The organism is Pseudovibrio sp. Ad46, assembly GCF_001623065.1.
In the GTDB taxonomy this organism is placed as follows: Bacteria; Pseudomonadota; Alphaproteobacteria; order Rhizobiales; family Stappiaceae; genus Pseudovibrio.
Map to the genome: position 1 here is coordinate 1 of NZ_LMCG01000078.1, position 54,436 is coordinate 54,436.

The 54,436-nt window shown below is 48.2% G+C and carries 51 protein-coding genes and 1 pseudogene; 15 read left to right on the forward strand and 37 right to left on the reverse strand.

The annotated features are described in order from the left end of the window. Positions 1-929: 929 nt before the first annotated feature. The 4 genes from PsAD46_RS21970 to PsAD46_RS21985 form a co-directional block, all read right to left on the reverse strand. Positions 930-1,850, reverse strand: a complete 921-nt coding sequence (locus PsAD46_RS21970) for an FkbM family methyltransferase (protein ID WP_063292656.1) — start codon at positions 1,848-1,850, stop codon at positions 930-932. 74 nt (positions 1,851-1,924) lie between these two features. Then, positions 1,925-4,588, reverse strand: coding sequence for a glycosyltransferase family 29 protein (locus tag PsAD46_RS21975; RefSeq protein ID WP_193776986.1), 2,664 nt, complete (start codon positions 4,586-4,588; stop codon positions 1,925-1,927). Positions 4,589-4,650: 62 nt separating this feature from the next. Further along, the gene (locus tag PsAD46_RS21980) at positions 4,651-5,463 is read right to left on the reverse strand and encodes a hypothetical protein (RefSeq protein ID WP_063292654.1); all 813 of its coding nucleotides are present in this window, start codon (positions 5,461-5,463) and stop codon (positions 4,651-4,653) included. 74 nt (positions 5,464-5,537) lie between these two features. Beyond that, positions 5,538-6,182, reverse strand: coding sequence for a hypothetical protein (locus PsAD46_RS21985; protein ID WP_063292653.1), 645 nt, complete (start codon positions 6,180-6,182; stop codon positions 5,538-5,540). A gap of 491 nt (positions 6,183-6,673) precedes the next feature. Between PsAD46_RS21985 and PsAD46_RS21990 the strand changes: the two genes are divergently transcribed. The 3 genes from PsAD46_RS21990 to PsAD46_RS22000 all read left to right on the forward strand — a co-directional run bounded on the left by PsAD46_RS21990 (position 6,674) and on the right by PsAD46_RS22000 (position 10,804). Next, positions 6,674-7,264 carry a class I SAM-dependent methyltransferase gene (locus tag PsAD46_RS21990; RefSeq protein ID WP_063292652.1) on the forward strand — a complete coding sequence of 197 codons (591 nt, stop codon included), beginning with the start codon at positions 6,674-6,676 and terminating at the stop codon, positions 7,262-7,264. 653 nt (positions 7,265-7,917) lie between these two features. Further along, entirely contained in the window at positions 7,918-8,874 is a 957-nt protein-coding gene (locus PsAD46_RS21995; RefSeq protein WP_063292651.1) for an FkbM family methyltransferase, read from the forward strand. Between the two features lie 571 nt (positions 8,875-9,445). Beyond that, complete coding sequence (locus PsAD46_RS22000) at positions 9,446-10,804, forward strand: site-specific integrase (protein ID WP_084404510.1); 1,359 nt, start codon at positions 9,446-9,448, stop codon at positions 10,802-10,804. On the opposite strand, the gene PsAD46_RS28005 is transcribed toward PsAD46_RS22000, so the two are convergent. Continuing rightward, positions 10,704-11,309 carry a hypothetical protein gene (locus PsAD46_RS28005; RefSeq protein WP_063292650.1) on the reverse strand — a complete coding sequence of 202 codons (606 nt, stop codon included), beginning with the start codon at positions 11,307-11,309 and terminating at the stop codon, positions 10,704-10,706. The two genes, PsAD46_RS22000 and PsAD46_RS28005, sit on opposite strands and share 101 nt — an antisense overlap. A 558-nt stretch (positions 11,310-11,867) precedes the next feature. Between PsAD46_RS28005 and PsAD46_RS22010 the strand changes: the two genes are divergently transcribed. After that, a complete protein-coding gene (locus PsAD46_RS22010; RefSeq protein WP_063292649.1) occupies positions 11,868-12,116 on the forward strand; it encodes a helix-turn-helix domain-containing protein in 249 nt (82 codons plus the stop codon). A 162-nt stretch (positions 12,117-12,278) separates the two neighbouring features. On the opposite strand, the gene PsAD46_RS28690 is transcribed toward PsAD46_RS22010, so the two are convergent. After that, a complete protein-coding gene (locus PsAD46_RS28690; protein WP_063307875.1) occupies positions 12,279-12,518 on the reverse strand; it encodes a hypothetical protein in 240 nt (79 codons plus the stop codon). A gap of 163 nt (positions 12,519-12,681) precedes the next feature. On the opposite strand from PsAD46_RS28690, the gene PsAD46_RS22020 reads away from it, so the two are divergent. The 3 genes from PsAD46_RS22020 (at position 12,682) to PsAD46_RS22030 (ending at position 14,119) form a co-directional block, all read left to right on the forward strand. Further along, complete coding sequence (locus tag PsAD46_RS22020) at positions 12,682-13,101, forward strand: hypothetical protein (RefSeq protein WP_153040808.1); 420 nt, start codon at positions 12,682-12,684, stop codon at positions 13,099-13,101. Positions 13,102-13,109: 8 nt separating this feature from the next. After that, positions 13,110-13,496 carry a DUF6362 family protein gene (locus PsAD46_RS22025; protein ID WP_063292646.1) on the forward strand — a complete coding sequence of 129 codons (387 nt, stop codon included), beginning with the start codon at positions 13,110-13,112 and terminating at the stop codon, positions 13,494-13,496. A gap of 356 nt (positions 13,497-13,852) precedes the next feature. Continuing rightward, positions 13,853-14,119, forward strand: a complete 267-nt coding sequence (locus PsAD46_RS22030) for a hypothetical protein (RefSeq protein ID WP_208981971.1) — start codon at positions 13,853-13,855, stop codon at positions 14,117-14,119. 252 nt (positions 14,120-14,371) lie between these two features. Here the strand turns inward: PsAD46_RS22030 and PsAD46_RS22035 are convergent, their stop codons facing one another. Together PsAD46_RS22035 and PsAD46_RS28010 are read right to left on the reverse strand one after the other, a co-directional pair. After that, positions 14,372-14,593: a hypothetical protein gene (locus tag PsAD46_RS22035; protein ID WP_063292645.1), complete on the reverse strand. Its 222-nt coding sequence runs from the start codon at positions 14,591-14,593 to the stop codon at positions 14,372-14,374. Between the two features lie 93 nt (positions 14,594-14,686). After that, complete coding sequence (locus PsAD46_RS28010) at positions 14,687-14,890, reverse strand: hypothetical protein (protein ID WP_153040809.1); 204 nt, start codon at positions 14,888-14,890, stop codon at positions 14,687-14,689. Between PsAD46_RS28010 and PsAD46_RS28015 the strand changes: the two genes are divergently transcribed. Further along, a complete protein-coding gene (locus PsAD46_RS28015) occupies positions 14,889-15,158 on the forward strand; it encodes a hypothetical protein (RefSeq protein WP_153040810.1) in 270 nt (89 codons plus the stop codon). The two genes, PsAD46_RS28010 and PsAD46_RS28015, sit on opposite strands and share 2 nt — an antisense overlap. Positions 15,159-15,859: 701 nt before the next feature. Here PsAD46_RS28015 and PsAD46_RS22040 read toward each other — a convergent pair. The 4 genes from PsAD46_RS22040 to iolD are packed head-to-tail and all read right to left on the reverse strand — an operon-like array spanning position 15,860 to position 20,433. Beyond that, positions 15,860-16,690 (reverse strand): class II fructose-bisphosphate aldolase, encoded by an 831-nt coding sequence (locus tag PsAD46_RS22040; protein WP_057465088.1) that lies wholly within the window; start codon positions 16,688-16,690, stop codon positions 15,860-15,862. Between the two features lie 10 nt (positions 16,691-16,700). Then, positions 16,701-17,543, reverse strand: a complete 843-nt coding sequence (locus tag PsAD46_RS22045; RefSeq protein ID WP_057465087.1) for a 5-deoxy-glucuronate isomerase — start codon at positions 17,541-17,543, stop codon at positions 16,701-16,703. Between the two features lie 2 nt (positions 17,544-17,545). Next, complete coding sequence (iolC, locus tag PsAD46_RS22050; protein WP_057465086.1) at positions 17,546-18,550, reverse strand: 5-dehydro-2-deoxygluconokinase; 1,005 nt, start codon at positions 18,548-18,550, stop codon at positions 17,546-17,548. Beyond that, positions 18,550-20,433: a 3D-(3,5/4)-trihydroxycyclohexane-1,2-dione acylhydrolase (decyclizing) gene (gene iolD / locus PsAD46_RS22055; protein WP_193776988.1), complete on the reverse strand. Its 1,884-nt coding sequence runs from the start codon at positions 20,431-20,433 to the stop codon at positions 18,550-18,552. Before iolD ends, iolC begins: the two co-directional genes overlap by 1 nt. 587 nt (positions 20,434-21,020) lie before the next feature. Here iolD and PsAD46_RS22060 point away from each other — a divergent pair. After that, positions 21,021-21,914, forward strand: coding sequence for a TIM barrel protein (locus PsAD46_RS22060; protein WP_063307876.1), 894 nt, complete (start codon positions 21,021-21,023; stop codon positions 21,912-21,914). A 9-nt stretch (positions 21,915-21,923) separates the two neighbouring features. Further along, positions 21,924-23,081 (forward strand): Gfo/Idh/MocA family oxidoreductase, encoded by a 1,158-nt coding sequence (locus PsAD46_RS22065; RefSeq protein ID WP_063307877.1) that lies wholly within the window; start codon positions 21,924-21,926, stop codon positions 23,079-23,081. Positions 23,082-23,150: 69 nt separating this feature from the next. Here PsAD46_RS22065 and PsAD46_RS22070 read toward each other — a convergent pair whose 3' ends face one another. The 6 genes from PsAD46_RS22070 to PsAD46_RS22095 form a co-directional block, all read right to left on the reverse strand. Further along, positions 23,151-24,152 (reverse strand): LacI family DNA-binding transcriptional regulator, encoded by a 1,002-nt coding sequence (locus PsAD46_RS22070; protein ID WP_063307878.1) that lies wholly within the window; start codon positions 24,150-24,152, stop codon positions 23,151-23,153. A 157-nt stretch (positions 24,153-24,309) separates the two neighbouring features. After that, the gene (locus PsAD46_RS22075) at positions 24,310-25,329 is read right to left on the reverse strand and encodes an ABC transporter permease (protein ID WP_063307887.1); all 1,020 of its coding nucleotides are present in this window, start codon (positions 25,327-25,329) and stop codon (positions 24,310-24,312) included. Between the two features lie 16 nt (positions 25,330-25,345). Beyond that, positions 25,346-26,329 (reverse strand): ABC transporter permease, encoded by a 984-nt coding sequence (locus PsAD46_RS22080; protein ID WP_057465082.1) that lies wholly within the window; start codon positions 26,327-26,329, stop codon positions 25,346-25,348. Positions 26,330-26,343: 14 nt separating this feature from the next. Next, positions 26,344-27,126 carry an ATP-binding cassette domain-containing protein gene (locus tag PsAD46_RS22085; RefSeq protein ID WP_063307879.1) on the reverse strand — a complete coding sequence of 261 codons (783 nt, stop codon included), beginning with the start codon at positions 27,124-27,126 and terminating at the stop codon, positions 26,344-26,346. A 123-nt stretch (positions 27,127-27,249) separates the two neighbouring features. Then, entirely contained in the window at positions 27,250-28,179 is a 930-nt protein-coding gene (locus PsAD46_RS22090; RefSeq protein ID WP_063307880.1) for a substrate-binding domain-containing protein, read from the reverse strand. Positions 28,180-28,768: 589 nt separating this feature from the next. Beyond that, on the reverse strand, positions 28,769-29,944 hold the full coding sequence (locus tag PsAD46_RS22095) for a phytanoyl-CoA dioxygenase family protein (protein ID WP_063292643.1): 1,176 nt from the start codon (positions 29,942-29,944) through the stop codon (positions 28,769-28,771). 86 nt (positions 29,945-30,030) lie between these two features. Here PsAD46_RS22095 and PsAD46_RS22100 point away from each other — a divergent pair, with 86 nt between their 5' ends. Then, the gene (locus PsAD46_RS22100; protein WP_057465078.1) at positions 30,031-31,047 is read left to right on the forward strand and encodes a LacI family DNA-binding transcriptional regulator; all 1,017 of its coding nucleotides are present in this window, start codon (positions 30,031-30,033) and stop codon (positions 31,045-31,047) included. 105 nt (positions 31,048-31,152) lie between these two features. On the opposite strand, the gene PsAD46_RS28205 is transcribed toward PsAD46_RS22100, so the two are convergent. The 8 genes from PsAD46_RS28205 to PsAD46_RS22140 all read right to left on the reverse strand — a co-directional run bounded on the left by PsAD46_RS28205 (position 31,153) and on the right by PsAD46_RS22140 (position 37,957). Further along, complete coding sequence (locus PsAD46_RS28205; protein WP_193776989.1) at positions 31,153-31,314, reverse strand: hypothetical protein; 162 nt, start codon at positions 31,312-31,314, stop codon at positions 31,153-31,155. A 47-nt stretch (positions 31,315-31,361) separates the two neighbouring features. Continuing rightward, positions 31,362-32,780, reverse strand: coding sequence for an aspartate ammonia-lyase (locus PsAD46_RS22110; protein WP_082597082.1), 1,419 nt, complete (start codon positions 32,778-32,780; stop codon positions 31,362-31,364). A gap of 3 nt (positions 32,781-32,783) precedes the next feature. After that, on the reverse strand, positions 32,784-33,329 hold the full coding sequence (locus PsAD46_RS22115) for an asparaginase domain-containing protein (protein ID WP_084404512.1): 546 nt from the start codon (positions 33,327-33,329) through the stop codon (positions 32,784-32,786). Then, positions 33,322-33,792, reverse strand: coding sequence for a universal stress protein (locus tag PsAD46_RS22120; protein WP_063307881.1), 471 nt, complete (start codon positions 33,790-33,792; stop codon positions 33,322-33,324). Before PsAD46_RS22120 ends, PsAD46_RS22115 begins: the two co-directional genes overlap by 8 nt. A gap of 11 nt (positions 33,793-33,803) precedes the next feature. Continuing rightward, a complete protein-coding gene (locus PsAD46_RS22125) occupies positions 33,804-35,111 on the reverse strand; it encodes a TRAP transporter large permease (RefSeq protein ID WP_063288954.1) in 1,308 nt (435 codons plus the stop codon). A gap of 3 nt (positions 35,112-35,114) precedes the next feature. Next, positions 35,115-35,642 carry a TRAP transporter small permease subunit gene (locus tag PsAD46_RS22130; RefSeq protein ID WP_063307882.1) on the reverse strand — a complete coding sequence of 176 codons (528 nt, stop codon included), beginning with the start codon at positions 35,640-35,642 and terminating at the stop codon, positions 35,115-35,117. A 57-nt stretch (positions 35,643-35,699) separates the two neighbouring features. Then, positions 35,700-36,719 (reverse strand): TRAP transporter substrate-binding protein DctP, encoded by a 1,020-nt coding sequence (gene dctP / locus PsAD46_RS22135; RefSeq protein WP_063292640.1) that lies wholly within the window; start codon positions 36,717-36,719, stop codon positions 35,700-35,702. A gap of 185 nt (positions 36,720-36,904) precedes the next feature. Beyond that, positions 36,905-37,957 carry a proline racemase family protein gene (locus PsAD46_RS22140; protein WP_063307883.1) on the reverse strand — a complete coding sequence of 351 codons (1,053 nt, stop codon included), beginning with the start codon at positions 37,955-37,957 and terminating at the stop codon, positions 36,905-36,907. 93 nt (positions 37,958-38,050) lie between these two features. On the opposite strand from PsAD46_RS22140, the gene PsAD46_RS22145 reads away from it, so the two are divergent. Beyond that, positions 38,051-39,058 (forward strand): GlxA family transcriptional regulator, encoded by a 1,008-nt coding sequence (locus PsAD46_RS22145; protein ID WP_063288958.1) that lies wholly within the window; start codon positions 38,051-38,053, stop codon positions 39,056-39,058. Positions 39,059-39,572: 514 nt separating this feature from the next. Here the strand turns inward: PsAD46_RS22145 and PsAD46_RS22150 are convergent. After that, positions 39,573-41,030 (reverse strand): radical SAM protein, encoded by a 1,458-nt coding sequence (locus tag PsAD46_RS22150; protein WP_063307884.1) that lies wholly within the window; start codon positions 41,028-41,030, stop codon positions 39,573-39,575. A gap of 874 nt (positions 41,031-41,904) precedes the next feature. On the opposite strand from PsAD46_RS22150, the gene PsAD46_RS22155 reads away from it, so the two are divergent. Both PsAD46_RS22155 and PsAD46_RS22160 read left to right on the forward strand, forming a co-directional pair. After that, positions 41,905-43,131 (forward strand): ATP-grasp domain-containing protein, encoded by a 1,227-nt coding sequence (locus PsAD46_RS22155; RefSeq protein WP_063288960.1) that lies wholly within the window; start codon positions 41,905-41,907, stop codon positions 43,129-43,131. 1 nt (position 43,132) lies between these two features. Then, positions 43,133-44,356: an MFS transporter gene (locus PsAD46_RS22160; RefSeq protein ID WP_063288961.1), complete on the forward strand. Its 1,224-nt coding sequence runs from the start codon at positions 43,133-43,135 to the stop codon at positions 44,354-44,356. Between the two features lie 738 nt (positions 44,357-45,094). Here PsAD46_RS22160 and PsAD46_RS22165 read toward each other — a convergent pair. The 10 genes and pseudogenes from PsAD46_RS22165 to PsAD46_RS22205 form a co-directional block, all read right to left on the reverse strand. Next, positions 45,095-45,472 (reverse strand): hypothetical protein, encoded by a 378-nt coding sequence (locus PsAD46_RS22165; protein ID WP_084405979.1) that lies wholly within the window; start codon positions 45,470-45,472, stop codon positions 45,095-45,097. Further along, positions 45,465-45,755, reverse strand: a complete 291-nt coding sequence (locus tag PsAD46_RS27775) for a PAAR domain-containing protein (protein ID WP_063288927.1) — start codon at positions 45,753-45,755, stop codon at positions 45,465-45,467. The genes PsAD46_RS22165 and PsAD46_RS27775 overlap by 8 nt, the downstream gene beginning before the upstream one ends. 27 nt (positions 45,756-45,782) lie before the next feature. Further along, positions 45,783-46,415, reverse strand: a complete 633-nt coding sequence (locus tag PsAD46_RS22170; protein ID WP_063292637.1) for a hypothetical protein — start codon at positions 46,413-46,415, stop codon at positions 45,783-45,785. A gap of 13 nt (positions 46,416-46,428) precedes the next feature. After that, the gene (locus tag PsAD46_RS22175) at positions 46,429-47,826 is read right to left on the reverse strand and encodes a hypothetical protein (RefSeq protein WP_063292636.1); all 1,398 of its coding nucleotides are present in this window, start codon (positions 47,824-47,826) and stop codon (positions 46,429-46,431) included. Continuing rightward, positions 47,819-48,184 (reverse strand): hypothetical protein, encoded by a 366-nt coding sequence (locus PsAD46_RS22180; RefSeq protein WP_063292635.1) that lies wholly within the window; start codon positions 48,182-48,184, stop codon positions 47,819-47,821. Before PsAD46_RS22180 ends, PsAD46_RS22175 begins: the two co-directional genes overlap by 8 nt. Before the next feature lie 10 nt (positions 48,185-48,194). Further along, positions 48,195-50,321 (reverse strand): type VI secretion system tip protein VgrG, encoded by a 2,127-nt coding sequence (locus PsAD46_RS22185; RefSeq protein ID WP_063307885.1) that lies wholly within the window; start codon positions 50,319-50,321, stop codon positions 48,195-48,197. A gap of 66 nt (positions 50,322-50,387) precedes the next feature. Next, positions 50,388-50,891, reverse strand: coding sequence for a hypothetical protein (locus tag PsAD46_RS22190; RefSeq protein ID WP_063292633.1), 504 nt, complete (start codon positions 50,889-50,891; stop codon positions 50,388-50,390). Positions 50,892-50,893: 2 nt separating this feature from the next. Then, on the reverse strand, positions 50,894-51,763 hold the full coding sequence (locus PsAD46_RS22195; protein ID WP_063292632.1) for a hypothetical protein: 870 nt from the start codon (positions 51,761-51,763) through the stop codon (positions 50,894-50,896). Further along, positions 51,763-52,059, reverse strand: coding sequence for a hypothetical protein (locus PsAD46_RS22200; RefSeq protein ID WP_063292631.1), 297 nt, complete (start codon positions 52,057-52,059; stop codon positions 51,763-51,765). Before PsAD46_RS22200 ends, PsAD46_RS22195 begins: the two co-directional genes overlap by 1 nt. A 119-nt stretch (positions 52,060-52,178) precedes the next feature. Further along, positions 52,179-52,695: pseudogene (locus PsAD46_RS22205) on the reverse strand (Hcp family type VI secretion system effector). Between the two features lie 816 nt (positions 52,696-53,511). Here PsAD46_RS22205 and PsAD46_RS22215 point away from each other — a divergent pair. After that, positions 53,512-54,354, forward strand: coding sequence for an integrase family protein (locus PsAD46_RS22215; protein WP_063307886.1), 843 nt, complete (start codon positions 53,512-53,514; stop codon positions 54,352-54,354). Positions 54,355-54,436 lie beyond the last annotated feature (82 nt).

A 54,436-nucleotide genomic window follows, 5' to 3' on the forward strand; every position in this document is an offset into this window, starting at 1 on the left:
TAAGCATGGAACGGAAGAAAGAACGCACCCAAAGTCAGAGGGCCATAATGGTTCTAAGTAACCTGTCCGGTAATTAGACTGTAGGTACGTGCGTATTACCATCAAGGCCACGGCCCGCGTGCCGATAAACAGGTCGGATACATAGTAGCGACTTCAAGGTTCCAAGTAAAAACTCTCTTGCGAAATGCAGGCGGTCCATACATATGGCCCACCACGTCAGCAGTGGCTTGGATGTTGACCCAGATTTCTTCGCTGCTGCGAAGGTCGGCTTAGTCGCGCGTTGCCGAAACCACTGATACTCAGGCAAGCGCCTAGCTTGTCGGCTACGCTTACTAATGAAAGTCCAATTGAGCATCAGCACTGCGCGTACAAATTATGCATCTCACAACAAAATTAAAATTGGCATCTTGTTACAGAGCATTAGAAGAATCCAATGTCATTTCCCAGCCACATCTACTGAGTAAGCTGCTGGCGAACATGTCTTTTGTTGACGTTGTGTTGACGCGAACGCAAAAAGCCCCGAGCTTTTGGCTCGGGGCTTTTGTTATGTGTTTGATCTATTGATCGAATTTTGGTTGCGGGGGTAAGATTTGAACTTACGACCTTCAGGTTATGAGCCTCTAATGTAGTAAATTATACTATAATTTACTTTTCAAGTATTTAGCCCACAACCGCTTAATACCGCTTAGCAACTTTCACAAACCGTTAAGGAAGTGTACGACATCAAACGACGTCATGTACAGCTCAAAATGCGTACGACGGTTGACGTGGTGTTGACGCGAAACTTTGCGGCGCCTCTACATTCCCGTACGCAAGTCCTCGGGACGTTTTCCTGGGATCGCGTAAACTTTCAGCGCTATCGCGGTAACATCATTTTTGTTAGCGGATAGGATACAATCAAGTTACAACAAGCTGGAGATCATTCACGCTCACCTCTTGGCTGGGTTTGGAAACTGAAAACTACCAAGCTGATGCTCTGCAAAACTTGGGTTGTTAGGTTGATCTAGCTCATTTGGAAAGGTGCGGGTGCATGAAGAAAACTGAAACAAATCGCGACGTAAGAACGTGACTTCCAGAACAGGCGGAACTGCATAGCCACCTATAATACGCAACGCAGTATTATTATTACCATGAACATGTACTGCCTGATGGGTTTTGAAGAGTTTATTCAGTCCTGCTAAAGCCGTTCGGTACCAAAATAGCTTATAAACTTTGTGCAAGTCATGGAACTCGACAAGTATCTGAGAAAATTTCTGCAACTCATTCATTTCAAGATCTGCAAAAACTCCCCATTCGTCACCTTCAATGTCCATCTTCAATAAGATGCTGTTTGTGTCTTGGTGCCCATTATTTCGAAGCTCATGCTTGAGGCAGGTCATTCGCTCATCTATTTGGTGTGAGGTCGTAATGCCCTTTTTTTTGTAGTTAAAGCCTTCATGATGATGGGGGAGACCATCAATTGTATGGTCATATTGGTAAACTTTACAGCCGTGACGGGCCACCTCTAAATCCCAAGAAACGTCGCGATTAATGCCCAAGGAATAGGCAACTTTCTCGTCAGGCCCTGGCGGAGCCATAATGTAACCTCCGTCAAACGCACGTCCTATGCGGGTAAGGTTACAGCTATCTACGTCCATTGGACTTAACCGGGAAAAAAGTGTCTCCACCATTTCCTGAGCAGCTTTTGACATTTCAGGTTTTTCGATCAGGCGGGCTTTTTTGCCTTCAATGATAGTTATTCTCTTTTCCAGATGCGTAAGGCGTTTGTTAAGACGTGCAATTTCTTGCTTGTGATTATCTGTTGCAGACGGCTCTCTAGTCAAAGCCTCCTTAAGATCAAAATTTGACATGCAATGAGCTTTCGTATGGTTGCGCAGCTATTTCAATGGATTGAAGAAGTGTGTCTGCAATGCTGATTAGAAGGCTAAAAGAGGCGAATATTCTTATGTGCTGGCAAAACACAATTGATGACGTAGTTTCGTTCTCTTTGAGGATTATGACGATATCTTCCGGTTGCCTCCAACAAGCTCAATCCTTTCCGAACAATATGCCGGGACTGATTGAAGTCAAAACCAACCAGCGAAAGTTCTGCAAGGTTCGCTTGGCGTAAAAATTCAATCCAAATAATACCTGATGTAGGTTCCGCAGAAAGTTTCATCTGTAACTTTTTCGTATAGATCCTAGGCAGGCGTTGCACCTTGTGAGCTAAAATGAACTTTGAGGACAAATGATGCAGGCTTGGATGGGGCGCAACGTTTTGAGTATTGAAAACTGGAGCAAAGAATAGTTGTCTTGCGCGGTCTGCAGTCGAACATGACCAAATGTCTGATTTAATTCCAATCGCCGGAACTGCAGTATATTCATTTAGAATTGCCACCGGTGTGTTGGGATCTAAAACAGTGTACTCCTCTGCTTGACTGGAGCGACCATCTGTAAATATCCCATAAATATACTTTTCATAGTCCGGTTGAAGCGTCATGCCTTTTTTAACGATATAAGGACATCCAAGATTCATCCTGATAACGATATCATGGCTATCAATAAAATCTGCAGCTTCGCTTTCAAGTAATTTTCCTGCATTTCCGACAAGACATACTCGCTTACCGGCTAGCAATTCCGTATTAAAGTACGGCATAAACAGACCTTTTGAGTGATTAACAGCCTCATGGTAATATTTTTTTTTGATGGACTTCTTTGCCTTCTTCAAAGATTTTTGAGACTTATCGAAAATATCAGAAAAAGAGAGGCCGGATGACTTGGACTTCTTGAACTCAACTTTTTTGGCCCGCTGGGAGGTTAGTTTCATTTCATTTTGATAGAAGTGATAGACTGGATTCTCTATTGGCTGAGCTGCGCCATCATCTACAGGGAGCTTATCAAAAGAAGTTTCATCCAGCTTGAAACTGGTACGATACAGAAACCATGAAAGGAATTGGTCGTACCGTTTGGTACGTAAATCAGAATTTTCAGAGATAGCGTGTTGATAGGAAGTCAGAATGCCTTTCTCTGAAACCAGTGAGACCGCTTGATCGTAAATAGCCCGCCCAAATGCAAGTACAGGCTTGCCCATTAACATTGCCTCGAAGCCGACACCACTATTGATGACAGCTATACATTGAGCCTCCAGCAGGACATCGTGAATATGTCCTGAGTTTGTAAATAGCAGGTGTTCATTCTGCCACGTTTTCCTGGCTTTCTCATAAAAGTCAGTTTGATCCAGAGGGTGCTTACGAAACAGTACTTTAAGGCTCTCTTTTTCAGAAAGTTTCACCATGTCTTCGATAAAGTCATCTAATGTACACTTTGCGTGTAACGTTAGTGCTTCGTCTTCTGGAACTTGTAGGACAGCAAGAACATCAAACTCAGGTAAACTCTGTTGCTTTTGATTTTTTTGAGGTGCTTTGGTTTTCTTCTGGGCTTTTAGCTCGGCTTTAAACTCCTCTAGCCGTGGATCAATCGGGAAATTTTTAAAAGCATCAGAACTTGACCAGCTTGCTGAAGGCCCCCAACCCGTTGATGAGCAGGTAAATATCTCAGACAAATATTCCTGCATATAGAATGTGGCATTATCAATTGGGAGTTGCTTATAGGTTTTGTGCGGAATAAAAAGTTGCTCAGCAAAGTCGAGCCGATCAATTAGCTCTTGTGTTACTTCCCATTGTGCAACAGGTAAAATTCTTGTAAAGACGCCAGCTGACTGTGCGGATTGCGATATCAGTCGAGCCATCACACGCCATCCAACTCTCCCAGGACGGGATAATCGAGAAATGCGAGTTTGATAGCCGTTGTCGTCTAATGGCTGCTTTGTTCCAATATCCTGCAGCGGAAATAGTACTAAATTCTTTGGAGTATTTCTCGTAAACTCAATCTTTTGCGCAAGTTCGGAAAGGCGCTTTGCATCGCCTTTCACCTGACTAAGGGGACGACGTAAAATATATGAGTTCTCGCAGAGTTTCTTATCGCGGTAGAATTCTGGGATACATCCGGTTTTGAGTTTACTGCTCTCTTTAAGGATTACCTTCTTGATTAGCTCAACTTCAGAAACAGGACCCGGAGCAGTTGTAGAATTGATGTGTTTTTTTATAAATTCTAAAAGCCGGAAGGTTTTAGGTGTGTGCTTTAGCCAAAGAGGCTGAGAATAAGCAATACGGTGTCCCCCCTCGTTGATCCGGATTGTGTGTGCACCCAAATCACAGTTTTGCAACACCGCAGGCAATAGGGTCAGATCTTCAACAACGGTAAACTCAACACTCAAAATCAGAAGGGCGTGTTTTGAATGTCCAAATAACCAACTAGCAGTGCTATACAAAGCTACTTCATTGCTGCTGGCTTGAAAATCAGAAGCAAACTCAAACTCGTAAACTGTTGTAGCATAAAGCTGTTGGCTTACGTTTTGCAAAAGCTCTTGGGCTTTTTCGTCTTTGTCCGAAATTCCGACCACAACACGAAGACCAGGTGAGCACGCTTCGCAACTACGCAAGAACTGTTCACCGTATACAAGAAAGTCTTTTCCGCTGCAAACAATCAATATCTGCCAGAAACTATGATCTGGTTTATCAAAACCAAGGCGTTGAATAGAGTGTAACACATGTAACTCCTGGGTGTGCAGCCGAGGGGGGGGGGTAAACCTCATTCATTTTACTGAAAATGCTATCGAGAAAAACTTTGTTGTAGAAAATGAGGAAGTTTATACGCAAAAGCTAGTGCATCACGTTCTCTGCTTCGGCCCTTAATCTTACGATCGCCTTTCAAGTGATCAACGTATTTACCCAATGCGCTTTGAATAAAAATGTGTCCTGAACGCCATCTGCTGCCCAGCTCTTTGAAAGATGCAGTGCGGCCCCGTTCCATTTCCTGGACAATTTCCCAGAAAATGTAGCTGTCGTGATTTTCTTTGAATGTAAGAAATTCACTAGAAAGGTAAATCTGCTCAAACCTATCGGCAAAGCTCAAAATCTCGGGGTGCTTCAGATTGTAGCCCACCCAACCACATTCAGGATATCCTCGCCGGTTGAGATATGCAGCCAACTGCCCCCTCTTAGGAGCTATCTTGTCGAGAAATTTTTCTGGTATCTGCGTGTGTGTAACGGTATCAGCGTCCAGCCATATCAGTTGATCAAAGGCTCCCCTGCAGCGACGGATTGCATCCGTCACTGCGAAGACTTTGTTCGAAAATCGGTAAGCATCCCACCGAAAATTCTCTGTTTGTTTGGGGATGATTGGATTGGTGCCGTTGGCAAAAGGGTTATCACGATAGCAAGCTTTAAATTGCTGCAGTTTTGGTAGAACCACCAAAGGGTCTAACAATTGCAATCTTGCCTCAGATAAGCCGACGGACGTCATTTCTGGGTATACCATCATCGAAACTGTATCAGGCCACTTTTTTAAGAAGCTCTCAATACATCGTTTGCCATACTGCTGATATCCAGATTCGTGAAAAGTAGTAACGACACAATGTTTCATAGCTATCTTTACGCTGGAACTGGCTTGGATTTCTCAATCTGTTGTGCAGAAAGCATGCGCTTCTTGTAGTGTTCTCAATCTTGGGAGTAATCGCAATCCTTGAAATCATCGAAGTAGGGACCACCAATTGTGTAATGTACGATTGCAGCATTAAGGTCATACTCATACACACCAACCAGATGGTTCCACACTAATGGGAGTGACCCGATCTCTTCATCAGTTGCTAGCCATTTAAATTGGTGGAGCTCCAAACCGCTACGAGTGTTTACATATTCAGGTGTCAGTGATTTACAACGTGCATTATTGAACAGCATGAGGCTGGACCAGTTTTTTCTCTCGTACTTAGTCTGAGGATTTCCAAGGAACTTGGTAGTTTCCTCCGGTTGGTATTCATGCTTACAACACATAACAGCATAACGATCATCTCGGAGAGCCCAAAGTTCTGCGAGATCTCTGCGGAAAATCATGTCACAGTCCATAAACAGGCTCCATCCCTCATAATTGGAGAGATAGGGAGTGAGAAAACGACTGAAAGAAAATTCCGTTGATTGAAGAGGATGTGACGTACGGTGAAAAATTGCTTCTAGCGAAGATTTCGCGATCGGACAAAGTTGAACTGGGATCGATGTGTTATCAATGATGCTTTGACAAAGTGTATGATAAGCAACGTTCTCGCGACTGTCGTAGCCAATGAAGATACGAGGAATAGACATAACCATGAAACTCGACTCCGCTGATAAAATGTTACCTTGCGCAAACCAACGTGTACGATCTATTTTGAAACTTAAACATCAAGATTTATTAGTCGCAGTTTTTGTCTCGTTCATCATTATTACGTTTAACTGCGGAAGACCCGGTAATCCCTCAATTATGGAGAATTACTGTTAAACGAACTGGTGAATACTTCACTTCTTAAGGTGTTATATTTTGTATAATAAATTTTACAGTCACATAAAATAATATTCAGGGTGTAAATTATGATAATTATAATTATAGGAGAGTTATTTATTTATGTAATTAATTTATAGGTCACATGTAAACACGTAGAACATCCGCAATCACAGCGTAACAGTGATTTTTTGTGCGCCTTTTATTTTACGTTGCTATCGATTTAGTTATCAAGATTACATACAAGCCTCATGGATTGTTGATTAATCGGTAGTTTAAGGCCCGGATTCAACCCTATACCTAGTTCGCTTGGGAGTCTAAGATGGTTGACCTTAAAGTGTTGGAAGAACAGCATAAAGCCTATCCAGGACGAACTCAGCGATGCGTAAAGCTCGCTAAGAAATATGTCCGTAAGCATCTCCGCGACGGGCAGTTATTGGAAATTGGTGCTCAGCACAAACCAGTTGCAAAATACTTCCCTGAGTTCGAATATAAAAAATTGGATATTCGAGAAGTGTCAAGTAACACGATTATAGGAGACATTATCAATTGCCCGCATATACCAAACAATACATTCGACCTGGTATTTAGTGTTGACGTATTTGAGCATTTAACAAAACCTTGGAAAGCGGCCGATGAAATTTGTCGTATTCTGAAGCCGGGTGGTATCGTCTTTATCTCTACAGTATTCAGTTGGCGTTATCATCCTAGCCCTATAGATTATTGGCGGTTTAGTCCTTATGGCTTGGAATCTCTGTTTGAAGGGCTGGAGACCTTGGAAGTTGGTTGGGATTACACGGAAAGAAGACGTAAATCAAAAATTGAAGGTGCAATCGAACCGATTGATGAATTGGGCGGATGGAGAGAAAATGTCCGTGTAAACTACGTTGGCTACAATAGTATTCGTCCTTAAGGCAGTGCTGCATTAAGCAAATTTTTTCGCAACTCGCCCTCGGCTTTATTATGATAGGATTAGCTACAGTTTGATGCTGTAGTAGGGCGCATATGACCTCCTGTCTTGAGATTTACGGTGAAGCTGCAGCTACACTTTTTTGAGAATCCCATTGGCCTCAACTGCGTACCGGAGAAAATTTTCATAGTTAAGAGTGTAGCTAACTGCACCGGCTGACCAACATCATCTACTATTTTTCCTGGTGGATTCTTGGCGATCTTTCATTGATATTCTTCGGGCCAAGTTACACACCAATATCATCAAGCAGACCATCGTTTTATTAAGCGGCTAGTAAGGCCGACGGTAGGATTTAAGGCCTTCCAATCAGTCGCCGCCACACTCGATGAAATTAAAACTGCTCACGTGAGCAGAAAGTGTTAACACAGGCAGGAGAGCGTAACAACCTTCGCCTGTTCATTACCCTCGCAGAAAAATCCTGTCAAGACGATAGGCATTTTCCGTGCACCTGCCTGAGCTTATGACAAATCGGTTTAACTACACCCACTTATCCTAGCTCGAACGTGATGCACAACCGATTAAATTGTCACTTTCTGGGGATTTTGGAAGATCCCTTCCGCTGCTAGATCTAAAAAGAAACCTTAGCAGAGGACGGCATGACAAAACCAACCATTAGGTTTTTACCAAATGACTTACGCAATGAACGATCCGTTTGGTTGCAGAAGCATAGAAATAATGTTGTCACGAAATATGGTGAAGACGGAATTATCGAGAAAATCTTCGACGTTATTGGTACTAAGAACAAAACCCTTTGCGATATCGGAGCAGCAGATGGCAAGCACCACAGCAACTCCTACAACTTAATCACCAATAATGGTTGGCGGGGCATTCTCTTTGAGCCTGCTCGGGACCGTTACAAGCGACTAAATAAACTCTATCAAAGCAACCGGAAAGTGGAGATCATCCATAACTATGTTGGCTTAGACAAGGAAAGCAATCTAGACTACCATCTGAAGCAGCTGAAAGTGCCTGTCCCTAAGAATTTTGACTTTCTCTCCATCGATATTGACGGGTGCGACGTTCATGTTTGGAACGATATCCAACAACACCGCCCACGCGTTGTTTGTATTGAGTTTAACCCACTTGTTCCGTTGGATGTATATTTGCTTCAAGCAAGAAATCTCGCAGTCAATAATGGCAATTCACTACTCGCTACCTATTTGGAAGCACAAAAAAACGGATACGAGCTCGTTGCGACCACAAAGCTAAATGCCTTGTTTGTTGATCGACCTTACTTTAGTGAGTTCAACATTCCAGACAACTCCCCGTTAGCAATGCATTTTTTGGGTGATTTAGAAACAAAAATAGCCATGAGTTATGACGGTCATTTGTTCCTTGCTGGGAATTCTTCACACCCTTGGAAACGATATGAGATCAGTGAGGAGCAAATTCAAATCCTGCCTCCTGAATATCAAAAATTCAAAAATGAAGCTCAAGTTTCCTTGCCTTTGGAAAAGGAAGCAGCCCAAAAGCCTAAGAAACCAGGTAAAGCTAAACACCCAGTTAAGTTTGGCCTCAAAAGCTTTAAGAACTTTTTGCAGACAATGATATGAGGTTAGTCACGCAAGCTTGCCGCGCTGAAAGATATTACCGCAAAGGTGTGCTCCAGTTTACTGAACGGGTAAATTTAAATTTTGATTTAGGCAGCCACCGAAGCCCTACGGGGAATACCCAATGTAAAGCTGACAAGTCATGGCGACATGATCACTCGCGTCGACATATAGGAGAATATGTAGTTTACGCTTAATCACCCACCGTTTCCTACTCAAAACATATCCGACACATTTCAATTAGGATTTTTGTGAAAGTGTTCCCAAAGTTACAACATATCAATAATCCTCTTTACCCCAATCAAAATGCTTTTCCTTACTATCCGTGAAATGTAGCTTCTGACCGACAAGTTTTGGCGTTCCAGTAAATGCTCTCCTAGCTTCAATTCTTTGGCACCGTCTCATCTTCTGTGCGCTTTTTCAGTTTCCAACGCCTTTGAACGCCTATACGCCTAGAGATGACTGCCTCTAGACTCTCCTTCTGTGTGCTCGCACTTGGCACCCTAAGACTTTGATCTTGCAAGAGCTGGCACACTACGCATCACTTGGATGGTATGTGAGGGGGGAGTGTATTGTGCCTAGTCGTCAACGCCTTACAGAAAAGATAGCACGCGCTGCAAAGCCCACCGTGCGCCAGTATCAATTGTTTGACACTGAAGTCCTGGGCTTTGCCTTGGTGATCTATAAATCCGGCTCCAAGGCGTTTAATCTTTCCTACCGTGTCAATGGTCGCCAGCGCCGCTATACCATTGGTATGTGGCCCGCTTGGAGCGTGGTAGCAGCCCGAGAACGTGCCAAAACCATCCGCCGCGAGATTGAGATGGAGTGCGACCCGCTGGGCAACCGAGAAGCAGAACGTGTTGTGCCGCGCATGAGCGATTTGGTTGAGCGCTACATTGACGAGCATTTACCCAAGCTTGCCGCCCGTAACCGCTCTGACCAAATTTCTATGCTGACCAAACTGGTACTGCCGCAGTGGCGCAACCGACTGGTGCGTGAGATTTCTCCAGCCGATGTCAACAAGCTCTTGCGTGAAATGGCTGCTGAGCGTCATCGTCTTGCTAAGAAGCTTTTGCGCCGATCTGTCCCCTGCCCGACACCAATCCGTGCCAATCGGCTCGGTGAGGTCCTGCGCAAAATGTTCAATCTGTCAGTGCAGTGGAAGATGCGTTCAGACAACCCTGCTCAAGGGTTTCATAAGCGCCCTGAAAACGCCCGCGAACGCTTTCTGTCCTTTGATGAGATCAACCGTCTCTCGGAAGCGCTAGAAAACAGTGAAGACAGACGCGGAGCCGATGTAATCCGCCTGTGCTTGCTAACTGGTGCACGCCTTGGAGAAGTGCGTCATGCTCGATTTGAGCACTTTAATCTTGAACTACTCACGTGGTTTAAACCGGCAACGACCACCAAACAGAAGCGCACCCATCGCCTGCCTATTTCCGCAGAAGTGGCTGATCTAGTGAGATGGCGGTTAGAACTTGTACCAGAGGACTGTCCCTGGCTGTTTCCGGGAGATGGGACTGGCAGACCCGTTCATGAAATGCGCCGTTATTGGCAGAGCATTTTGAAGCAAGCAGAAATCTCCGATGTCCGCATTCATGACTTGCGTCACACCTTTGCTTCTCTCTTGGTTTCGGGCGGCGCTTCCCTTGAAATCATTGCTCGTCTTTTAGGTCACACTCAGATGAGCACTACACAGCGCTATGCCCATCTAATGGAATCTCCTTTGCGTGAGAGCGTCAATGCCGTAGCCGAGTATGTGAAGCAAAAACCATCCCAACAGGCGCAGCAGATTGCTGCATCGCCTCCTCCCAACACGCCTACACCTTCATCTAATTCTCCTGCTCCTTCTTCAGTGCCTCCCAAATGGGGCGAATACGGCGGCGGATGGTACTCATATCAGGCGCCTCTCCGGTTGGAGACGTCTCAATAAACCAAACCTGCACTCCATTCGCCAACTCCTGCATGGTTTTGGGAACGCCTTCTGCAAAAATATGCACGCAGAGCGGTGCCCACATTCCCTCCCAATCATATTTCGGCTCACGACCACCTTTGCCTGCGCGCTGGGCAAGGCCGTACTTCTCTTCAAAGCGATAAAGATCGATGGCTGGAATCCAGAGTTCATCAGGCTGGACCCTTAAACCTTGTTCTGGCTTGGTCACATAAAGCAGCTCAGTACAGTCTTGATGAAACGGGATCACACGCTGGACCAAACAACAACGGGAGCGTTTTCCTGTCGTAGTCAGCATCTTGAACAAGTCTGCTCCAAACAGCACCACCATGCCAAAAACGCGCCGATCACCGCAGGCTATATGCGGCGTACTGGTGACAATGCGAAACCGACCAACTTCTGCCCAACCTGCAATGGTGCCTAATGGAGCTCCCCAGCGGACGCCAGCTTCAATTAAAGTGAAATACTCTTTTGATGGCAGCGGCATTGGTTTCCCTCCCCTCTCGCAACCCAGACATCATGAAGAAGAAAAGTTGAGGCGCGAGGCAAATCACCTGCGTCAAAGATCTGCTGTTTGAGTACTGCCTTGTGGCATCCAGCTTCTATTGGGCCTCATCAAAGAACACGCCGCCGCATGTAGTTCGCATTCAGCCTGCCGTTTAGGTCAGGCTATTTCCAGCAAGACTTAAGACCTTTACCGGCTAACAACAGGCCAATCTCTCAATTGTGTTGTTTCAACAAAGTTGATTTGATCAATGCGTCAACCATTTGAAATACTAGGAGGTTTGGCGGCAACCGAAACTCTAAAACTACCCATTGATATCTATAGGATATTCCAAACCCTCATGATTTAAACGAGATGAGTTTTGCGTCTCATTACAGATGTCGAGCTGCGTTACTCAGAAGTTTATTTCGCCTCAATAGGCAATGCCCAGGCGTTTGAACGCCTATGAACGCCCATCAACGCCTACGCGCCTATTGACCTTCTATGCTTAGCTCTTCTGCAAACCGTTTGAGCCCGAGCGGTTCTGCTTTGGAGGAGCACATGGAAGACAAAGTCCCTATCCCGGGACTTGAACAAACAGAACCTAAGGCCATTCTTGATGGCTGGATGACAAGGGCTGAACTTGCCAAAGAGCTTGGCGTTTGTGTTGATACGCTGGGCCGCTGGCAGACCATGCGCATTGGTCCACCATGTGTGCGCACTGGACGGCGGGTGTTTTATCGCCGAGAAGCTGTACTCGACTGGCTCAGGCAAAAGGAAATCCGCGAGAACAGGATTTCGAACCTATGAGCGTTCAAGCGATCACCTGGGCTTATGGGTGTTCTCAAGTTTCCGATCCGATCGAGAAGTTTGTGCTCATCACCATTGCCAACTTTGCAGATGAGTACGGCCTGTGCTGGCCATCGCAAGTCACGCTGCAGGAGGCGTGCTGCTGCTCGGAGCGCAAGCTGCTTAACTCATCTGGAAGCACTGCACCTCATCACCCGCTACCAGCGTCGCCGTGCCAATGGCTCTCGACGGTCCGATATTTTTGTCCTCACGGGCTTTGCAGGCCGCAAGGCCATCACAGATCCAAATGGTCACCCTGCTCTTGAAAATCTGGAGACGACCAAACCGAGAACACACAAGCGGTATGGTGTGCCGGAAGGCCCTGCCAGCAACCGGCACGTGGTGCCCCCCTTGAACCGTCATTTAGAACCATCAAAAGAACCTTTTCCCTCTTACCCCCAAAACTAGGCCTGTGAGCAACATCGGGTAGAACCTCCAGCACAGGCGGTCCTTCAATCCGAGGAGAAATCCCATGAACCCTCCAAACGCAAAAAATCCATTTCCCATGTTTGGCAGAGAGCCTGGGATGAGGCTGTTACAGCAGCTGATAGTCTCCCGGCCAGAACGACGACTAGCACCAAGAACGGCTCAAGAGATTGAGGAACTGGAGCAACTGCTCAGCACACTCACACAGGCCAACGCACCTGGTGGGTCAAAACCAGTGAGCCTGGCTGTTGGTCAGCTTCTCAACCACTATCCGCAAAAACGGCTCTCCCCAGAGGCCATCACACAACTGATTGAGGATTGGATCCAGGATCTAAGCAGCTATCCAACCGATGTGATCTTTGCCACCTGTCAGGCCTGGAGGCGCAGCAGCAAGACTATCGCGCCCACCCCCGGTCAACTGATCACTCTGGCTGAACCCATCATGGCAGCCCGCAACTTCCATATCCGTGTGCTGCACAGCGTACTGGACGCGCAAGTCACCTCAAAAGCATCTACCTAGAGGATCGTATGGCGCTCACCACCACACAGATCGTCGACCGGCTTGAGCTTGCAGCCAGCACCCTGCGGCGGCTTCCAAATCCGCCAAGATCTACACCAAGGCGGGACGGCAACACCTGGCCGCAAGTCATCCATGATGTTCATGAGGCCTATGGCTACAACAAAACCCAAATCCGGGCGGTGCCCAGCGCCAAAGACATTCAGCACATGGAAGAAGCCATTGATTGGCTACGATACATCTTTGAACCTGATGACAGGAAAATCCTTTGGATGCGGGCTGAAGGTTTCCGCTGGCGACCCATCTGCATTCAGGTCGGGCTGACCCGTTCTACCGCTCATCGCCGCGCTGTGGCGGCAGTTCTCACCATACAGCGCGCTATAAACAAGCGAAGGTGAAGTCACCGGCACTTCTACCCTCTACATTCATGACCGGCTAATGCCATGGGTTTGTGGAGGAATTCGGTTTCCTTGCATTGACACCTTGCGCCAATCATCGCATGGTCCTCTTGAGGCATCACAACCTCTTAGTAGAGCGGTCACCGCTGCCGTTATTTCGGCGGTCAATTTGTGTTTGGAGTTAGCCCTCCTTACGCAAACTCTCGCTTATGGGCGGGAGGGCGGTGAATACAATACCCCTTCGCGGGGGAATAAACCCGCCTGACTCTACCAGGTTGTGAACCTCCCGCTCACCAGTGGGTTGTCACAAGCCTTCTGCTGAGTGGTTCATTTAACACCCCAGTAGAGAGGGCTTTATGATGACTGAAACTGGTAAAAAGAGTAGTGCCCATACGTCCCTTCGCAATGAAGTGGATCAGCTTCGATTATCAACCAACCACCTCAAAAATCTAGTCTATTCCATGAGCGTGGTGATGAGCGAACGCATGGAGCATACCCAGGAATATGAAGCGTTGCTGACGCTGTTTGATACTGTGCGCAATCACATAGAAAATGCGCAAGCAAGTAGCGAGAGGATCTCCGAACTGCTTGATCCTTGCGCACTGGAAGTCTCAAAAGACTAAAAAATAAGGAATACCGAGAGGTCCTGCCTCTCATGGAATATTCTGGCTTGGGAGGCATAGTGCCTCTCAGGCCTTTTTGAGTTTGAGCTGAGTTTTAAAAGCTCATCCATAGACCGGGAAGGGGCTTCACTAGAGACCCGGAAGGGGTATTGGCCTCCATTGCCTCAGATCAGGCTTCTGGCTGAACCACCCTACCAAAAGGCAAACCCCGCACAAGGCGGGGTACAATCCATATCCTAAAATCTACCTGGCTCAAATCAGCCCGAGTTCTCGCAGTGTGGTTGCTGCATCAAGAAGCTGGTTGGTATTCACTTCCACCGTGAGCGTCATGCTGTCTGCGTTGACCCGTGCCTTGACCGCGGCTTTGTCGTCGAGGGCGCAGGCGATCGGGTCACAGGCCTCATATGGCCGATTTGCGTTAAACCCTGCCTTGGCTAAGTCGTGTGCTGCAATCCTGATTGTGCTGGTTCTCATAGAACTACCTCCACTTTAGCGGGCACCCTGCCCGCCTTCACGATCGCAACCCCGCACCGTTGGCGGGGTCAGGCTTCTTGTGGGGTGGTAGGCTTAACTTTCCAGTTCAGCTGCCAGCTTGTCTCTGGCGGCGCTGAGCATGTCCAGGTAGGCGCCGCCCTTGTGCAAGATGATCTTACCCTCCCACAGCTCTTCGGCGTTCTTGTCACCAAAGATCTCACGCATTTCCTCACTAGTGTAGCGTAGGATTTCCGTCCCCCATTGGGGGTGTTCTGTGTAGATGTAAGTCACGTGCATGGCGCTTGCTCCTCTTGATGCGTGTGCCTCCTACACATGGCCTGCCCGCGCCTATTCAGGTACCGCGCAATGCCATACCCGTCCGCACAAACAAGGGCTTATAGGTGTCATACCGTTGATCTCGTGGGTGCATGAGGGCCCGCTTAGTGTGGCGAGCGAGCGCTTTCAAACAAGAGGTGCCTTGCTTGCTGATACCGTCTATTCCCGGCTGCTATCGTCTCGCGACCGCTTTGGGCTGGGTTCAACTGCGTCCTACCGCGTACCCTAACAAATGACCCTGCACTTCTGGCGCGACAGAAACAGGCTGGTTCGGGCAGATTATCGCTATGCTCAGTGGAACTGCGGTCTCCTCCTCCAATCGCAGTCAAGCCGTGCAATATCCTCGGCACAATTCCATACCACGCATCCCCTACCCCTGCTTTTGGGTCCTTCCGGGCCGCAATCGTATGCGGTGGGGCTTTGCGCACTAGATCGCTAGTTGCAGCAGAAAATATTGGGTGCGCACTTCGCAAATCCAATGTTTTGTTATTGCTTCACCACCACGACGCGAGTGTCCCCTGCGCCGACGGATCGCTAAACACGCGACTAGTAAAGTGGCAACGCAGTTGCGGGGGTCTTGTTAGCCAACCATCTGGAAGCCTTGCATGGATCATTGTTATGATCTGCATCGCGTAATTGGGAAGTGCTTTCATGTAGAACGAAAGTGGTGTCTGCGGAATCTTCAAGGAGTGCATCTCGCACTTGAAAGCCATGACCTCGCATATTTGAAGCTCAAAACATTGGAGTGAATTGCCAAGATTATGTGACGAAACGCAAACCTTAAAATGAGGTACTGCTTGTCGCCCCCTATGGAGAAGTGCAGATCTCTATATTGGCGCAGCTGTTTATGCACCACTTTCCCTTTCATTCACTCTGAAAGAGCAAGCTAATCACCCTCTCAAGAGCCTATCTGCTCGAGACCGAGACATGCTATGCCATACTTATATCCAGCATGACTTTCTTAGCTGCCTGTTTGACGCTTTCTTCTGCTTGCGTCAGGAGTTTTATCCGGTCAAAAATCTGTGCGTCCTCATTCAGAGTTTTCCGAAGCGATTGCCCAAAGGCCATGCGAACTTCGGTACCAATATTGAACTTGCAGATCTTTGTTTCTTTTGCCAGTTTCTGCCTGACTTTTGCAGGAATCCCAGAGCCTCCGTGTAGCACGAGCGGAATGTTGGTGACGTTTTCAATGGCATGGACCAGATCGAAATCGATCATTGCTGCTTTTTCTTGTTGCAAGTGCACATTACCGACAGAGATTGCGAGCGCGTCGGCATTACTTTCCTTCGCAAACTGCGCGGCTTCTTCTGGTTTCGTACCTGAGGACACAGCACCCTCAGCGTAGCCAACAAAGCCGACTTCTCCTTCCAGAGAGACACCATGTGGCTTAGCGTTTGCAGCGATGGACTGCATCAGGCGGATGTTTTCCTCAAGAGGAAGCTTGGAGCCATCAAACATGACGGAAGTAAAGCCAAGGTCTATTGCTTTCAGGCAATCCTCTACTTCGTAGCCGTGGTCAAGATGAGCAACCACTGGAACAGAGGCTGTCTCAGCTAGAACTCTAAACATTGGCGCCAGAACTTCCAATGGAGTATGGGCGCGACATCCAGGACCTGCCTGCAGAATGACCGGGCAGCCGATCTCTTCGGCAGCCTCCACAAATGCACGTGCATCTTCCCAACCTAAGACAACAAAGCCAGCAACTGCTGTCCCATTGTTCATGGCTGGGGCTAAAACGTCTTTAAGGTTTGCAATAGGCATTACTGTATCACTACTTAAACTTGGCGATCATGTCTTTGATGCCTGGGATCGTTTCGACCTGATATGCGTGCGTTGGCTGGAAATGCTGCACCAGTGAACGTTGACTGAGGCCGCCGAGAATTGTGAAGTAATACATTTCATAGCCCGGTGCGGCGACACAAGGATGGTAGCCCTTATCGATAACAAGAGTTGATCCATCTACGATGTGATAGGCTTCCCCGACTTTCCCATCTTCTTTCTGAAGCAGCTGCATTCCAAAGCCGTGTCCGGGCCGGAAGCGGAAGTTGTAAGTTTCGTCATGCCGTGTCTCATAAGGCAAGTTGTCAGTGTCATGCTTATGAGGAGGAAATCCTGACCAGCCGCCCTGCCCTACAGTAAACAGTTCGGAAACCAAGAGACGGCCAACTTTATCGTGATATTTAGTTCCAAGTATATGCTTGATTTTACGATGTGTTTTCGTGTCATCTGAGCCGTACTGAACAACATCCAGGTCAGATGATGTCACCGCAAATGGTGTCAGAACACCGTCATATCGCGCTCCAGCGATGAACACTTCGGCGGCATCACTGACGCAAACAATTGTTGTTTTCGCTCCGGTCGGGATATAGACCCCTTCAGGCTCGCCATCCCAAACATCTACGCCGCGACCGCCTATTCCATTCCAGTTCAACCCTTCGCATTCAACGTTTACCGAGCCAGTTGCAGGTACGATGCAAGTTTCATAACCGGGAACCTGATAGTGGAATGCTTCCCCTTGCTTCAGCTTTACGATGTTGAAGTAGTTTAACGGAACGCGGGCATCATCAACGTCTACGATGGGCTTATTCTGATTATTATATGGAGGGATATGCATGCTTAGTCCTTCGTCAAACTCAATGTTTCTTCTACGGAAATGCTGTGTTGTTTCAAAAACCTCACCAGCTCTTTTTCATCGGGCATTGCTGTTGCACAGCCAACCTTGGACACCACAATTGCTGCGCAGGCAGACCCGCGAAAAACGCTTTGCTGCAAGGTCTTTCCATTTGAAAGTGAGGATAGAAAACCACCTAGAAATGCATCTCCTGCACCCGTCGGCTTCACTGCAGAAACAGTGAATATGCCGGTCTGAAATGACTCATTTTCAGTGTAGGTGGTTGAGCCTTTCGAGCCCATTTTGTAAATGCAGATACAGTCAGATCTGTTTGCAAGTTCGTGGGCAAACTTCGGGCCATTAGCCATGTTCCCAGCCATGAAACCAAACTCCTCGTCATTCCCTACAATGACATCACAGAGTGAGCTCATGCGTTTATATGTCTCTGTGGCTTCCTGTGCGGATGCCCAACTGTAGGGGCGGTAATCGATATCAAAAATCGAAACCAATCCCTCAGCTTTTGCTTTCTCCAAGGCGTAAAAAGTCGCTGTGCGAGATGGCTCGGAGGCCAGCAAAGTTCCTGTGGTCACGATTGCATCAAACTGAGAGAAATCAACAGCGTCTACATCGGCTTCGCTCATCATAAAATCTGCTGCACCATTTCGGTAAATGGTCGTCTGATGATCGAGCAAACGTGCTTCCGAGAGCGCAAGGCTGTTTCTGTATTCTCCGCCAATTGGGGTGACGTACTTGTGAACTATTCCGTACCGCTCCAATTGATTGACGCAGTAACGTCCGATTGCATCGTCAGAAACACGGGTCAGCAACGAAACGTGGCATTCTTGCCGGCGCAGGGCGACTGCAATGTTTGCAGCAGATCCGCCCAGATGCACAGACATGGTTTGCGCATCTTCAATTGATGTGCCTGCAGGTTCTGGCGTGAGGTCCATGCCTGCACGCCCGACAACCAGATATCTTTTCCCCTGTAGCTGTTGCAAAAGTCTGTTCATTACACACCCACACGCTGGTTTATGCGACCAACTTCCCATTCTTCACGTGCGGTGCGTACATTCTGACTGTTAGAAACTTCGGGCAGTCCAACTTCCCACCATGCATGACCTTCCTGTGTCCATCCTTCATAAGGATCGACCTGAATAGAAATGATCGTGGTTCGGTCTGCTGCCTTTGCCCGTTTGAACGCTTCACGCAGCTCTGCAATCGTCTCTACGGTTTCTGCCAGTGCGCCTTGAGCTCTTGCGTGCGCAGTAAAATCCACTGCAACAGGGTTTGTAATTGTTGGTGAATCTTTGATCAGATTGTTGAAAGAGGTGTTGCCGGTGTTGTTCTGAAGTTTGTTGATCACGGCGAAGCCACCATTGTCGCAAACCATGACAATGAGCTTCTTTTCGGTCAGGACGGAGGAATAGATATCCGAGTTCATGAGCAGGTAGGAACCGTCACCTGTAAACACGATGGTATCCTGATCGGGCTCTTTCTCGGATTGAGCAATACGTGCCCCCCAACCGCCGGCAATCTCATAGCCCATGCATGAGAAGCCGAATTCGACATCAACCGAGCCGATGGCTTTGGTTTGCCAGTTAGCGGTAACTTCGGCAGGCAGGCCGCCTGCAGCTGCAACAACCCTGTCATTGTTGTCACACAGGTCGTTTACGGCACCGATAACCTGCGCATAGCTGTTAGGTCCATTTGCGGGGTCAACATTGTGCTTCACATAGGAGAGCCACTCTGCCTTTTCCTGTTGCGCAAATGCGGTCCACGTCTCTGGAGCCTTGTATAGCTTTAAGGATGCAATAAACGCAGACAAACCTAATTTTGCATCACCCACGACAGGGAGCGATCGATGCTTGCTTGCATCATGACGAGCAGCATTAAGGGAAACAAACCGAGCATCTTTTCTGAAAGCGGTCCATGACCCGGTGGTAAAGTCCTGCAAACGTGTTCCAACAGCAATAACCACGTCAGCATCAGCAGCAATTGCATTTGCTGAGTTTGAGCCTGTTACGCCGACTGGTCCGCAATTCAGCTCGTGATCTGACAGCAGGTTTGCACGGCCCGCTATTGTTTCTATAACCGGAATTTGTGTCTGTTCAGCAAACGCAAGCAATTCTTGCGCGGCACCAGAATATTGCACGCCACCGCCTGCTATGATCACAGGCTTTTTTGCGGCTTGAATGAGTGCAATAGCGTCATCAAGCTCCAACTCATCAGGTGTCTGCCGACGGATGCGGTGAACTTTTTTCTCGAAGAAAGCAACAGGGTAGTCATAGGCCCAACCTTGGACATCCTGTGGCAGTCCCAGGAACGCTGGACCGCAATCAGCCGGGTCAAGCATGGTCGCTATCGCAGCAGGCAACGACTGAATGATCTGTGCTGGATGTGTAATACGGTCCCAGTAACGGGAGACTGCGCGGAAAGCATCATTCACTGATGCAGTCGGATTACCATAATGCTCCACCTGTTGCAGCACCGGGTCCGGCAATCTTGAGATGAACGCATCACCACATAACAGTAGCATTGGAAGCCTGTTCGTGTGTGCTAACGCAGCTGATGTGGCAAGGTTTGTTGTGCCTGGTCCTGCTGAAGCCGTGCAGAACATGAATCTCTTACGTAAATGATATTTGGCATAGGCTGCAGCGGCAAAGCCCATGCCTTGTTCATTCTGACCTCGATAAAGCGGAAGTGTATCGCGATGCTCATATAGTGCCTCGCCCAAGCATGACACATTGCCGTGACCAAAAATTCCGAACCCACCTCCGCAGAGCAGCACTTCGTCACCGTCAATACTTATGTACTGGTTTGCAAGATACCGGATGATCGCCTGCGCCATAGTCAAACGGATTGTGCCAGTGGTGATTTCACTTTTTGTGGTCATGGTGTCCCTATTTCCTTCCGCCTGCAATTGTCGCCTTGTTCCGCCACAATTCGCGGTCCCATCAACTCGTCTATTGACGCCGTGGTAATTTTGAAGGATACCTATTTTGCAACCGGTTGCAACAAATCTTTTCTGGGAGATGTATTTTGACCCAACTGGAACTGCACTGATGAGAGGTAACTACAGGTGAGAGATCTATGAGATTGCGCTGAACTATCCGCATCTTTCTCGCGATCAGATCTTAGGATTGCTCGGAGGGGTTACACCTACCTGTTCGCAGTAAGAGGGGCAAAAATAGCGTTTATATCGAGTGTAGAATGATTTTTTTGCCCGTTCATATGTGAACACGTCGTTTGCGTGACTTCATGTTCTCCAGAGGTTCGGGCTTAAAGAAAGGCTGCAGGTTTTCAGATGAGAGGGCCTTACGTTCGATATAGTTTCAGTCTGGTCAATGCTGTGGCAAATCATATTGAAACCGCTTTCAATTTTCCATACCCCTCCTCCGGCCTGAACATAAGTCCGCCACAGCAGCATGATGGCACCAGTAGATTAGCAACATCGCTCTAAGTACAACAAAGGGATGAAACGTGGGAATTAGAATTGGTAATGCGCCCTGCTCATGGGGGGTAGAGTTCGCAGATGATGCACGTAACCCGAGCTGGGAAAGCGTTCTCGATCAATGTGCCGCCGCGGGCTACAAGGGCATCGAACTTGGGCCGATTGGTTATATGCCAGAGGACCCGGCAGTGCTGAAGGATGCGCTTGTGAAGCGGGATCTGGAACTGGTTGGGGGTGTCGTTTTCCGGCCGTTTCATGATCCGAAAGCATGGGAGGATGTTTGGGATGGCGCGAAGCGGACCTGCGAAGCCCTGAAGGCTCATGATGCCGAGCATTTGGTGCTGATTGACTCAATTTCACCACGGAGGGCACCAACTGCCGGACGTGCGAGTGAAGCCGAGCAAATGGATCTGCAGGAGTGGACTGCATTCAAAGAGCGTATCATGACAGTTGCGCGTATGGGGGCCGAAGAATACGGCCTTACAGTCGGCATCCACGCGCATGCCGCAGGCTTTATGGACTTCGAGAGTGAGTTAGAGCGCCTCCTGGCTGAAACCGATCCCGAGTTACTAAAAATCTGTTTAGATACTGGCCACTCTACATATGCTGGCTTTGATCCGGTTGCATTCATGGACCGCCATATGGACCGCATTTCTTACATGCACTTCAAAGATACATCGGCATCGGTAAAGGCAGAGGTTACAACCAACAGGATTGGTTTTTACGACGCATGCGCTCAAGGGATTTTCTGTAACCTTGGTGAGGGAGAAGTGAATTTCCCAGCAGTGCTTGAAAAACTGCGCCAGGCAGGCTTTGAAGGCTGGTGTACGGTTGAGCAAGACTGCGACCCACAAGGTGACACATCTCCGATTGATGATGCTAAACACAATCGTAACTACCTGGAATCCATTGGCTTTCACTGAGGAAACATCATGACTAAATTAAACTGGGGTCTGATTGGAGGCGGCGAAGGAAGCCAGATTGGTCCTGCGCACCGTCTAGGTGCATCCGTTGACGGATTGTTTCAGCTGGCTGCAGGCGCTCTGGATGCAGATGCCGAAAAAGGGCGTGTATACGCGCGGTCACTGGGTATCGCAGAAGACCGGGCTTACGGTGATTGGCAGGAAATGTTAGCTGCTGAGAAAACGCGCAGTGACAAAGTTGACCTTGTGACTATTGCAACACCAAACGCAACGCACTTTGAGATCACCAAGTCCTTCCTCGAGGGTGGTTTTCATGTGCTGTGCGAAAAGCCCATGACCATGACTGTCGAAGAGGGCGAAGAGATCGTAAAGATCAGTCGCCGGACTGGCAAAAAGTGTGCAGTAAACTTTGGCTATTCAGGATTTTCTTTGGTTCGCCAGATGAGAGAAATGATTGCCGCAGGTGAACTGGGTGAAGTTCGCCTTATAAAAGCAGAGTTCGCGCATGGTTTCCACGCCGACGCAGCTGATGCCGATAATCCACGCGTTCGCTGGCGCTACGACCCTGCTGCTGCTGGCGTTTCTGCTGTGCTAGCTGATGCTGGCATCCATGCACTACATATGGCCTGCTTTGTAACCGGACAGGAAGTATCGACTGTCTCAGCTGACTTTGCATCGACTATTGCCAGCCGCGAACTGGAAGATGACGCAATGATCAACTTCCGAATGGATGGTGGTGCAGTTGGGCGGCTCTGGACATCAGCAGTTGCCGTGGGGCGTATGCATGGCCTGAGCTTGCAAGTGTTTGGTGAAAAAGGTGGGTTGGCCTGGCAACAGGAACACCCCAACCAGTTGTACTACACACCATTGAATGGTCGTACCCAGATCATCGAGCGCGGCGCTGGTGACCTGTATGATGCAGCCCAAAACGCATCGCGCGTAACAATTGGCCACTCCGAAGGCATGCCCCTGGCCTTCGCCAACATCTATTGCGACCTAGCAGAGATGATCAACGCGGACAAAGCCAGCGGATCTTCTGAGAGATCAACTTTCCTATTCCCAAGCTGTGAAGATGGTTTGCGGTCTATGGCAAGTGTCTATGCTGCAGTAAAGTCAGCGCATGCAGCTGGTGCATGGCAAGACGCCGTTCCAGCCCTACTGAAGTAACACTTTTAAAAAGGGGCCGTATACTTACTGGCCCCTTTTTTTGTAAGCGCCCCTGGTATTTGCCAGCAACTAAGCGGCCTTTTGTAAAAGTGTTCCACGTTCAACCACACGGCATGGAAACATACGTGTTTCAGGAATCCGATCTGGATCTTCCAGGCAGTCAACAAGCAGCTCAACAGAGGATGAAATGATTTGCTGAACAGGCTGATGAATGGTTGTCAGATTGATATTTGCCCAACCTGCCATTTCCATGTTGTTGAAGCCAATAAAGCCTATTTCTTCCGGTACTTTTAGACCAGCGGTCTGCGCGGCACTCAATGCTCCGATAGTAAGCACGTCATCACCACAAAAATAAGCGTTAGCGCGGTCTTTCAGCAAGATGCTCTGCATCGCTTTCCTACCTGCATCATAAGAGTAATCCTCCGCAAAATCGACGGATAATTTTACACTAGGATGCTCAGCGAGAACTCGTTGAAAACCGAAGAGGCGATCCTGCGTAGATGACGCATTTTCCGGCCCACCCAAAAATCCGATGTGCTCATACCCTTTAGAGAGCAAGAGCTCCGCAGCCAACTCACCGGCGTAACGGTTATCAATGCCTACGGTGTGCACAGTCGGCGTCGCGCTGCATCTCCCAAAGGAATGCACAACCGGAATTTTTGCATGCCGGAATGATTCAGCAAAATCAGGAGGCAGAGTGGAAGACGCTACAATTACTCCATCAACGCTGTATTGCAGAAGCATATCGAGTGATTTAGCCGGATCAACCTCACCTGAAAGGTTTACGAGAAGAGGCCTGAGCCCTTTTGCCTGCAATGACTGCGTAAACAGATCAAAGACTTGCAGAAAAACTGGGTTATGGAAATTGTTGGAAACCAGACCAATGAGCTTTGTCCGCCGCGTTGTTAAGCTGGAAGCTAAGACATTGGGTCGGTAGCCCAGCTCTTGTGCTGCTTTCTCGACTTTTCGGCGAGTTTTTGCAGAAACGCTTGCGCCTTCCGTAAAGGAGCGCGACACCGCTGAAGCAGAGACTCCGGCACGCAATGCAACATCTTTTAGCGTAACAGCCATCCTCTGCCTTTTCGTTTTTGCGCATCTGGAAGTTATAAATTAATCCGTTCATCAATGATGGCCCAAGTGAAAAAACACAATTAAATTTTGGTGTTATTACTTGGTTATCCCTTCGAAACTGGGAGCAGACCTCCCAGCTTCGAAGTTTTACATATCATCAGGCTGCAGCTCGCTTTTGGCGATAAGTATCTGCTACTACGGCCGCAACAATCAGAACACCTTTCACGATATTGATGTAATAAACATCGATACCTAAGAAGGTAAATCCTGACGTCAATGTACCCAAAATAAGCACACCAATGATGGTGCCCATAATACGGCCACGACCTCCGAAGAGAGAGGTTCCGCCAATCACAACTGCTGAGATTGCATCCAGTTCCAACATCAGGCCAGTGCCAGATTGAGCAGTCATTGCGCGCGAGGTTTGAACGATTGAAGCGATCCCGTAGAGTGCGCCAGCCATGGTGTACACAAGAATTTTGTGCCTTTTGACGGCAATACCTGCAACACGGGCTGCATCTTCATTTGAGCCAATTGCATAGGTGCGGCGCCCATAAACCGTATATTTCAAAAGTACATGGAAGACCCCAGCAACAATCAAGAAAGTTATAACGGGCCAGGCTCCGGAACCGAAGATGGCGAAGTCCTCAGTCAGGAAGCTCACCTGTTTGCCACTTGTATACCAACGCGCCAAACCACGCGCTGCGACAAGCATCCCAAGGGTCGCGATAAACGGAGGAATTGCGGTAATGGCAATTACGCTCCCGTTGACAAAACCAAGCAGCGCTCCGACTGCAATACCTGCGAGTACCGGAAAGATGATCGGCAGATCTGTAAGCCCTGGATAAACAGCTCGGGCATACTCTGAGCTTTGTGCCAGAGAGGCCGCTACGATGCCGGCGAAACCAAGAATGGAACCACCGGAAAGATCGATGCCTGCCATGATGATAATCTGACCAACGCCAATAGCAAGAATGCCAATGATTGCCATCTGCAGGATCATGATGAACAGACGTTGACCGTTGAAGATGAAAGTCTGCTCAACGACAAACCAGCCCAAAACTTCAAAAATTGCGGCGATTCCGACGAGTACCAGAAGAATACCCGTGTCCTTTGGAAGACGCTGAAGGAGAGACTTTTGCGTTTCGGCTGAGCCTAATGTTGATGATGAATTAATCAAGATGGCCTCCGAACTATGCCTTACGAGCCTGCCGACGCTGGTCAGCGATAACGGCAGCAACGATGATCATGCCCTTGGCGATTTCCTGATAATAAAAATCGATCCGCAGGAAGGTGAAACCTGATGTGATAACGCCGAGAATGAAGACGCCGATAACGGTCCCCGAAATCTTCCCTTTGCCGCCGAACAATGACGTTCCGCCAATGACGGCTGCGGAGATTGCATCCAGCTCGTACATGAAGCCCATGCCAGGCTGGCCCATTGTCGCCCGCGCACTCATAACTATGCCAGCAAGACCGGCAAGGCCACCCGCAATCGAATATACAAGAACCTTATGGCGGTTTACTTTGATGCCGACTATTCGGGCCGCCTCTTCGTTGGATCCGATCGCATAAGTCCGGCGCCCATAAACCGTGTGCTTCAAAAGAATATGAAAGAGCACAGCAACACCGAGGAAAATCAGGACCGGATTAATGCCTTGCCCAATCGCCGTATATTGCTCGGTCAAACCAAAGATTGGCTGGCCTTCTGCATACAGCACAGCAAGCCCACGAGCTGCAACAAGCATCCCCAGTGTAGGAATAAACGGGGGAACACCGGTATAGGCGGTGATGGCTCCGTTGATACTTCCTGCCAGTAGCCCAACCCCGATACCTGCCAGCAGAGGAACAATAACAGGCAGATCTACAATGCCTGGATAGAAGATGGAAAAGCCGCCAGACGCCTGCGCAAAGCTCGCTGCCACCATGGCAGAGAGTGCTGCTACGGACCCGCCCGACAAGTCGATACCAGAGGTAATGATGACTTGCGTTACACCAACAGCAATGATGCCGATGATAGATACCTGAAGAACAATGATAACGAGCCGCTTAGAGTTTGCCAAAAAGCTTTGCCCAACGAAAATCCAGCCCAGGATCTCAAAAAGCGCGGCAATTCCGATCAAAACCATCAAAATGCTCGCCTCCTGAGGAAGCTTTCGGATTGCAGTAGTGTTCATCTACGTGCTCCCAATTATATGTAGCTGGCGTTTTCATGCACGCCAGTTTTCACACCTGTAATAAGGGAGACAATTTCGTTGCCATCCGTCTTGTCTGCATCCACAACACCAACAATCTCACCGCGTCGGAACACAAAAATCCGATCTACAAGATTAAACACCTGACGTAAGTTGTGGCTGATCAGGATCAGCGGAACACCTTGTTTTTTCAGGCGGCGAATGATGTTTTCGACCTGCGTGGTTTCCTGAACCCCAAGTGCTGCGGTTGGCTCATCCATGATAATGAGTTTTGAGGCAAAGGCTGCAGAACGTGAGATTGCAACGCACTGGCGCTGACCACCGGACATTTTACCAATTGCGTTGCGCAAGTTGGGAATCTTAACAGCGGTCTTCTCAAGGCCTTCTTTGGCTTTCGCCAGCATTTTCTTCTCATTCAGAAAACTGAAGGGCCCGAGATTGAAATAGACTTCTTCACGTCCAAGGAAGATGTTGGCTGGAACATCCAGGTCATTGGCGAGTGCCAGATTCTGAAATACAGCCTCAATACCCGCTTCCCGAGCATCGAGAGGACTTTTGAAGCTGACCTCTTTTCCGTCGAAGAACATCTGACCAGAAGAGGGTTGCTCGACGCCAGTGATCTGGCGAACAAAGGTGGACTTCCCTGCCCCGTTATCGCCAACGATTGCGATGTGTTCGCCTTCACGGAGCTCAAAGTCTGCACCTTTCAGAGCTTGCACTCCACCATAGCTTTTGCAAAGACCTTGCGTTCGCAGGACGATCTTTCTCGCATCATTCATTGTTCTTTTCCTCATCAGGGCTGAGATAAAATCGGCCAAACCGACATCACGGCCAATAGAATATGAGTTGCAAAGCGAGCAGCGCTCCGCGCAGATACACGGAGCGCCCTTACTGAAAGCCTGTTATTGGCTCATGTAGGATTTGAGATTGTCCTGAGTGACCAGCTCGAACGGAATATTGATCCAGTTTGGCAGAGCTTCGCCGTTCATGGCTTTCACAGCAGCATCAACAGAGCCAGTTGCCTGCCCCTTCGCATTCTGGAAAACGGTGACATCCAGCTCGTTCTTGCCCAAAGAAGCAAGAGCGTCATCTGTTGCATCAACACCAGCAACCAGAACATCATCCATATTCACGCCAGCAGCTTTGAGAGCCTGCACCGCGCCAAGAGCCATCTCGTCGTTGTTGGCAAATACGATATCGAATTCGAGACCAGAGCTGAGCCAGTTCGAAACAACATTGTTTGCTTCTGTGCGCTGCCATTTGGCTTCTTGTTCCGCAACAAGCTCGATGCCGTTGCACATGGAAAGCTTCAGGACTTCGCGTACGTCTTCAGAGCGGGTAACGGCAGCTTCGTTTGAAAGAATCCCCATCAACATGACCGCCTTACCAGTGCCAGCTGCCTGCTTGCACACTTCAAAAGCTTCCAACGTGCCGGACCAGGTTTCATCAGACCCCACGAAGGCAGCCTTTTCACCCAGCGCATCCAGATCTGCAGGGCGACGGTTCACATAGATCAACGGAATACCCGCTGCTTCTGCCATTTTGGTAATTTGAGGGGTCGCTGCTGCACTTACCGGAGCTACGATAATTGCAGCAACGTCAGAGGCAATAAAGTTCTGAATTTGGCTCAACTGCATGCCGACATCTTCTCGGGCATCTTCGATCTGAATTGAATGCCCAAGTTCTTCTGCGCGATCTTTGGCCGCCTCTCGCAGAGCTGTCTGGAAATTATCATCAAAATTTGGACTTGAAAAACCGATAGTGTCGGCGCTTACGGCTGTTGCCATCATCGTGAACGCAGCGACTGCTGCCAGTAAACCAGTTTGTTTCATAGTTTCCTCCCATTTGCGTTAGCAACCGATTGCAAGATTTAATGAAGCGAATTTGGGAGCTATTTCAACACTAAAACCCAAACAAACACTAATATCACTAAATCTTTTCTGTCGATCACTACGGGATTAAACTAACCCAACAATTACCAATATTGCAACCGCTTGCATTAAATTTACTGTTTTGATGATATGAGGTAGCCGTTCGCGGCTTCAAATAAAGAGATCAACATCAGCTCGGAAGACAGCAAAACAGCCACGATGCGTACATCAAGCAGGCAACACCGTAATTGAATGGCAAGAAAGGACGCTCACACCGATTGGTTGAACGTGCACGTGCGAGAAGACGGCCTGTTTGTTTTTGACCGCCCCAGTTACACTGCATTTGAACCCTCACCATGACATAAGTTTGTGGTGAGGGGTGTTCTGATGATCGCAATCTCAAAGGGTGCCTTGTCGACGCCCAGTTAATCATTGGACAGCCAGATGGGGAGCGAGGCAGTCGGCAATGCGACTAAAACCACCATTCGCCCCCCCCCTAAAAAAAGCCCTGCCGAACCTTAGATAGCGCTGACTATTATGAAATTGACCTTTAAGGCAGACGGCGAGCACTTTGCTTTTGCAGCTCCTTCGTGAAAACGTCCACGGTCATCCCTTCATTCAACGCGCGTTTCAATAGCATTTGCTGAGTTTCAGGAGCTAACCCGCCGACTGGTGGGTCCAAATCCAGATTGGTTGGGAACGAGTACCCTTCTCCGCAGGATGCTATTGCCGCGTCAAGATGATTGCCTGATAGCACCCCTTGCTCAGTCAGATGCTTCAAGGCCGGAAAAACCTTAGAACACATAGCACTACGATCAACACTTTCCATTGCGCGGCCAAACGCAGATGAGACCTGAAGCAAGTTCACCATACGGTGAATATCTGTCGTCGTGTTCGCACCAGCTGCATGGAATAATGCAGGATTGAAGAAAACCGCATCTCCCTTTTCGAGGGGCAGCTGCACATAGTTAGCCTCGAAATACTCCCGGAAATCGTCTCGCCTCCACGCCACATAACCTGGCAAGTATTTTTGTGAAAACGGCAGCAACTTTGTTGGTCCGCTTTCAAGGGGCATATCACAGTGAGCAATCGCGCCCTGCAAGGTCATGTAGGGTGACAGGTGATGGACATGAGCCGGATAATCCTCACAAACCTCAGCTGTTTGAAAGCCCAGATGATAATCTCTGTGTGCTTGCTGTGCTGCCCCTCCCGGATGGACCAGATTGACCTGTGTCGTCATCTGATAATTCGGCCCCAACCAGCTCTCACAGACCGCGTCAATGAGCGGATTGGCAAAGTAACGAGCAAATACAGATGGATCTGCCAAGCATAGCTTCTGCAGGCTGTTCCAGATACGATCGTTCGCACCAGCTGCTGCAAAATGATCACCGCCACTACCGGAAGATCTCTCAGCAGAAATAATGCTCTCAAATATCTGCGTAGCTTCGTCTATCGCTGCGATATTTTCTGCTGCTCCCTTAATCACCAGAACACCAGCTGTATTTTGCAAAACACTAGCCCACTCTGACAACAAGCTTCTGCGCTTGGATGTGTCTTCAAGCATATTTCGCAGGTTCGCTGCGCTGTAAATAGGGATATTGCTTTGCACATGGGTGGCGTTGGGAACTGTCTCAGCGGACAGCTCCTGTTCCACGAGTGCCTTGAACTCGTTTAAGTCACAGGCCGATTGCCTGTAAAATCCATCAATTTGTTTGCTACTGACCATCTTAGTCCCTCTCCTTGATGTATCAGGCCTTAAATAAGCAAAATGTTGAATTGCCAGCCATATGCATTTCCATCAAGAATCCATCAATGACACATCGTTTCCCTGTTAAAGAAATCGCTCTTCAAGCTGGATTAAGTACAGCAACGGTTGACCGCGTACTTCACAGCCGCACAAACGTAAGTCTGCAGTCTGTCCGCAGAGTACAAAACGCGATTGCAGATTTGCACTTGCAGGAAAAGCAATTGTCTGCACGCGGCAAGAAGCTCTTTATCGACTTTGTTGTCGAAGCTCCGGACCGCTTCTCCTCTGAAATACGGCGCGCTGTTGAAAGTGAAATTGGCAGATCAAACCCTGTCGTCATCCGGCCGCGTTTCATCATGCAAGAGCATATGCAAGAGGCTGAGGCCGTCAGTTACCTCAAACGCATTATGACTCACGGTAGTAATGGGGTTTGCCTGAAGCTGCGTGACACGCCAAAGCTCAGAGACATGATCAAAGCGCTCTCAGAAAGGAATATTCCTGTCCTCACGATGTTCACCGATATTCCGATCTCAGAACGACTGACATACATTGGAATTGACAATGCAAAGGCGGGAAAAACTGCAGCTTACCTGATCTCAAAGATGCTGCATTCTGCTGGCGGAACCATATTGATGAGCCGCAGCCACGAGCATTTTAAAGGTGAAGAAACACGCGCAATCAGCTTTCGATCATGGCTCACACGTAATCGTCCAGACCTGAAATTTGTTGAAACCATAGGAGGCTCTGGAGTTGATCATAAAATTGAAAAAGACCTGGCCTCTATTCTTGAGAAAGAGCAGAACATATGTGCTGTGTATTCCATGGGCGGAGGAAACAGGGCAATTATTCAAATGCTTGAGCAGTATAAGATGTATCCGGACAGCTACATTGCACATGACCTTAATCAGGAAAACAAAGCATTGCTCAACGCGGGCAGAATTTCATTTGTACTCCATGACGAGATCACTCAGGATATCTTGGCTGCCTTTTTTCACATTAGCCGTGCCAACAACATAACCCTAGCGGAGCCTCCAACTCCCAATGGTTCTGATGTTCACATAATTGCACCTGAGCTTAAATGAACCGCCCCCTCACCCACGCATTTATCCAGAAGGCTTCGATGGGAACAATTACGAAGGCCTCGCTCTCTTCAAACATTCCTCTACTTGTTCTCCAAAGTAGCTTTGTCATTCAAATCGATAATCGTGCTTACGATAGCAGTCATGAGCTATCAGCAACACTCCATGATCTGTTGTCAGGTTTTGTATCATGCTCACGATCTGAGTAGCATTCGCCTCATCCAGCGCAGAGGTCGCTTCATCGAAGATTAGAATATCAGGACTGCTCAAATGAGCCTGTTCAAGAAGCCGCTTTCGCTTTTGCAAAGGCTGGACTGCTAGATCAGGGAAATTGCTTCTTTAGAGCATTTTGCGGAGCCCCAAAGAGCAGCATTCGAGAGTTTGCTTATGATCTGTTCTCGTGACATCAAGCCCATTTCGACAATGACATCGACAAATCGTTTTCCGTTTACATCAGCTTCCTTCACAATCTTGGAGACCTCAGCATATCCAAGTATGGGTACGAATACGGTAGCAAGAGCAGATGAGTTGAGGAGATTTTGAAGCGCCTTATCTTCCAATGCTTCTATTCCATTCACGCATTTTTTCGCAAACAGATCCGCACCATGAGTAAGCAAATCTATGCTGTCAAACAATCGAGACGCGATAATCGGTTCGAAGTGGTTGATCTCGAGTTGTCCATTGAGAGCGGCAAGTGAAATCGCCGTGTCATTACCAATCACAGCAAATGCCAGCTGTTGAACCATCATAGGCATCACCGGGTTCACTTTACCTGGCATGATCGATGAGCCTGGCTGAATCGCGGGTAGCTTGATTTCACCGATGCCGGATTGTTTGTCGGAAGACATCATAATTAAATCGAGGCTGATCTTGCCCAAAATCTCAGCAGTAACTCGCAGTTCAGCAGAAAGTCTTGAAAACCCATCTGAGTTCTGCATCGCATCAAACAGGTTGTCAGATTGCTGTACAGGATGTGGCAATTCTTGACCTAAATACCGATAAACAGCTTCCTGATAACCTGCACGAGCACCGAGCTCTGTTCCGATTGCAGTTGCTCCCAACGGCAGAACTTGCAGGGCTTCAGTAGTATCCATGATTTTGTCACGGGCTCGAAGAATAGCAGCTGAGTATCCGCTGAACTCCTGTCCCATGGTCATTGGTTGCGCACCTTGCATACATGTACGGCCAATTTTGAGTACTTCGGCAAGCTCATCTGCTTTTAGCTGAAATGCCTCTCCCAGCCTTGTCAGAGCCTTAGTAAGCGCTGGAACTTTCTGCAGCACAGCCAGCTTGACAGCAGTAGGAACCACGTCATTGGTTGATTGTCCCATGTTTACATGGTCGTTAGGCTTCAAGTATTCGTAAGCTCCAGCCTCATATCCCATAATCTGCAAGGCACGATTAGCGATGACTTCGTTGGCATTCATGTTGATAGACGTACCACCGGAACCTTCCAACATGTTGATGATGAACTGGTCATGATGCTTGCCACCCATAATCTCATCACACGCCGCGGAGATCGCATTAGTCTGCTTGACGGTTAGACCTCCCAATACACCATTAGCTTGGGCAGCTGACTTCTTGATGATCGCAAGAGCCCGGACCAGAGCTTGGTCGTCACCGATCGTTGCAGAAGAGATCAAAAAGTTTTCTGCACCGCGAAGCGTGTTGATGCCGAACAATACATCATCAGGTAGTTCGCGAGACCCGATGCTATCAGTTTCAATTCTTGGCATCCGTCATGCCTCCGTAAATGTCAGGTTAGAATGATCTTTCCGTGCTCCAGGCAACGTCAGAACGCGGTTATGGAAGGCGATATAGATGCCGGGCTGTAAGAGCCGCGCGCACACCAATGCCTCAATCATGTTCTGAGAAGCATCAGACCCTTCAATGACATAGGGAACCATCGCACCTGTAAAAATCACCGGCACACGAGGTGCTTTGACCGCACAACATAATGCCTCACCACTCAGCGCCATGCTGTCTGTACCATGCGTGATAATCACCGCATCATGAGTTGCAGCAGCACTTGTAACTGAACGGGTAATTTGAGCACGTTCTTCATCACCAATTTCAAGAGAGTCCAGATGCATCAAGTCAACGAACGTGAACTCCAGATCTGGCAAGCTTAAGGAAGTAATGATCTCTTTGACTTGGAGCTCAAAATTATAAAGTCGTGCTGAGTTAGGATCATAGCTTTTCGCTATCGTCCCCCCCGTCATAACAACAGCAACTTTCAGCAGACCATTCTTATAGCTCGTCGTTGAATTAGAGGCATCAATCATGAGTAGCTCTCTTGTTCTTGGGTCGTATCACCAACACAGAGCAATTTGCATGACGAACAATCTTTGCTGCATTTGGACCCAGCAAGTAATCTCCGAAATCAGGAATGTGAGACATCAGGATAATGAGATCTGCTGATAACTCATCAGCGGTTTGCAGGACCTCCGAATAGATGTTGCCAGATCGAGCAAACCGATTGATGATTCCGATCTCCTCTGTTTCGGTTATCTCGCCAAGCCGGGACTGCGCGACCTCGAGGGCTTTTTCCTTCAGCTCGCCAGGCACAAACGATGCAAAAGGTGCAGCCTGAGCGGCCTGCGCAATCACTGTGCCCAGATCAGGAACAACTGTCATGCAGGTCAACTCAACTGAGTTGCCTTTTGCATGAAGCCTTAGCTCTGGCAAAATCTCGGTCCATGAGCGTTTTTCTTCCACATCAATGGGAATGAGAATTCGAAGTGTCATTTACCTGCCTCCTACCTGATGCCTGTTACGGCCATCGGCAGCCACATGGATAGTATTGGGACAAAGGTGGTGAGCAGAACCACTGGCATATATGCGAGGAAAACAAACACCAGAGTAGGTTTTAGAACCTTCGCAAGCGACGTCTGCCCTATCAAAGTACCAAAATAGAGGATTGGCGCTGTGGGCGGCGTAATAAGACCCATGCCCAGATTGGTTCCAATAATCGCAGCAAAGTGCACCGGATGTACGCCAGCCTCGGTCACCACAGGCAGCAACAGCGGAGCTGCAAGCAAGATGCCAGAAACATCCTCCATAAACATCCCAATAAGCAACAGGAAGCCGTTTACAAGCAGCAGAAGTACGATCGGATCATCAGAAATGGAGAGCATCGTCTCCAGTATCTGTTGAGGCACTTCTTCAAGCGTCAACACGCGCGCTAGCATGTTTGCTGTAAAGATTACAAGCATCAGTACCGAAGTCACTTGAGCTGCTTTCCAAACCACATCGTAAAACGATTTGAATGTCAGCTCCCGATAAACGAGAAACGCGACTGGCAATGCGTAGACCACAGCCACAGCAGCAGCTTCAGTAGGTGTGGTGATACCTCCATAGATAAACCCCAGGATGATCAAAGGCATTGCCAACCCGAAGCCAGCTTCTCGTGTGCGTTGGAAAACTGTTTTGATCTGCACATTCAACGGCTGGGCTTCAGGAACAGTAATCTCCATCTTGCGTGTCAGGACCATGTTCCAGAAGGAAAACAGACCAACAAGCAACAGTGCAGGAACCAAAGGTGCAAGGAAGCTTGCTGCAATAGAGGTACCTGTCACCCAGCCATAAAGGATCATGGTCGCGCTGGGAGGGATGAGCAGCGCCAGAACTGCTGAGCAGCTGACCAGAGCTGTCGCATAGCCACGGTCATATCCTCGTTCCACCATTCTTGGAATGGCAATAGAACCGATAGCAGCAACAGCAGAAGATGCCATCCCGGAGATTGCGCCAAAAACGGCAGTTGTGATGACGGTTACAACACCAAGACCCGAGCGGTATCGACCAAAGAAGCTGTCTGCAACTTCAAGCAAACGTTTGGCAATTCCACCTTGTGTCATGATACCACCAGCTAGAATGTACAGTGGGATCGCAAGTAATACGACTGAAGAAAGCTTAGAAAAGCCTGCAGTTATCAAGAAGGTTGTCGAGTTGTATTCACCAAAGATGATCAGGAATGCGGCTGCGGCTACAAATGTCAAAGCAACAGGTACACCAAGGATCATCAACGTCACGAGAAGCGCAACGTCCATCAAAATTAGGGAGCTCATGATTTAGGATTCCGTATTTGGTGCGTGCCAGATTGTTGCGCGGAAGCTTTCAATAAACTCGAGCAGGAAATAGAAAGCCGTCAGAGCCAGTCCCACGAACATCGTCCCATAGATCCAGATCATTGGGAGACGTAGCTCCGTTGATACGGTGTTCATACGCTCTGTGAAGACGAGCAGCCCCCAGAGTGAGTTGAGGATATAAACCACCAAAAGTGCAGACAAGAGGCGTGTGAAGGCATGGACGCCTGCAGTGATGCGTCCTTCTCCGAATATTGTGTCCACTAGACTGGCCGAGATGTGGCTGCGTTCATGCGTTCCATACGCTGCCCCAACGAAGTACATAATGACACCAGCAAAACTGGCGAACTCTTCAACACCAAAAAGCGAATAGTTAAACAGATATCGCATCACGACCTGAAGAAAGACTGCTGTGGTGAATGCGATACTTGTGATGAACATAATGAACCGCAACAGCTTCAGCTTGAGTTGCCAGATTGGGTTCTTAATGTGTATTTGGCGCTCTTGAAGCATACCGCCCTCTTTTATTTTGTCCGAGGACCGGAGGAGATCTCCGGTCTTCGAAACTCATTAGTTTGAGTAGCGGCTTTCAAGCAGCTCATAGAGCTCGTCGCCGATCTGATCTTTCATCTTCGGCCATGCATCAACGCGCACGGCTTTTGCCATGTTTTCGATCTCATCACGTGAATAGGTAACAACAGTCACACCATTCTTGCTAAGCTCTTCAAGGTAGCGGTTGTCAGCTTCTTCTACGGCGTTAAAGCGCTCCGTAGCCATCTGGGCAGCTATCTCGTTCAACACGGCAGCATCTTCTTCTGGTAACTGAGCCATGGAGAAGGCTGATGAAAGCAACCAGTTGATTTCAAAATGATCGTTGATCTGCAACCATGTATCGACAACACCATTCCAATCACGAACCGCATTTTCAGGAACGCCACCAACCATTCCGTCGATTACGCCGGTCTGCACTCCAGTGTAGAGTTCCGCCCAAGGCATTGTGGTTGTTGAATACCCCAGACGCTCCAGCAGCGGCTTGTGCGTACCCACGCCCGATGGCCAGACGCGAATCTTGAGCTCACTATGGTCCGCATTCGGATCTTTCGGATCATCGACAGGTTTGCCAACAGCCAAACCGCCCAAGCCGTTTGCATAAGGTGCTAAAACCTGAATTTGCTGCGGCTTTACGAGGTCATTCACGATATTGAAGAGAAAGCCACCATTGTTCCAGGCATCTTTTGCGCTGTCATAGTCAACTGCGGTGTAAGGAAACCATGTTAGAGAAAGTCGCGAGTCAAATTTCGTTGAGATTGACTGAATTGCCAGATCAACAGAACCTTGGCTCAGCTGCTCATAAACTTCCTCCCAATCACCTAGTTGGCTTGCAGGAAAAATGCGAAGATTTACGCGGCCATCAGAAGCTTCCGAAACGCGACTTGCAAAGTCCTTAGCCCAGTTATCCATGTCACTGCCTGGAGGTGATAAGTGAGATAGTCTAAGCGTTGTCTTTGCTTCAACCGCAAACGTTGAAAGACCAATTGTCATTGCCGTCGCCAACACAACCGCAGCTGTTTTCCGCAATTTAAAAACCAAGTTCAATCCTCCCAAGTTAAATTCCCTCACTAGTTCGATTGTGAGATCACCCTGAGAATAAGAGACTGATAGCACCCTATAAAAGAACACATAAGTCATTTTGGAGAACGTAGCAGACAGGATTAAGGGGAATTACATTCAGCAACTTCCCCCATCCGAAACTTTACGTTTGAGTTGTTCACCCGTTAGTCTAGCGCAACTGGAATAACATGGTCGATGCCAGTTCCCCAGGTGTCTGCCATGGTGTAACCCAACTGGTAAGGATCTGTTGGATCAGCTCCCAACTGCATGGTTGCATAGATCCAGGCCCTCCCAGAGATACGAGGAATAACTGCGGGTTGCCCAGCCACTTTCGTCTCAGAAAGAATAGAAGCCTCAAAACGAGAGTTGATCGTGGATCGCATTTCGAGCTGCTGATTGGGTTCAATCAATCCCTTGGCATGCATGGCAGCCAGACGAGCAGCGGTACCGGTTCCACATGGTGAGCGATCAACACGTCCTGGTGGCATAATCGTAGCATTGCGGTATGAGCTCTGCTTTCCATCAATCATATCAGTAAACATCAAAAATTCGACACTGTTGAAGTTCTCAATCTCTGGATGCTGAACTGTGAGCTGCTCCTGGGCTGCCCTTTTGATCTTGTTTCCGAGCACAACCATATCTTGCGCGACATCAGGCCCAATACGAAACCCAAGCTGTTTTACATCTGGCAGTACGTAGTAAACACCACCAAACGCAACATCCACCGTGAGCGTTCCCAGTCCTTCTACCTCAAGCTGAGCATTCAGATACTCAGCAAATGCTGGGAAGAAATCCAAGGACACTCGCTCGACACGTCCCTCTTTGCAGTGCGCAACTGCTTTTACCAGTCCAGCCGCAGTGTCCAAAACAACTGTCGTTTCAGGTTCAAGCATTGGCAAGATGCCAGTCTCCAGCAACACCGTTGTCACACACATTGCATTGGATCCAGACATGGCATGCGTCCCATCTGCCTGCATGGGTATAAACGCAGCATGTGCCTCCGAATGTGATGGAGGTAGCAAGAGGTTCGTTGTCATCTGAGCACAACCGCGAGGTTCACGATTTACAAACTGACGAAGCTCATCATTGGCCTTCAGGTACTCCATCTTCTCAAGTATATCAGCTCCGGGAACATTCAGTACTCCACCCGTCAAAACACGCCCAACTTCCCCTTCAGCGTGTGCACCAATTACCGTCACAGATTTATTCCAGCGCATATGCCCTCCTTGTTAGCTAAGGAGAAATGCAGTACGTAACGGGCTAATAATAGAACAAAAAAGACATTTACTTGCAGATTCGGGAGTATCAGCTTGCTTAGCCCTCACATCACAGATGAACAGATTGAACCAGACGTTCGCTTTGCCTTTATTCTCGCTCCGGCGTTTACAATCCTGCCGCTAGCAGGATTTATCGATGCTGTGCGTCACTCCTCAGATGAAGCTGATAGAAGTAGACAAGTATTCTGCCATTGGGATGTTTTAAGTCATGATTTGGAACCCGTAGCATCAAGTTCTGGTCTTGCAGTTATGCCATGGAAGACGTTTGAGGAAGCAGGGATTTATGATTATGTCGTCATCGTCGGCGGCCAACTTGAACAAATGGAACAGATTCCAGAAGAAACCTATGCATTCTTGCGAGACGTTCACGCCAAAGGGACAGAACTTATCGGACTTTGCACTGGTAGCTTTATCATAGCCAAGGCAGGCCTCCTTAACGGTAGAAAGGCCGCAATTCACGCGCACCATCGCCCGCTTTTTTCGCAACAATTTCCAAAGGTAGAGCCCGTAGAAAATGAGCTATATGTCCGCGATGGAAGTATCCTGACCTGCCCTGGTGGAACTGCTGCGATTGACCTTGCAGTAGAAATTTTGATTAAGCACTGTGGACGCTCTCGTGGAATGAAAGGCCTGACGGCCCTCGTTGTAGACGAGCATCGATCAGCACATGAGATTGGGCGGCTTCCCTATCAAGATTTAGAGGAATGCGGAAACTGGCGTGTGGAACAGGCCATTAAAATCATGCGTCAGAAGCTGAGAGACCCAGACACAACAGAAAAGCTTGCCGAAATGCTGGGTTCCACCGTCAGGCAACTGAACAGAGCTTTTACTGAACATGCAAAAGCCACACCACAAGAAGTCTGGCGTGACATGCGCCTCCAGCATGCTCGCTGGCGCCTCATGAACTCAAAACGAACCGTCACCCAAATCGCCCATGAATGCGGTTTCTCCGACAGCAGCCACTTCTCCCGCTGGTTCAAAGCTAAATTCAACCAAACCCCGAAACACTATAGAGCGCAACGTTTGGTGAAGCAGAGATGAACCAACGATTATGTATCGTCGACGCTAAAAGGAAAATTTAATATTACGGCAAGAGTAAAATATCGAATCTCCGTTGCGTCAGTTAATTTAAATATATTATGTCAATAATCAGGTACTAGCCCAGATTCAACAGTTTGTTACTTATGCTCAAATCGCGGACATTCGCACTGGCGTTGACCTTTGATTATTGAGGCGCTCTTACTATTCCTGGTTGCTATCCCACTTAAAAAGTGCGGAGAGACAAGAAAGTGCACTCGCCTTCCACTAGGGCAAAACAGGTTTGCGAACGAGAGTAAACATTTGCGTGGCCAATTATACACGGCGATAATTGGCAAAATTGTGCAGTAGGACGGATCTAAGCTTTATATGCTGCAGCCTCGCATTTTTCAGATGGTTTCATTGCACGGTTAGGAATGGCTATTCTGCTTGGCTCCTCCTAGAAAAAGCAGAAGGAGCCAAGGATTATCAACTTAGGAAAAATAACAAAGTATGAGATAAACTATTCCGTACTCACCTAAATTCGTTCAACGACGCTCTGACGATTATTCGCAGTGTTATCATGATCGATTACACCAGCGTTAATCGCCTCACCAATCTTGAAGCCTTCATGGATGTATGCATCAATGATTTTCTGGCCTTCCTCTTTCTTCAAGAGCCTTACTATGTGGCCCATGAAAACCTCTCCCAATATCGAAAGTCGGTAATCATGAGGTCCCTCGATGACAAGCGCTTCATTGATCAAATCTTGTAGAGTAGAGAGCTGTGCTTCATCCACATCTCCGGCATCAATCATTGCTTGAAGGCGATCTTTTCTCAGCCTTTCATAAAACAATGGGAACGTCCACAAAGACATGTCCTTCTGGTGATGAAGTGCTGACTTTCTGAGGTTGAAACCAAACTCACCATTACGCACAGCTTCTTTCCAATGATTGGTATCTACAGTGTTTTCAAACCGGACACCTGGTGCTGAACCGATAGCCTGTGCACCAGCGGCAATCAGAAACGTATCGTAATGTGCTGCCCCAATACATTCGTTGCCCGGCAAATGATCGATGATTTCCTTACTAACGGAAGCTTTGTCGACATAAGTGTTTGTTCCACAACGAACCCAACCTGACTGCTGCAGAGTACTGTAGGAATGCAATCGCATGATTGCCTGTTCTTTATGCGTTGGCACATGAGGCACCTTTTCGCTTTTCACATCCGCAACCAAAGATGGCGCTGCACCTGGTGTCAGTAGGTATGTACTGACGGCATTGATGATGGGGTGCTTCAAAGCATAATCCAAATCCGCTTCAACATCAGCAAGTGTTTGACCAGGCAAACCGGTGATAAAGTCGGTATTTACGATTGGAATCTTGCCACCAACGTATTCACATAACTCTTCTACCTTACGCATTGATCGCGGCAGACGGATATTAGCCCTGATATCTGGATTGATGCTTTGCACGCCGAAGCTGAGCTTTGTCACATCATGAATAATCAGTTCGTCCAGAAAATCAGGTTTGGTTGTTGCTGGAGCACATTCAACTGCGATCTCCGTGTTTTCATCCATACCCTCTAGCGAACGTACATAACTTAAAAGTCTTCCGATATGGCTACGCACCAGATCTGGGCTCCCGCCTCCAATGTGTATGGAACGAATACGTTTTTGACCATAAGTGGGCGTAATTTGCAGTATCTTGCGGAGTTGCTGAATCAACAGGTCAATATATTCACCCGCATTAGCGAAATCCAGAGTATTGCCTCCGGAGAATGCACAGAATGAACATTTCTGGGCGCAAAACGGGATGTGAAGGTACAGCTGGAATGTTGTTTCATCAGTTACTGGAGCTGCGGAAATACACTGAACTATTTCCGTCTCACTTAATTTCTTACTATCTGGGACCATCCAGTAATCAATTGTGTTTCGTGCCATGTATTTAAAGCGTGTATTTAAAAGATTTTCATCGCCTATGCGAAGATCAACCATGTATAACCTCAAAGTATAATTTATTAATATTGCACTTATGTTAACAAAATTAACTCATATCAATCAATTACTAGAAGTATATTATATAATGAGAAATATTTATTCATACAAAATTCGATATTATTAACAATATACGTGCATTAGATTAATTAAAATAAGTAACATTAAATATATTATTATATAAAGAGGATTTTTATACATATATTACATTGAGGTAGTTCTCTAAATAGCTTGGCCTTGTTCATTGAAAAATAACAAAGCCGTCGCTCCATGAATTAAGAATAATGGCAATGAACGCTATGAGACAGGATCAGGCCACCAGATACTAAATTTCATGCTATTTTAAAGTAATCCATGAACTCTGTATGGACTTCATCTGATAAATAAGTAATTTAACTCATCAAAGCAGGCATTTTCTAGTTTTTGCACACAGTAATCAACTCATAGGGAGGCGATCAGAAAGCCTTTAGCTCGTGGGTTGAGGCTATTTGCTGCTAATATTTTGGGTTGCATTTTTTTAATCTACACGCTTATATGTTTTTGCTTTCAATATAAGATTGTCTTTTTGGTTATTTATTTTAATCTTATTGAGAGTTACTTTAGAGCGATTCATCTAGCTTAACTTAAGCTGACTTCTATGTACGCATACCAAGTACACGATTAGAAATACAATTGACTACGAGCCATTGCGCTAATTTGTCAAGAAAAACAAAAGACAAGTGCGTTTGATGCCTATATTCAGGAGAGTTCTAATTGGAGTGCGATCCAGATTGGCGACAGGCTGTAGGGCAGATTGGTCTCCCAGTATTGGTGAGATTGGTAAACTAATAAATTTTGTAACTTAATATAGATTTCAAATAGGATTCTTTAAATTATGAAAAAGATCGTAATATTTTTTCGTGGTGAAGTTGCCATGCACTTTAAATATCTCGACAATTTCGTGAGAGTTATAAAGGATCTGAAATATTCTTTGCATGTTATGTTCCATTCTGGAAGCACGCCACCGAAAAGCATGCTCAATAAGCTCATGGCATATGAGTTTATTGACTTGAGTTCAGTGCCCGACGTGCGTGCACGAGTGGCTGAGATTTGCTCTAAGGAAGCGATCGAACGTATTTTTGTTTTCCACGATGAAGATGTTTACACTGCTTGTCTGTGCAGGGAAGACAATAATATTGTCGGATTACGACCAGCAGCCGGCATCCATTTTAGAGATAAAAACGTGATGCAACAGCGTGCTAAAGAACTCGGCCTTAAAACACCTCATTGCTGCGTTCCCCATACAAGGGCCACCTTAGATGAGTTCGCAGGACAACACGGTTATCCGATAATTATCAAACCATATGACGGTTATGGCTGCGGTAATACCTTTAAGGTTGAAACGCCGGAGCAACTTGAGGAAATTTGGAAGAAAATTCGTAATGAACGCCATGATTACCGTGTCGAGGCATATATTCATGGAGTTCAATATTTTATCGATAGCTTAGTGCAGAATGGTGAGACCGTTTTCGACAATCTTTCGCAGTATACTTACAATATTATTGACTATAAAGAGTCAGGACAACACCAAGGCGTTATCACCCTCGGCCAGGGTGAAAATATAGAGCAGAGAGACATTCTTGCGCAATGTCGACACCTCTTAAATCATTTTGGCATGCACACAGGTGTTGCTCATACTGAGTTCTATCTTACTGACGATGGAGAAATTTACTTCGGCGAGTCTGCTGCTCGCTGTGGTGGGGGCCCCATAATTTCCCTTATCAACCATGCCTACGGATTTGATCTGGTAGAACAATGGGTCAGGCTTGATCTTAATGAAGAAGCCCATATCACCCAAGACTACACGACAAGTTTTGGTGCCGAATACCTTTCCACTCTGGTTACAGGTTCTATAACACAGATCAGTGACAGTGACGCCATACGCGCGTTACCTTCAGTCCTTGAAGCCGAAGTGTGGGCGCAGAAGGGAGATGTTCTGAAAGAGGCTGAACATTGCTATGAAGTGCTGGGCTATTACATTTGTCATGGCGATGATTTTGCAGGGGTCGCCCAGAAATTTCGAAACATTCGCGAAGCCTTCCAGATCCAAGTAGGTAACTGATATGTTTACTATAGCCAAAGACTTCCAACAGTTACCCCGGCAACTATATTTCATTTTCCTCTGCTCGCTGGTGAATAGATTGGGTATGTTTGTCTATCCCTTCCTCACCCTATATCTCGTAAATGGGCGCGGTTTATCTGTCGCTGCTGCAGGCACTATGCTGTCAGTTGGTAGCTTGGGAATGATCCTGGGTAATCTGCTGAGCGGCAGTCTAGTCGACCGTTGGCAAGCAAAAGGAGTTATTCTCTTATCATTTTCTATCAATATCATCGGTTATTGGGGCCTGATGACCCAGAATGCATCTCCTTATGCTTATACTTTTTTTCTCTTTGTCGGACTACTTGGCATGGGGATGTACGGGCCAGCTGGTAGTCTATTGATCGCCAAATTGTCTTCTACAGAGCAACGGCAGTTTGCCTATGCTAATGACTATGTTTTCAAAAACTTAGGCATGGCTTTTGGGCCATTACTCGGTGGTGTGCTTGCAGTGCGCTCATTTGAGCTTGTATTTTATGGCGACATTCTATCCAAGACGATTTGCTTGTTACTCATATATTTTGGACTAAAAGCAACAATCGGTGGTAGTCAGCAAAAAGCCCAGCAAACGCAGAATAACCAAAGCTTAATACAACTTCTCATTGCGTCCCCAGCGCTTACGGTATTCTGCTTGTCCGGTATCCTGCTAATAGGTGTATTATTCGGCATGGAGTATCTGGTGCCGTTATTGCTAAAAAACGTATTTCATACCAGTGAGATAATGGTTGGTGCTGTCTACACATTGAATGCAGCAATCGTCCTTGGCGCATCGTTCATTGTCGAGCGTTTGATACGAGACCGTAGTGAGCCGCTTATGATGGTTATATCTGCTTGCTTCTGGGTTGTTGGCATGCTGACGATCGTTATCGGGTTCAACACGACGGCATTGCTACTAGGGATTACATTCTGGTCTCTTGGAGAAATCATCTACTCCATTATTCTACCGGCTTACGTCTCGAAGAATGCACCGGAGCATTGTAAGGGTCGTTTCCTAGCATTGGTTGACCTTACAGTGAGTGGCGCACGTATAGTCTTCCCCGCGTTACTGGGATACATCTGGTTTAACTATGATGTGCAATCTGCTCTCTGGCTTTTGACTGTTATGCCAACTCTCGGGCTACTGGTCTATGCCAGTATTTTCCTAATGCATAGCCGTCGATCACCAGCATTGGAAACCGCTAGAGATTGACCGAGCCTTATTAGTACGAACGTTCCTTTCTGAAGGCATCTATATTTGTTCAGATCACAGCAAACGCTGCTTACACTCTGAAAAGTGAGCGTGGAACCTGAGGGAAAGCTAGACGCTATCGATATCGACTGCTTTGATGATCGCAAAGTTTAGAAAGGTAAACAGGCTCAGGGTTGTCTATTTTTTTTGGGGGGGTAATAGACTGATCATTTGATTTGAATAATGGAGTGTTGTGACCATATTTGCGAAGATAACAGTGAGAGATGAGCCAAAAACCAATAGTAGACAGCAATTTATGGGCAAAATCTAAAACCCTAGGGGAATAGCTCGAATGTCCAGAGTTGGCCCGTTGCACCTTGAAACAGCCACATGCATTTTCAATTTTCCGCATCGCAGCAAACGCCAGCATTATACGCATTGACTAAGCCATTGCCGCTCAGTTAAGCGCCTGGCTTGTTGGCTACGCCTACGAATGATAGTTCAATCGAGCATTAGTAGCGTACGTGGAATATATTAACTCCGCAAGCCAATTAGAAACTACATCTCATCCCAATCCGTTAGAAGAACATATGCCACTTGGCCCCCAGCATTGTCTCATCAGGCTTTTACAACTGTGCCTTTAATGTTGACGTGGTGTTGACTCAAGAACTTACGTTTCCTTCATCCCAACACTGGGACAGGACCTCAAGGTGATCAGGATACTCTTGAGACATTAACTCAGGTGCACCGAGTACCGTCTTAATCGTAAGCCTTTGCCAACTTTAATGCCCGCTTTTGACTATCACTGAGTTTTTCATCGTTCACTGCGCTCGACCAAGCGACTTTGAAGGCTTGATCGTTAGAACTTTGGCACCAGGACAATGCTACCGCGCCGAGCGCCGTCCAGCCGATGCCATCACACATCTGAGCCCATCTTTTCGCAGGGAAGGATCCTAGTTTCTTCAGAAGGCTTAGATCTGTCTCGTCAATACGGGTCTGATTTTCTTTGCCGCCCTCAACGCCCGCAGACGCAATCCAGAGAGGTTCGCTGGCATGAAGGCCTTGCCATATATCTACCGGTGTGAGGCCTTCTCCTAAGTCAAATACTCCAGGCTTTGATGTGTCTTGATCAGCCACCAATTTCAACATCCCCCGATCCAGCGGAAGCAGAGCCACCACACCCAACAGCATCGCCCACTCGACACACTGCACGGCCATTGACGAACACGGATCCAGATCCTGCGGACATGGAACGAGGATGAGGTGGACAATTGCCGCAACCATGCGGAATAACGCCGTCACCGACACGCACCACAGCAATAGCATTTACAAACACATCAGGGCTTCCGGCAGAGGAAGGCGTAGGCGGAAAACACCCATGACCCGCGGCAATATCGCCTTTTCTATAGGCAGCTGGCATCTAAACCTCAAAACAGCAAACTTAGACCTACCTGGTAGGGCTCAATAAAATGATTTCCCCTTCCATGAAGGCAACATTACCACCACCAACCCACAGTTTATAGAAAGGTGTATGGTCTACAGGGAAGCCCACGAGTTCTTGCATCAAATATCTTGTAATTTCGGGAGACATGGTAAGATGTAAAATCGCCTCTTCTACTCCGTAGAATCTTTCATCTTGATCTAGGTAGTCTCCAAAATAATTTGACATCTCATCATTGATACCTAGCCATGGCAAACTTCGATCACCACGCAAATTATGATAAGTTTCATATTCTTCAACATACTTAATATTACTTATATTTACTTGAGATGCCAATTCAGATTCATTCTTTGCAAGTAAGAAATTTGCTATATTATCCCTATAACTTAACGCTAGATCATGTATCTCTTGCCTATCGAGTTTCTTCTCCTCATTTTGCACGAAGTACAATCCCGTAAAACTGCAATCAAGCCTCAATTTATTTGTTTTTTCTATTAGTCTAAGACTGTCTTTAAGCGCCTTAAATGCCTCTTCTGGCGACACAATGTCTGCAGTGTCTGTTAATAGTGCAGCAAAATCATCTGCATCAAAATGGCTAGAACCATTCAGATATTCTTTCCAATCTTCTAGCATTCCCATTTAATTATACCTTTTATCCGCCACCTGCTGTTGTTATCGCCTCTTTGAGTTTATCGGGAAAGCTATCAACTCCATTATCCAGCCAAGAATTTGCCCAATAACCTAATCGTCGCAGAAGTTCTTGCCTACTTTCTGCAGTCTCAATTATTTCATCAAGGGACTCATGCATTTTCTTGGAACCAACTCCAGAGCCACGCCCTCCTCCCTCTTTACTGTGACGCCAACGCTCGCCGGGTTGGCGAGTTGGATCTGGCCCCTCAGTGAGTTTAGTTGGAGAAGTCCAATCCATAACTTCCGCAGCACTAAAACCAAGCCGTTTTAGTTTTGGCAACTGAGAGCGCTTTAACCATTCATGCTTCTCCCCCCCGTTTAGCATTTGCCGTTTAATCGCTCTGTGATGCTTGGGAATAGCCCATAACTTATCTAACTCATCTGGACTTAATTCATCAAACCACTTTTCGAATCCTTTTGTAAGTGTCGGTACCTTACCATCTGGCAGAAGCTCCTCTATTGAGCGCGACTTTTTGTTTTTCTTGTCTTCTGCATCATTATCGTTTGATTGCTGTTCCCCACCACCCTTCGCTTCGGCAGCACCTTTGTCCCGGTCCGGCGCGGTCGTGCCCTGATTATCTGACCCTAAGAGTTTTTTCTCTGCATCTGAAAGGTCAGTGGACGTGTCGATGTCACCAACACTTTTCTCAACAACCGCTGGTTTCGAAGGATCAAAACTGTCTTGCTTCAGAAAGTTCCGTTCACTGCGAACAAAGACCTTAACAAGGTTTGATCCAGGTTTTGCGACGCGCCCGACGAATTTGAGCGTCAAAGCCGCAACTCCCAGCCCTAACCCCACAAGGGCCAGCGCAATGCCTTCTTCAGTGACGGCATATCCAGCATCGACAGCTGCCTTGCATAGAGCAACCTTCCAGGTGCCGTTATCAATGGCAGTAATCGCATCTTGATAAATCGTCTTGAACGATGTCCAAAGGTTTTCAAAAAAAGCGTTGAAGCTTCCATGCATGACAGCTGTACGGTGGTCATAGGCTTGCCGGTAAGTGGCATAAGCCTTCTCTTCAGCCAGCTTTGCTGCACGCGCACGCGCTGTGTCACCCAATGCTGTTGCAAGCCCGTGTTCTGCGCGGGCTCGCTCATAGGCTCTGCGAGTATCTACTTCCGCATCTCGCGCTGAGCTTAAATTTGTCGGTAGTCCAAATTCTTCAATGGCCTGTCTGACAAGCGCACGCGCCTCTTCCTGCTCTTCAGGTGTGCCAGTAAGACAAGCAAGTAGGCCGATAAAGTGAATTGTGGCTGCGTATTCTTTGGCACGATCCGCCGCGTGACCGATACAGGATTGACCGTCAACATGCATGCCACCTGGCTGCGTGTCTGGAAGGTGGAAATCAGAGTCAGTCATTACTCTTCCCTCCAAAGAGGTTTAGAAAATGACTTGTGCCAATAGCTGGTGTAATTGTTGCATCCAGGACGGGGCGTGCGACCTTGCTTGCACCAACAACAGGGACGCTCAGTAATGAACTCACCATATCGGACTTCATCGCGACAAGAGCACTTTTATCACCTTCCTGGAGATCCATGGCCTTATCAATGAGGCCCAACACGATCCCATGTTGGGCTTTAGGATCAGGGTCGTAATCGAAGGGATCTTTCAGAGGTTTCCCACCAGCGTCTGCAAAAAACTTGCTCCGATACTGATCTCGCAACTTGCGACGTATCGGTTCTTTGGCAACAAATTCACCATCATCATATCTGCGCATCTGACGCCCCTTAGTTCAGCTTGATTTTGCCGCCCTTCTGGACGATCTGCGAAGAACCATTGATGCTGATGTTAACGCCTTCGATTTTTATGTTGCCCGCTTCCTCCATGACGATTTTGGATTTGCCGCAGACAATCTCGAAGGTTTTGCCGACAACAATCGTCTTGTTCTGACCAACCTCTTCGTAGGCTCCCATGAGTACTGATTTGTTCTCAATGCCCCCAACGGACAACTGATAACCACCACCAACTGCCGTGGTTTTCGCTCCGCCGATGACTTCAGACGAAGAAACCATCACAGTCTCAGCTTTGTTTTTACCAACTGCGATAACCAGATTGCCTTCGCCCATGTTGAGGCCGAACTTGCCAAGGGTTCCGGCAATGCCGCCGATTTTCTTGCCGAGGGCTTTTTCTACGGATTTGAACTTCTCGGTAACAAACTGCTGTAGCTTGTTGGGGCCAACCATCAACGTCATATTGCCACCAATGACTTCGTGGTGGCTGTTGCCCACTTCGATGGATTTGTTGTGGCCGATGCTTTCTGACTGGTTCACATCGACACGCTTGGCACGGTTATTCTCGACATGAATGTCCTGGTCTTTCTGGGCATGAACATAGATCTGTTCCTGACCAGATTGGTCCTCAAACGAGATCTCATTAAATCCCTCGCCTTTATGGCTGTCGGATCTGATGACCATTTTGGTCTTGTGGTCTGGCAGCTGGTAAGGAGACTTGTTGTTGTTGTGATACGTCCGCCCAGTGATGATGGGTTGGTCGGGGTCACCTTCGAGGAAGTCTACGATGACTTCGTGGCCGATGCGGGGGATGGCGATGTGCCCCCAGCTGGTGCCGGCCCAGTTGGAGGAAACGCGGATCCAGCAGGAGGAGGTGTCGTTCTTCTTGCCGTGGCGGTCCCAGGGGAACCAGACTTTGACCCGGCCATGTTCATCGCAGTAGATCTCTTCGCCCTCAGGGCCGGTCACATGGGCAATCTGCGGGCCGTCCACCAATGGCTTTTGGTGCAGTTTGGGCCGGTATGGCAGACGCGCGGGCATGACTTCAAACCCGGCGCTGTAAGTGGTGGTGCCGCTGCCCGCCAGCTCCGCCACCGCTTGCGGCTGACTGCCCTGATGCGAGACGGACAGCAAATGATACTTGATGTTGTAATCGCTGTTCGGGTGGTCTGTGAGCGCAAACTGATGGCCCACCATCAGGTGAATGGCATTGGTGGCGCCATGACCTGTGGTGGCTTCTACGCGAGCAGCTTCCAGCCGGTGTTTTGTGAACGGCTTGCCGACGCCATCTGCCTTGTAACGTCCCGGATATTCATAGAGCGCATAGTCTCCAGCTGAACCGTTGTCCTCACCGCGCTGATGGGTGTGCTGCTGGTTGTAAGGTGGGTTCTTGAACGAATAATCACGCTGCATGAAGCTGGTGGCGCGTAGCTGCTCACGCAGGACAAAGCTGTTGCAATAAACGCCTTTGACCGCCCCGCCCGCCATGGCGTTGTATTCCAGGCTCGCTTGGTCTGACAGCTGCGAGACAATCTGCGGGTTATCAATGAAGTGCAGGGTATGTTGGCCGTTGGCACCATAGGTAAAGTAGTACCAAATGCCTTCCTCTGCGGTGATACGATCTAGAAAGCTTAAGTGACTTTCCCGGTACTGCACGCAATATTCACGGGCCTCATGAGGCTCGGTCAGATCCCACTTCACATCCTCTACGCCGTGCTCCTTAAGCAGGATCTTGACGATCTCGGGTACGCTCTTCTTCTGAAAGATCCGGCAGTCAGAGCCATGGGCCAGCCGGTGCAGGCTGGGCAGCAGCGTGAGTGAGTAACTGGTGCGATGATGGCCTTCATTACCGCGAGCAATCTCCGCAATCACTCCGGAGAGATGGCGCAGGCCCTCGTATTTGTGATGAATGGTCAGCGTGGCAGGCGTATCCAGCAGGCCATGCAAGTCCAGCGCGTTGTCAGGACTGGCTAGCTCAATCTGGATCTGCGTGAGCCCGTTAAGGCGCTCTGTTGCCGAGAACCCGGTGACCAGCAACTCCGCGTTGGGCTGCGCAGGAGCTGCAAAGGTGAAGGCCAGATCTTGTTGTTGAAAGAGCTGCGGGATTTGGACAATAGCATTCATAACAAACTCACTGGCAAAAGAAAAAACAAAGGAACTATAAGAATTGAGAATGGTCTGGGAGGCTCGTTAGGGCCTCACCGCTGGCGGTGGATAGGGTTTGCCAGCAACAGAGGTTGGCGGACACAACACACCGGGAGCCACCAGCGTTTCGTCCTTGCGTTGAAAGTCATTCAAAAAAGTTTGGTCACAGGAGCGGTATCCAGCTGCGATAGCCTGAGTACGGGCATAGTCGGTGATCACAACCCCAAGAAAGGCCCCGCCAACAGCAATGATTAAGAATGCTGCTGAGAAGCTTTTGGCTGAGCGTTTGATCCATCTTTGGCCCCAAGGAGTAAGAGCGAAATGGAGAACAGGAAGACAAAGCCCTGCAAGAACCCATTGAGTCTTTCCGCGCGGGACAATCAGAAGGTCCTGAGCATGCCCGAATAAAAGAAAGATATCAGAGAGGATGATCCAGCACAGGAAAACAACCAGACAATCCAAAACCAGCATTGCAACATGTGTCCGTTTGAGATCAGCAGCCAGCCAATTTGCGGATTTCTCAATGCGGTCAAAACACCAGTCAAACATCGCTACCTCCGGTAGATCTGGTTATACAGATCCGAACCGCCAAAGTGCCAGATGATCTCACGCTCTAGCCGATACAAGAAACTATTGCTGCGGCGTTCAAACTCTTCCACCTTCTGGCGCATGGAAATTTGTGCTTCACGAATGATCCGCCCTGTCTCCTGAATTCCATGGGCAATTGCCTTACCCGTCCAGTACAGAGCTTGGCCAAGTTTTTCCCGGATACCAAACGCCTTGTCGAGTTCGGTTAAAGCAATACCAGCGATCATTCCAACAACGATCGCTCCTCCAGCAACAGCAAGGGCGGGAAGCGCAATCACAGTTAGTCCAGCCAGCCAACCAGCTGCCAGCGTCCCTGCAGCCAAAGCCACGGTGCCAATGGCAACATCTGTAATGATGTTGGCAAACAGCTCATGATAGAGCTTCTCATCACTCATGATGAACTGCATCACATCGAGCGCCACATAACAGGTGATCATGATGACTGCGTTTGACCTACCTGCTGATTTTAGTGCCTCCGGGCCAATGCCAAAGGCGACGACTTTGGGGGAAGTGGACAGATACCGTGTGCCCTTTAAGGTCTCACGCAGGGCAGAGTATCCCTTAAACACCACGTATGTCTTGCCATTCACTACCTTTGTGTAATAGCGCCCCTGCAAACCAATTTCCTTCAAGAGTGTCTGACCACCCTTCATGTCGCGTAGCAGCACTGGCAGGCTCGCCAGATCCAGCGCACCACCTGTTGTTGCTCCTAGGCTTTGATGGGCGTCTACCACGGCTTGTGCGAACAGCTCCATGTCCATCACCACTGCTTCATCCTGGCGTGGATTGATCAGCTCTGCTGCCATGCGTTGTTCCGCCAGCGGGTAGACCATCAGAATATCTCCTTGTGGGGCTGATCCCCTGGCTTGACCATCAAGCGGTGACCTGGAAACTGATCCAGAAAGCCCCGGATCTCCAGCTCTTCAGACAGATCTTCGTGCAGAGCATCTGATGAGCGCTCAGGCCGGTCACGGCCTTGCAAGACCACATGCGCCGTGCCTGCCGGATCGCACTCTTTGGGAGCTGCTTCTGCAATCGCCTCCACCTTGCGCCGCCGCCACAACAAGCTGCGAAAGAAGCTGCGCAGGTAGCCGCGCTTCGCTGAGGCTTTGCCAGAGACAAACTTCATATTCCAACTCCGCAGATCAGGCTCAAATCAAAGACTGCCCATGGCCTAACTCCACCATAGACAGTGTCCGGGCCAAAGCTGGCCCGGATCTGACTTCCATTCCCATCAGGAAGGAAGGCTTAAGCAGCAGGTGCACGCCAGTCGTCAGCACCAGATGTGCCGGAGACTGTGTGTTCCCACATGATCTTGCGGTATGACAGCTCAATGGTGATCAGCTGAGTGAAGTCAGCATTCTTCGGATCCTGACAATGCGGCAGGCCACACTCGATGTTGGTGATCAGTGCATCTTCAAAGGAGGTGGAGAAGAAATGCTCCTGCTTGCCGGAAGAATTGGTGCGGTACCATTTGACTTCACATTTAGGCAGCATCTCACCGGAGACCAGCGCATTATACAGCAGCGGGATGGACTTGTTCATGGAGCAGGTGAACTTGAACGGCGTATGCACGCGCTGACCAGCTGGCTGACCGGACTGGATATCACGCGGAATGATGACGGTATGATCAATGGCCTTGTACCATGATCTCGTCTTCATGACCTTCCTGCCACACGTTACCGACGGAATCCTCAGTGAACGCGCCTTGAGTGATTGGACCCTGAGTTGACCCTTCAATGGTGATATAAGCGGGTGTTGGCATAGTATGCTCCTGGTGAGCGCCCTCCGTTTGCGGATAGACGCAGCAAAACAAATAAATGAACCCCATTTGACAACAATGGGCCACAGCCCCAGACACCAGTCTGCAGCTGCGTACCAACACAATTGCAACTTGCATGCCAAGTCGGATTAAGTCTCCTCAACGCAATGCAGGAACGAACACATACTATTGAAACAACTAGGGAAAATGGATCTGCCAGGCACACTACTCTGACATAAATCCTGAGTGGAGAGGGAAGCGATCTCGGGCCAGAAATGGCCCGGAGCCCCACAACAGATCCACGAACTTAGCGCAACACATTGAAAACATTATAAAAAGAAGCTGGCCATTTTTGGCCCAACCTAAGCCAAAAAATGGCCCGACCTTGATATATAAGGGAAAATCGGAACAGCCCCTCAAAGGCAAGGCGCTCTTTGAGCCGTATCAGAGGCCCTTCGCACCCTAAATGCCCTTCAAAACAGCTCCTTCCAGAAGAACGGCTGGCGACCCCAGCCAGCGAAAATCAACCTTTCAGATGAAGATCGCTCAGGATTGAGCTTGATATGCAACCTAGATGAAGCTGGCGGCCCTGGTTTGTCACTGTCATCTTCCAGTTCTTTCGCAGGTGTGATTTTTCTTCTGGTCTGGCGTCTTATGCGCACCCCTTCTACTTTTCATTGCCTTTGAGCGCCTATACGCCCAAGACCGGCTTCTATTAGGCTTTCCTGCAAGTGTGAGTGCGCCATACTAGGAGACTTGGATCTTGCAAGAGTTGGCACACTACGCATTACTTGGATGTTATGTGAGGGGGAATGGATTGTGCCAAGTCGTCAGCGCCTTACAGAAAAGATTGCTCGCACTGCAAAGCCCACAGTTCGGCAATACCAGCTGTTTGACAGCGTGGTCGCCGGCTTTGCACTGGTGATCTACAAGTCCGGTACCAAGGCGTTTAACGTGTCCTATCGCGTCAATGGCCGCCAGCGTCGCTACACCATCGGCCAATGGCCGGCCTGGAGTGTAGTCGCAGCACGAGAGCGAGCCAAAACCATCCGCCGGGAGATTGAGCTTGATTACGACCCGTTGGGCGACCGGGAAGCAGAACGTGTTGTGCCGCGCGTAAGCGATCTTATTGAGCGTTATATCGATGAGCACCTACCCAAACTTGCCGCCCGCAATCAGGCAGACCAGATTTCCATGCTGAGTAAGCTGGTGCTGCCACAGTGGAAGAACCTTCTGGTGCGCGAGATTTCACCTGCGGATGTCAACAAGCTGCTCAGCAACGTGGCCGCTGGGCGACATCGTCCCGCAAAGAAACTCAAACGCCGAAGCAAACCAAAATCCAAACCTATTCGAGCCAATCGTCTCGGCGAGATCCTACGCAAAATGTTTAATCTATCGGTGCAGTGGAAGATGCGTCCTGATAACCCAGCGCAAGGGTTCCACAAAAGGCTAGAGAATGCCCGCGAGCGGTTCTTGTCACTTGCTGAGATCAACCGTCTGTCTGATGCGCTCGAGAACAGCAAAGACAAACGCGGGGCTGATGTGATCCGCCTATGCCTTCTTACAGGCTCACGTCTGGGCGAAGTCAGATTTGCACGCTTTGAGCAGTTCAACCTCGTGTCCGTCGTCAAAGATAGTTGGACAAAATTGGCTTTCGATTAGTGGAGTGTCTGGCCCAATTGCGTGTTGATGTTAAGCGGCTTGTGCGTGGTAGCGCAAGCGTCGGTTTTGAATAGTTCTGCGT

What these genes read in the sequence shown, in the direction of transcription:
- PsAD46_RS22070 (WP_063307878.1), bottom strand. Translation starts at nt 24,152, where the DNA reads ATGGCTGTTACGCTAAAAGATGTTGCATTGCGTGCCGGAGTCTCTGCT.
- PsAD46_RS21995 (WP_063292651.1), top strand. Translation starts at nt 7,918, where the DNA reads ATGACAAAACCAACCATTAGGTTTTTACCAAATGACTTACGCAATGAA.
- PsAD46_RS22130 (WP_063307882.1), bottom strand. Translation starts at nt 35,642, where the DNA reads ATGCTTCAAGAGCGCCAAATACACATTAAGAACCCAATCTGGCAACTC.
- PsAD46_RS21970 (WP_063292656.1), bottom strand. Translation starts at nt 1,850, where the DNA reads ATGTCAAATTTTGATCTTAAGGAGGCTTTGACTAGAGAGCCGTCTGCA.
- PsAD46_RS22100 (WP_057465078.1), top strand. Translation starts at nt 30,031, where the DNA reads ATGACACATCGTTTCCCTGTTAAAGAAATCGCTCTTCAAGCTGGATTA.
- PsAD46_RS21990 (WP_063292652.1), top strand. Translation starts at nt 6,674, where the DNA reads ATGGTTGACCTTAAAGTGTTGGAAGAACAGCATAAAGCCTATCCAGGA.
- PsAD46_RS27775 (WP_063288927.1), bottom strand. Translation starts at nt 45,755, where the DNA reads ATGCCAGCTGCCTATAGAAAAGGCGATATTGCCGCGGGTCATGGGTGT.
- PsAD46_RS28010 (WP_153040809.1), bottom strand. Translation starts at nt 14,890, where the DNA reads ATGCACGTGACTTACATCTACACAGAACACCCCCAATGGGGGACGGAA.
- PsAD46_RS21980 (WP_063292654.1), bottom strand. Translation starts at nt 5,463, where the DNA reads ATGAAACATTGTGTCGTTACTACTTTTCACGAATCTGGATATCAGCAG.
- PsAD46_RS22125 (WP_063288954.1), bottom strand. Translation starts at nt 35,111, where the DNA reads ATGAGCTCCCTAATTTTGATGGACGTTGCGCTTCTCGTGACGTTGATG.
- PsAD46_RS22175 (WP_063292636.1), bottom strand. Translation starts at nt 47,826, where the DNA reads ATGACTGACTCTGATTTCCACCTTCCAGACACGCAGCCAGGTGGCATG.
- PsAD46_RS22110 (WP_082597082.1), bottom strand. Translation starts at nt 32,780, where the DNA reads ATGCCAAGAATTGAAACTGATAGCATCGGGTCTCGCGAACTACCTGAT.
- PsAD46_RS22150 (WP_063307884.1), bottom strand. Translation starts at nt 41,030, where the DNA reads ATGGTTGATCTTCGCATAGGCGATGAAAATCTTTTAAATACACGCTTT.
- PsAD46_RS22195 (WP_063292632.1), bottom strand. Translation starts at nt 51,763, where the DNA reads ATGGTCTACCCGCTGGCGGAACAACGCATGGCAGCAGAGCTGATCAAT.
- PsAD46_RS22085 (WP_063307879.1), bottom strand. Translation starts at nt 27,126, where the DNA reads ATGAATGATGCGAGAAAGATCGTCCTGCGAACGCAAGGTCTTTGCAAA.
- PsAD46_RS22010 (WP_063292649.1), top strand. Translation starts at nt 11,868, where the DNA reads ATGGAAGACAAAGTCCCTATCCCGGGACTTGAACAAACAGAACCTAAG.
- PsAD46_RS22035 (WP_063292645.1), bottom strand. Translation starts at nt 14,593, where the DNA reads ATGAGAACCAGCACAATCAGGATTGCAGCACACGACTTAGCCAAGGCA.
- PsAD46_RS22020 (WP_153040808.1), top strand. Translation starts at nt 12,682, where the DNA reads ATGAGGCTGTTACAGCAGCTGATAGTCTCCCGGCCAGAACGACGACTA.
- PsAD46_RS22030 (WP_208981971.1), top strand. Translation starts at nt 13,853, where the DNA reads ATGATGACTGAAACTGGTAAAAAGAGTAGTGCCCATACGTCCCTTCGC.
- PsAD46_RS22185 (WP_063307885.1), bottom strand. Translation starts at nt 50,321, where the DNA reads ATGAATGCTATTGTCCAAATCCCGCAGCTCTTTCAACAACAAGATCTG.
- PsAD46_RS22080 (WP_057465082.1), bottom strand. Translation starts at nt 26,329, where the DNA reads ATGAACACTACTGCAATCCGAAAGCTTCCTCAGGAGGCGAGCATTTTG.
- PsAD46_RS28005 (WP_063292650.1), bottom strand. Translation starts at nt 11,309, where the DNA reads ATGCCGCTGCCATCAAAAGAGTATTTCACTTTAATTGAAGCTGGCGTC.
- PsAD46_RS22160 (WP_063288961.1), top strand. Translation starts at nt 43,133, where the DNA reads ATGTTTACTATAGCCAAAGACTTCCAACAGTTACCCCGGCAACTATAT.
- PsAD46_RS22155 (WP_063288960.1), top strand. Translation starts at nt 41,905, where the DNA reads ATGAAAAAGATCGTAATATTTTTTCGTGGTGAAGTTGCCATGCACTTT.
- PsAD46_RS22115 (WP_084404512.1), bottom strand. Translation starts at nt 33,329, where the DNA reads ATGATTGATGCCTCTAATTCAACGACGAGCTATAAGAATGGTCTGCTG.
- PsAD46_RS28690 (WP_063307875.1), bottom strand. Translation starts at nt 12,518, where the DNA reads ATGACGGTTCAAGGGGGGCACCACGTGCCGGTTGCTGGCAGGGCCTTC.
- PsAD46_RS22120 (WP_063307881.1), bottom strand. Translation starts at nt 33,792, where the DNA reads ATGACACTTCGAATTCTCATTCCCATTGATGTGGAAGAAAAACGCTCA.
- iolC (WP_057465086.1), bottom strand. Translation starts at nt 18,550, where the DNA reads ATGAACAGACTTTTGCAACAGCTACAGGGGAAAAGATATCTGGTTGTC.
- PsAD46_RS21985 (WP_063292653.1), bottom strand. Translation starts at nt 6,182, where the DNA reads ATGGTTATGTCTATTCCTCGTATCTTCATTGGCTACGACAGTCGCGAG.
- PsAD46_RS22065 (WP_063307877.1), top strand. Translation starts at nt 21,924, where the DNA reads ATGACTAAATTAAACTGGGGTCTGATTGGAGGCGGCGAAGGAAGCCAG.
- PsAD46_RS22170 (WP_063292637.1), bottom strand. Translation starts at nt 46,415, where the DNA reads ATGGGAATGCTAGAAGATTGGAAAGAATATCTGAATGGTTCTAGCCAT.
- PsAD46_RS22090 (WP_063307880.1), bottom strand. Translation starts at nt 28,179, where the DNA reads ATGAAACAAACTGGTTTACTGGCAGCAGTCGCTGCGTTCACGATGATG.
- iolD (WP_193776988.1), bottom strand. Translation starts at nt 20,433, where the DNA reads ATGACCACAAAAAGTGAAATCACCACTGGCACAATCCGTTTGACTATG.
- PsAD46_RS22095 (WP_063292643.1), bottom strand. Translation starts at nt 29,944, where the DNA reads ATGGTCAGTAGCAAACAAATTGATGGATTTTACAGGCAATCGGCCTGT.
- PsAD46_RS22045 (WP_057465087.1), bottom strand. Translation starts at nt 17,543, where the DNA reads ATGCATATCCCTCCATATAATAATCAGAATAAGCCCATCGTAGACGTT.
- PsAD46_RS28015 (WP_153040810.1), top strand. Translation starts at nt 14,889, where the DNA reads ATGGCGCTTGCTCCTCTTGATGCGTGTGCCTCCTACACATGGCCTGCC.
- PsAD46_RS22025 (WP_063292646.1), top strand. Translation starts at nt 13,110, where the DNA reads ATGGCGCTCACCACCACACAGATCGTCGACCGGCTTGAGCTTGCAGCC.
- PsAD46_RS22040 (WP_057465088.1), bottom strand. Translation starts at nt 16,690, where the DNA reads ATGCCTATTGCAAACCTTAAAGACGTTTTAGCCCCAGCCATGAACAAT.
- PsAD46_RS22200 (WP_063292631.1), bottom strand. Translation starts at nt 52,059, where the DNA reads ATGAAGTTTGTCTCTGGCAAAGCCTCAGCGAAGCGCGGCTACCTGCGC.
- PsAD46_RS22180 (WP_063292635.1), bottom strand. Translation starts at nt 48,184, where the DNA reads ATGCGCAGATATGATGATGGTGAATTTGTTGCCAAAGAACCGATACGT.
- PsAD46_RS22140 (WP_063307883.1), bottom strand. Translation starts at nt 37,957, where the DNA reads ATGCGCTGGAATAAATCTGTGACGGTAATTGGTGCACACGCTGAAGGG.
- PsAD46_RS22190 (WP_063292633.1), bottom strand. Translation starts at nt 50,891, where the DNA reads ATGTTTGACTGGTGTTTTGACCGCATTGAGAAATCCGCAAATTGGCTG.